The 57,671-nt window shown below is 65.1% G+C and carries 44 protein-coding genes (1 of these 44 only partly in view); 12 read left to right on the top strand and 32 right to left on the bottom strand.

Annotated elements, in window-relative coordinates:
* Positions 1 to 937 precede the first annotated feature (937 nt).
* Positions 938 to 1,807 (bottom strand): N-formylglutamate amidohydrolase, encoded by an 870-nt coding sequence (locus KHO41_RS07945; protein ID WP_211952736.1) that lies wholly within the window; start codon positions 1,805 to 1,807, stop codon positions 938 to 940.
* A gap of 3 nt (positions 1,808 to 1,810) precedes the next feature.
* Positions 1,811 to 2,806, bottom strand: a complete 996-nt coding sequence (locus KHO41_RS07940) for a Bug family tripartite tricarboxylate transporter substrate binding protein (protein WP_211952735.1) — start codon at positions 2,804 to 2,806, stop codon at positions 1,811 to 1,813.
* 119 nt (positions 2,807 to 2,925) lie between these two features.
* On the opposite strand from KHO41_RS07940, the gene KHO41_RS07935 reads away from it, so the two are divergent.
* The gene (locus KHO41_RS07935; protein ID WP_211952734.1) at positions 2,926 to 3,837 is read left to right on the top strand and encodes a LysR substrate-binding domain-containing protein; all 912 of its coding nucleotides are present in this window, start codon (positions 2,926 to 2,928) and stop codon (positions 3,835 to 3,837) included.
* Between the two features lie 255 nt (positions 3,838 to 4,092).
* On the opposite strand, the gene KHO41_RS07930 is transcribed toward KHO41_RS07935, so the two are convergent.
* The 12 genes from KHO41_RS07930 to KHO41_RS07875 form a co-directional block, all read right to left on the bottom strand.
* Positions 4,093 to 4,836 carry an ABC transporter ATP-binding protein gene (locus KHO41_RS07930; RefSeq protein WP_211952733.1) on the bottom strand — a complete coding sequence of 248 codons (744 nt, stop codon included), beginning with the start codon at positions 4,834 to 4,836 and terminating at the stop codon, positions 4,093 to 4,095.
* A 9-nt stretch (positions 4,837 to 4,845) separates the two neighbouring features.
* Positions 4,846 to 6,687, bottom strand: coding sequence for a branched-chain amino acid ABC transporter ATP-binding protein/permease (locus tag KHO41_RS07925; protein WP_211952732.1), 1,842 nt, complete (start codon positions 6,685 to 6,687; stop codon positions 4,846 to 4,848).
* A 3-nt stretch (positions 6,688 to 6,690) separates the two neighbouring features.
* Positions 6,691 to 7,743: a branched-chain amino acid ABC transporter permease gene (locus tag KHO41_RS07920; RefSeq protein WP_211952731.1), complete on the bottom strand. Its 1,053-nt coding sequence runs from the start codon at positions 7,741 to 7,743 to the stop codon at positions 6,691 to 6,693.
* 250 nt (positions 7,744 to 7,993) lie between these two features.
* Positions 7,994 to 9,145: an ABC transporter substrate-binding protein gene (locus tag KHO41_RS07915; protein ID WP_211952730.1), complete on the bottom strand. Its 1,152-nt coding sequence runs from the start codon at positions 9,143 to 9,145 to the stop codon at positions 7,994 to 7,996.
* 274 nt (positions 9,146 to 9,419) lie between these two features.
* Positions 9,420 to 10,178, bottom strand: coding sequence for a sulfite exporter TauE/SafE family protein (locus KHO41_RS07910; RefSeq protein ID WP_211952793.1), 759 nt, complete (start codon positions 10,176 to 10,178; stop codon positions 9,420 to 9,422).
* A gap of 57 nt (positions 10,179 to 10,235) precedes the next feature.
* A complete protein-coding gene (locus KHO41_RS07905) occupies positions 10,236 to 10,742 on the bottom strand; it encodes a hypothetical protein (protein ID WP_244873745.1) in 507 nt (168 codons plus the stop codon).
* Positions 10,743 to 11,053: 311 nt separating this feature from the next.
* Entirely contained in the window at positions 11,054 to 12,082 is a 1,029-nt protein-coding gene (locus tag KHO41_RS07900) for a branched-chain amino acid ABC transporter permease (RefSeq protein WP_211952728.1), read from the bottom strand.
* The gene (locus KHO41_RS07895) at positions 12,082 to 12,966 is read right to left on the bottom strand and encodes a branched-chain amino acid ABC transporter permease (RefSeq protein WP_211952727.1); all 885 of its coding nucleotides are present in this window, start codon (positions 12,964 to 12,966) and stop codon (positions 12,082 to 12,084) included. The genes KHO41_RS07900 and KHO41_RS07895 overlap by 1 nt, the downstream gene beginning before the upstream one ends.
* A gap of 219 nt (positions 12,967 to 13,185) precedes the next feature.
* On the bottom strand, positions 13,186 to 14,394 hold the full coding sequence (locus KHO41_RS07890) for an ABC transporter substrate-binding protein (RefSeq protein WP_211952726.1): 1,209 nt from the start codon (positions 14,392 to 14,394) through the stop codon (positions 13,186 to 13,188).
* An 88-nt stretch (positions 14,395 to 14,482) separates the two neighbouring features.
* Complete coding sequence (locus KHO41_RS07885) at positions 14,483 to 15,208, bottom strand: ABC transporter ATP-binding protein (protein ID WP_211952725.1); 726 nt, start codon at positions 15,206 to 15,208, stop codon at positions 14,483 to 14,485.
* A 13-nt stretch (positions 15,209 to 15,221) separates the two neighbouring features.
* A complete protein-coding gene (locus KHO41_RS07880) occupies positions 15,222 to 15,998 on the bottom strand; it encodes an ABC transporter ATP-binding protein (RefSeq protein ID WP_211952724.1) in 777 nt (258 codons plus the stop codon).
* A gap of 318 nt (positions 15,999 to 16,316) precedes the next feature.
* Positions 16,317 to 17,936, bottom strand: a complete 1,620-nt coding sequence (locus KHO41_RS07875) for a GMC family oxidoreductase (RefSeq protein ID WP_211952723.1) — start codon at positions 17,934 to 17,936, stop codon at positions 16,317 to 16,319.
* Positions 17,937 to 18,174: 238 nt separating this feature from the next.
* Between KHO41_RS07875 and KHO41_RS07870 the strand changes: the two genes are divergently transcribed.
* Complete coding sequence (locus tag KHO41_RS07870) at positions 18,175 to 19,062, top strand: LysR family transcriptional regulator (protein WP_211952722.1); 888 nt, start codon at positions 18,175 to 18,177, stop codon at positions 19,060 to 19,062.
* On the opposite strand, the gene KHO41_RS07865 is transcribed toward KHO41_RS07870, so the two are convergent.
* Genes KHO41_RS07865 through KHO41_RS07855 form a run of 3 tightly spaced genes read right to left on the bottom strand, consistent with a single transcriptional unit; the run spans position 19,059 to position 22,973 of the window.
* Positions 19,059 to 20,000, bottom strand: a complete 942-nt coding sequence (locus tag KHO41_RS07865; protein WP_211952721.1) for an alpha/beta hydrolase — start codon at positions 19,998 to 20,000, stop codon at positions 19,059 to 19,061. The two genes, KHO41_RS07870 and KHO41_RS07865, sit on opposite strands and share 4 nt — an antisense overlap.
* Before the next feature lie 55 nt (positions 20,001 to 20,055).
* Positions 20,056 to 20,505 (bottom strand): Cu(I)-responsive transcriptional regulator, encoded by a 450-nt coding sequence (cueR, locus tag KHO41_RS07860; RefSeq protein ID WP_211952720.1) that lies wholly within the window; start codon positions 20,503 to 20,505, stop codon positions 20,056 to 20,058.
* Positions 20,502 to 22,973, bottom strand: a complete 2,472-nt coding sequence (locus KHO41_RS07855; RefSeq protein ID WP_211952719.1) for a heavy metal translocating P-type ATPase — start codon at positions 22,971 to 22,973, stop codon at positions 20,502 to 20,504. The genes cueR and KHO41_RS07855 overlap by 4 nt, the downstream gene beginning before the upstream one ends.
* Before the next feature lie 200 nt (positions 22,974 to 23,173).
* On the opposite strand from KHO41_RS07855, the gene KHO41_RS07850 reads away from it, so the two are divergent.
* The gene (locus KHO41_RS07850; RefSeq protein WP_211952718.1) at positions 23,174 to 23,374 is read left to right on the top strand and encodes a heavy-metal-associated domain-containing protein; all 201 of its coding nucleotides are present in this window, start codon (positions 23,174 to 23,176) and stop codon (positions 23,372 to 23,374) included.
* Positions 23,375 to 24,234: 860 nt separating this feature from the next.
* On the opposite strand, the gene KHO41_RS07845 is transcribed toward KHO41_RS07850, so the two are convergent.
* Together KHO41_RS07845 and KHO41_RS07840 are read right to left on the bottom strand one after the other, a co-directional pair.
* Positions 24,235 to 24,960 (bottom strand): OmpW/AlkL family protein, encoded by a 726-nt coding sequence (locus KHO41_RS07845; protein WP_211952717.1) that lies wholly within the window; start codon positions 24,958 to 24,960, stop codon positions 24,235 to 24,237.
* Between the two features lie 278 nt (positions 24,961 to 25,238).
* Positions 25,239 to 27,200 (bottom strand): alkyl/aryl-sulfatase, encoded by a 1,962-nt coding sequence (locus KHO41_RS07840; RefSeq protein WP_211952716.1) that lies wholly within the window; start codon positions 27,198 to 27,200, stop codon positions 25,239 to 25,241.
* 216 nt (positions 27,201 to 27,416) lie between these two features.
* Here KHO41_RS07840 and KHO41_RS07835 point away from each other — a divergent pair, with 216 nt between their 5' ends.
* Entirely contained in the window at positions 27,417 to 28,034 is a 618-nt protein-coding gene (locus KHO41_RS07835; protein ID WP_211952792.1) for a TetR/AcrR family transcriptional regulator, read from the top strand.
* Here the strand turns inward: KHO41_RS07835 and KHO41_RS07830 are convergent.
* The gene (locus KHO41_RS07830; RefSeq protein WP_211952715.1) at positions 28,031 to 28,987 is read right to left on the bottom strand and encodes a delta(1)-pyrroline-2-carboxylate reductase family protein; all 957 of its coding nucleotides are present in this window, start codon (positions 28,985 to 28,987) and stop codon (positions 28,031 to 28,033) included. The two genes, KHO41_RS07835 and KHO41_RS07830, sit on opposite strands and share 4 nt — an antisense overlap.
* A gap of 60 nt (positions 28,988 to 29,047) precedes the next feature.
* The gene (locus KHO41_RS07825; protein WP_244873744.1) at positions 29,048 to 29,848 is read right to left on the bottom strand and encodes an aldo/keto reductase; all 801 of its coding nucleotides are present in this window, start codon (positions 29,846 to 29,848) and stop codon (positions 29,048 to 29,050) included.
* Here KHO41_RS07825 and KHO41_RS07820 point away from each other — a divergent pair.
* Complete coding sequence (locus KHO41_RS07820) at positions 29,835 to 30,653, top strand: LysR family transcriptional regulator (protein WP_244873743.1); 819 nt, start codon at positions 29,835 to 29,837, stop codon at positions 30,651 to 30,653. The genes KHO41_RS07825 and KHO41_RS07820 overlap by 14 nt on opposite strands.
* On the opposite strand, the gene pbpC is transcribed toward KHO41_RS07820, so the two are convergent.
* The 4 genes from pbpC to KHO41_RS07800 all read right to left on the bottom strand — a co-directional run bounded on the left by pbpC (position 30,630) and on the right by KHO41_RS07800 (position 40,279).
* Positions 30,630 to 32,936: a penicillin-binding protein 1C gene (pbpC, locus tag KHO41_RS07815; protein ID WP_376989522.1), complete on the bottom strand. Its 2,307-nt coding sequence runs from the start codon at positions 32,934 to 32,936 to the stop codon at positions 30,630 to 30,632. The two genes, KHO41_RS07820 and pbpC, sit on opposite strands and share 24 nt — an antisense overlap.
* Positions 32,937 to 32,950: 14 nt before the next feature.
* On the bottom strand, positions 32,951 to 33,661 hold the full coding sequence (locus KHO41_RS07810; RefSeq protein WP_211952713.1) for a lysoplasmalogenase: 711 nt from the start codon (positions 33,659 to 33,661) through the stop codon (positions 32,951 to 32,953).
* Entirely contained in the window at positions 33,658 to 39,708 is a 6,051-nt protein-coding gene (locus KHO41_RS07805) for an alpha-2-macroglobulin family protein (protein ID WP_211952712.1), read from the bottom strand. The genes KHO41_RS07810 and KHO41_RS07805 overlap by 4 nt, the downstream gene beginning before the upstream one ends.
* A 97-nt stretch (positions 39,709 to 39,805) precedes the next feature.
* Entirely contained in the window at positions 39,806 to 40,279 is a 474-nt protein-coding gene (locus KHO41_RS07800) for an Lrp/AsnC family transcriptional regulator (RefSeq protein WP_211952790.1), read from the bottom strand.
* 157 nt (positions 40,280 to 40,436) lie between these two features.
* On the opposite strand from KHO41_RS07800, the gene phhA reads away from it, so the two are divergent.
* From phhA to KHO41_RS07780, 4 genes are all read left to right on the top strand, one after another.
* A complete protein-coding gene (phhA, locus tag KHO41_RS07795) occupies positions 40,437 to 41,387 on the top strand; it encodes a phenylalanine 4-monooxygenase (protein WP_211952711.1) in 951 nt (316 codons plus the stop codon).
* A 117-nt stretch (positions 41,388 to 41,504) separates the two neighbouring features.
* Positions 41,505 to 41,807 (top strand): 4a-hydroxytetrahydrobiopterin dehydratase, encoded by a 303-nt coding sequence (locus KHO41_RS07790; protein WP_211952710.1) that lies wholly within the window; start codon positions 41,505 to 41,507, stop codon positions 41,805 to 41,807.
* Between the two features lie 175 nt (positions 41,808 to 41,982).
* Complete coding sequence (locus KHO41_RS07785; RefSeq protein ID WP_211952709.1) at positions 41,983 to 42,687, top strand: response regulator transcription factor; 705 nt, start codon at positions 41,983 to 41,985, stop codon at positions 42,685 to 42,687.
* A gap of 43 nt (positions 42,688 to 42,730) precedes the next feature.
* The gene (locus KHO41_RS07780) at positions 42,731 to 44,359 is read left to right on the top strand and encodes a sensor histidine kinase (RefSeq protein ID WP_211952708.1); all 1,629 of its coding nucleotides are present in this window, start codon (positions 42,731 to 42,733) and stop codon (positions 44,357 to 44,359) included.
* 31 nt (positions 44,360 to 44,390) lie between these two features.
* On the opposite strand, the gene KHO41_RS07775 is transcribed toward KHO41_RS07780, so the two are convergent.
* Positions 44,391 to 44,909, bottom strand: coding sequence for an SET domain-containing protein (locus tag KHO41_RS07775; protein WP_211952707.1), 519 nt, complete (start codon positions 44,907 to 44,909; stop codon positions 44,391 to 44,393).
* A 1,108-nt stretch (positions 44,910 to 46,017) separates the two neighbouring features.
* Between KHO41_RS07775 and KHO41_RS07770 the strand changes: the two genes are divergently transcribed.
* Both KHO41_RS07770 and KHO41_RS07765 read left to right on the top strand, forming a co-directional pair.
* Positions 46,018 to 46,296 (top strand): HU family DNA-binding protein, encoded by a 279-nt coding sequence (locus KHO41_RS07770; protein WP_211952706.1) that lies wholly within the window; start codon positions 46,018 to 46,020, stop codon positions 46,294 to 46,296.
* 250 nt (positions 46,297 to 46,546) lie between these two features.
* The gene (locus tag KHO41_RS07765; protein ID WP_211952705.1) at positions 46,547 to 47,527 is read left to right on the top strand and encodes a DUF2272 domain-containing protein; all 981 of its coding nucleotides are present in this window, start codon (positions 46,547 to 46,549) and stop codon (positions 47,525 to 47,527) included.
* A 64-nt stretch (positions 47,528 to 47,591) separates the two neighbouring features.
* Here the strand turns inward: KHO41_RS07765 and dinB are convergent, their stop codons facing one another.
* The 4 genes from dinB to ltrA all read right to left on the bottom strand — a co-directional run bounded on the left by dinB (position 47,592) and on the right by ltrA (position 53,059).
* Positions 47,592 to 48,677 carry a DNA polymerase IV gene (dinB, locus tag KHO41_RS07760; RefSeq protein WP_211952704.1) on the bottom strand — a complete coding sequence of 362 codons (1,086 nt, stop codon included), beginning with the start codon at positions 48,675 to 48,677 and terminating at the stop codon, positions 47,592 to 47,594.
* Between the two features lie 149 nt (positions 48,678 to 48,826).
* The gene (gene rarD / locus KHO41_RS07755; RefSeq protein ID WP_211952703.1) at positions 48,827 to 49,738 is read right to left on the bottom strand and encodes an EamA family transporter RarD; all 912 of its coding nucleotides are present in this window, start codon (positions 49,736 to 49,738) and stop codon (positions 48,827 to 48,829) included.
* 162 nt (positions 49,739 to 49,900) lie between these two features.
* Complete coding sequence (locus KHO41_RS07750) at positions 49,901 to 51,034, bottom strand: TRAP transporter substrate-binding protein (RefSeq protein WP_211952702.1); 1,134 nt, start codon at positions 51,032 to 51,034, stop codon at positions 49,901 to 49,903.
* Between the two features lie 312 nt (positions 51,035 to 51,346).
* Positions 51,347 to 53,059 (bottom strand): group II intron reverse transcriptase/maturase, encoded by a 1,713-nt coding sequence (gene ltrA, locus KHO41_RS07745; protein ID WP_211952701.1) that lies wholly within the window; start codon positions 53,057 to 53,059, stop codon positions 51,347 to 51,349.
* A 1,397-nt stretch (positions 53,060 to 54,456) separates the two neighbouring features.
* Between ltrA and KHO41_RS07740 the strand changes: the two genes are divergently transcribed.
* Positions 54,457 to 56,094, top strand: coding sequence for a carbohydrate porin (locus tag KHO41_RS07740; protein WP_211952700.1), 1,638 nt, complete (start codon positions 54,457 to 54,459; stop codon positions 56,092 to 56,094).
* Here KHO41_RS07740 and KHO41_RS07735 read toward each other — a convergent pair.
* A complete protein-coding gene (locus KHO41_RS07735; protein WP_211952699.1) occupies positions 56,078 to 56,827 on the bottom strand; it encodes an aquaporin in 750 nt (249 codons plus the stop codon). The two genes, KHO41_RS07740 and KHO41_RS07735, sit on opposite strands and share 17 nt — an antisense overlap.
* A gap of 347 nt (positions 56,828 to 57,174) precedes the next feature.
* Positions 57,175 to 57,671, bottom strand: the 3' portion of a protein-coding gene (locus KHO41_RS07730; RefSeq protein WP_211952698.1) for a LysE family translocator. The gene runs 124 nt beyond the window's last position; 497 of the gene's 621 nt are visible here — the last part of the coding sequence; its start codon lies beyond the right edge, outside the window; the stop codon is at positions 57,175 to 57,177.

Raw genomic sequence — 57,671 nt, 5'->3', positions numbered from 1 at the left:
TTGTTCTTGGCGGGCGCCGCTGTTTTGCTGGCTTAGCCGGCGGGGTTTTGTTGGCTGGGAATGGGGTGTCGTGCTTGGCGGGCGCCGCCGTTTCGCCGGCGTAGCCGGCGAGTCACTTTTTGTCCGAGCGACAAAAAGTAACCAAAAAGCGCGTCGTTGCCGCTGGCCATCAATTCCACGGCGGCAGGGGTTCAAACGGCTTTGGACGCCTGCTACGGTGGTCAGCCGTTCGACCCTGCTACGCCATGTGAGTCAGAACCTGTGCCTGACGCGGCACGGCTTTTGGACGATCCCCAAGACGGACTCGGGTACAGCGTTTCAATCAGGTCAGTGGTGGGACGCCTTCGGCTGCGCTGCGCGCGCGTCGTCGTCTGGGGGCAAGCTCATCAACGTGGCTAGCGCCCGAGGGCCCCTTCTCTCTACTTCGCGCATGCAATGCGCGGGCCTCGTTACCGAGGCGTGGTTTGCCCTGGGCTGGCGACTTCAGACTAGGGCTCTGCGCGTAGCGCAGCCGAAGGCGATCACACGATATCGGTAGCAGCAGGGGCCACGAACGCTTGCAGGGCTCGTTCAATCAGCGCGGTAATTCCTCTCACGGTGGTGCCCCACGCGGCAGGCAGCGGAAATCCCCTCTGAAGCCCATACCCGTACAACACCCCCAGCACACTACGATAAAAATTCGCCCCTTTGGGGCAACCAAAACGCGTTTTTGGTTACTTTTGTCGCTCGGACAAAAGTGACTCGCCGGCTACGCCGGCGAAACAGCAGCGCCAGCGAAGAGCGATAACACGCAGCCCTCACAAAAACCCTGTCGGCTACGCCTGCGAAACAGCCCCGCATGCCAAGAACAACAACCCATCACCCCCAAAAGCAAAAGGGCCGGTGCCAAAACAAGCCCCCGACCCCACTGTTTCACGTGAAACAACCAACCACCCTTTCAAACACCCCGCCTCACATACTCCGCAATCCTAAGCGTCAGCAACGTCAAATCCCTCTGCACCGTACCAAATCCCTCATTCCTCTCCCGTGTCCCCTCCTCCATATAAAGCGGCCGCCGAATCTCGATCTGCAGGCTGTTACGCCGCTCGGCCGGCCGGCCGATCTGAGCGATCAGCTGCACGCCCTTGTACGGATCGTTCCGCGCCACGGTGTAACCCATCTCCAGCAACTCCCGCTCCACCAGATCGACCAATCCAGGCTCGCACGTCGTTCCGTCCCGATCCCCCAGCACAAAGTCCGCCAGCAGACGCGGGCTCCGGATCTTTAGTCGCTCGTAGGCATTGTTCGGCATGGAGTGCAGGTTCAGATGCCAGACCGCCCCGAAGCGCTGGTAAGCGCCCTCCACTGCCTCGGCCAGCGCGGCATGGTACGGCCGGTAGTAACGGTCGATACGGCCCTGCACTTCCGCCACCGTCAGCTTCCGGTCGTAGATCGGCGTAGCCGCATCGATATTGCTCCAGATCAGCCCGTACCCAAGACGGGTCTTTTCCCCCGGCGCCAGTGCCGTCGGCCAGGGCCCGTCCAGTTGCGCCGGGTCGATATCGTCCAGCATGCGATTCGGATCGATATAGACCCTAGGGAAAGTCGCCGCCAGCAGCGTGCCACCGACGCGCGGTACGGCCTCCCACAGTGCATCGACGTGGGTGTCCTCGCCACCGCGCAGGCGCTCCGGTGCCACGACCGCGCCAAAGTCGGCGGGGTAAAAGGTGCCGCTATGCGGCGAGTCGCACACCAGCGGCAGGGCTTCCGCCTCCGGCAGCGCCAGCGTGAACGGCGCGATCTGCTTCGTATCCATGACTTGGTTCATGCCTTAGTCCAGTTTGATATTGGCCGCCTTGGCCACGCGTGCGTACCGCGCCATGGCTTGCTGGATCTGCACCTTGAACTGGTCTGGCGTGGTCGGCACCAGCGTGCCCCCCGACTCTTCCACCTTGCGCTTGAACTCGGGGTTCTGCATGGCCTTGTGGATGGCCTGGTTCAGGCGCATGACGATGGCCGACGGCGTGCCCGCCGGTGCGACGATGCCGAACCAGCCGCCCTCGCCCATGTCCTTGTAGCCGAGCTCCGCATAAGTGGGTACGCCCGGGAGTTGCGGCGAGCGGCTTGCACCGAGCACCGCCAGCGCACGCAGACGGCCCGATTTCACGTGGGGAAGCGTCGACGACAGGTTGTCGGTAATGGCATTCACCTGCCCTGCCACGGCGTCGTTGAGCGCCAGGCCCGCGCCCTTGTACGGCACGTGCAGCAGGTCGATGTGGGCCAGCATCATGAAGTTCTCGATATTCACATGGCCCAGCGAACCGGCTCCCGGCGACGCGAAGGTGTACTTGCCCGGGTTGGCCTTCGCCAGCGCGATGAACTCCTGCATGGTCTTGGCCGGTACGCTCGGGTGTACCGCGAAGACGCTGGGGATGGCCACCACATTGGTCACCGGCGCGAAGTCCTTGATCGGGTCGTACTTGAGCTTCGGATAGACCGCCGGGTTGGAGCCATGTGTACTGACCGTAGCCATACCGATGGTGTAACCATCGGGGTCCGACTTGGCCACCAGCTCCATGCCCACCGAGCCCCCTGCCCCTCCCTTGTTCTCGACGACGATCGGCTGGCCCAGTTCGCGGCCGGCGAACTCGGCGACGAGGCGCGCCGACAGGTCGGTCGAGCCGCCCGCTGCGAACGGCACGACCAGGCGGATGGGACGGTTGGGATAGGCAGCCTGCGCAAATGCGTTGCCGGTAAAGGCCAGCACGGTGGCAGCCGCGGCGCCAGACAGCATCAGTTGGCGGCGCGACATGCGGGCTCGGGTCATGGGGCTTTCTCCTGTTATTGGGTTGTAATTGCCGCCCGAGTGTCAGCCGTTTACCGGTCCGGGGCAAACGACTATATTGCACTTTTGCATTACCAAAGATCATCCTCGACCTTCGGCCCATGCGGTTGCACTCCCCTTCGATGTCCGAGCTTCACGCCTTCGTCGCCGCCGCGCGCCTGGGCAGTTTCACCCGCGCGGCCGACACCCTATGCGTGACACAGGGAGCGATCAGCCGGGCCATTGCCCGGCTCGAGGAACACTTTGGCCAGCCCCTGATTCAGCGCAATGCGCACCGGTTGACACTGACCGGTGCCGGACAGCAGTTGCTGGACGCTGTCGCGGGCCCGCTTGCCGCGATCGAAAACGCGAGTGCGGCATTGCGTGCCGGTGACCGTAGCCACCATCTGACGCTTTCTGCCGTGCCAACGCTTGCCAGTGTCTGGCTGGTGCCCCGCCTGCCCGACTTCCACCGTCGACATCCCGATATCCGCCTCGATTTCGTGCCCTATCGCCGTGACGAGGATTTCTCCGGTGCAGCGCCCGATGCGGCATTACTGGCCGGCGAGCCGGGCAAATGGCCTGGCCTCCAGGTGGACTATGTAGTGGGCCGCGAGATGGTGCCGGTCTGCCATCCCGACCGCGCACGCCAACGGCAGGCAGCCGGACGCTGGCGCGAGCCCGCCGAGCTGATGGATGAGCCCCTGCTCTATCACACCACCGCCCCTGCAAACTGGGCTAACTGGCTGCAGGCGGCCGGCGTACCCAACGCTGCGCCGAAGCTGTCGTCGGGCTTCGATCAGGTGTCGATCCTGGTCCAGGCCGTGCGCGCCGACATGGGTATTGCGGTGCTGCAGCGCTGCCTGTTGCACGACGAACTGGCCGCCGGGCGGGTCGTAGCGCCGTTCGATCTTCCGATCCGGCTGCAACGCGGCTATTTCCTGTGCTCACCAAGGGAGCGGCGCGATCATCCCGCCTTGCGTTGCTTCCGCGAATGGCTGCTGGAGACTGCCGCGCAGGATTCTGCGACATAAGCGACCCAGACTATTCGCCATAAAGATGATCGCCTGACATTTAACACGACAAATATCGATAGACCGAATCAACCTGCTGATCGGACGCATAAAGCATTCATCTGACGAATTTTATCCAGCTAAATCAATCCACCTAAATCCATTCCGAGATATATAACTCCGCCACTTGGTACTGGACCCGCCTTAATATTGACCGAACGAATGAAAAGGCCCGCCGAAGCGGGCCTCGCATTCATCAAAGAACTAGCAACCAGTTCAAGCCGCCTTCTTCGCCAGCCCCAGATAGGTTTCAATCACCTTCGGATTACTGGCCAGTTCTGCCGCCGGCCCTTCCATCGCCATATCGCCGGTCTCGATCACATAGCCGTAGTCCGCCACCTGTAGCGCCGCACGCGCGTTCTGCTCGATCAGCAACGTCGCCACGCCGGTCTGGCGCAGGTTGCTGATGATGTGGAAGATCTCCTTCACGATCAGCGGCGCCAGGCCGAGGCTCGGTTCATCGAGCATCAGCAGTTGCGGCTTGGCCATCAGCGCACGGCCCACGGCCAGCATCTGGCGCTCGCCGCCGGACAGCGTGCCGGCGTCCTGCCGCGCCCTTTCGCGCAGGCGCGGGAACAAATCGTAGACCACGTCCATCTGGTCCAGATAGTTCTTCTCGCGGGCGCGCTTGCGCCGGAAGGCGCCGAGCAGCAGGTTGTCTTCCACCGTCATCGACGAGAACAACTCTCGCTTCTCCGGCACCAGGCACATGCCGCGCGCCACACGACCCTCCACCGGGATGCCGGCCATGTCATGGCCCAGGTAACTGACGGCACCATTTGCCGAGCCATTGACCGGCAGCGCGCCCATGATTGCGTTGAGCATCGTCGACTTGCCGGCGCCGTTCGGGCCGATCACGGTGACGATCTTGCCGGCTTCCACTTTGAGGCTTGTGCCGTGCACAGCTTCGACCTTGCCATAGCGGACGTGGAGGTCCTTCACTTCGAGAATCAAGCTCATATCGCTTCCTTACTCCACACCGCCCAGATAGGCCTCAAGCACGGCCGGGTTCTTCTGTACGTCTTCGGGCACGCCTTCGGCGATGCGCGTGCCGAACTCCATCACCACGAGGCGATCAGTCAGGTTCATCACGAAGTCCATGTCGTGCTCGACCAGCAGCACGCTCATGCCTTCGGACTTCAGCTTGCGCAGCAGTTCGGCCAGCGCCTGCTTCTCCTTGTAGCGCAAGCCGGCAGCCGGTTCATCGAGCAGCAGCAGCGCCGGATCGCAGCACAGTGCGCGCGCGATTTCCAGGATGCGTTGCTGGCCCAGTGCAAGGCTACCGGCCTCCATGTACATGCAGTCGGCAAGCCCGACGCGTTCGAGTTGGCGCCGCGCTTCGAACAGCAGCTTGTCTTCCTCGGCGCGGTTCATGCGCAGCATCGCCGCCGATACGCCACCCTGCGCGCGGAAGTCCCCGCGCAGGTGCGCGCCGATCGCCACGTTCTCGAGCACCGTCATGGTCGGCAGCAGATGCACGTGCTGGAAAGTCCGGCCAATGCCCCGCTTCACGATCTCGCGCGAGGGCAGCCCCGATATCACTTCGCCGCGATATCGCACTTCACCGCGCGTGACCGGCAGCACGCCCGTGACGAGATTGAACGTCGTCGACTTGCCCGCGCCGTTCGGACCGATCAGGCCGATGATCTCGCCGGCGCGCACCTGGAAGCTCACGTCGTTGACTGCGACCAGTCCACCGAACTGCTTGCGCGCAGCGCGTACGTCGAGGATCAGTTCACCGGTCTCCGGCTTCTGCCGCACTGGCAGTGGGTCGGCCACGTCGGGTGCATGAACAGGTGGGCCCGACGGAAACAACTTGCGCAAGAACGGCCACAGGCCATCGCGCGCGTACTGCAGCAGCAGCACGAGCAGCACGCCGAACACGATGATCTCGAAGTTGCCATTGGCACCAAGCAGCTTCGGCAGCAGTCCCTGCAGCGTGTCCTTGAGAATCGTGAGAAGGCCCGCGCCGAGCACTGCGCCCCACACATGGCCCACGCCACCAACCACCGCCATGAACAGGTATTCGATACCGTAGTTCAGGCCGAACGGCGTCGGGTTCACCGCGCGCTGCAGGTGCGCGTAGAGAAAGCCCGAGATGCACGCGAGCACTGCCGCGACCACGAAGACCACGACCTTCATCCACGCGGTGTTCACGCCCATCGCTTCAGCCATCACGCCGCCGCCCTTTAACGCGCGCATCGCGCGGCCCGGACGTGAATTCAGCAGGTTCTGCACAGCCAGCACCGCGAGCAACACCACGACCCAGATCAGGTAGAACATCGACCGGCCCGACTGCAGTTCGATGCCGAACAGCGAAAGCACAGGAATGCCGTTGAGGCCGTCGTACTTGCCGAGGAACTCGAGGTTGCCGAACAGGAAGAACAGCGACAGGCCCCACGCAATCGTCGCGAGCGGCAGGTAGTGGCCGGACATCCGCATCGTGATCAGGCCGATCACGTACGCGCAGGCCATGGTGATCACCAAGCCTACCAGCAGCCCGAACCAGGGCGACAGTCCGAACTGCGTGGTCAGGTACGCGGTGCTGTACGCACCGAGCCCCACAAATGCGGCCTGCCCGAACGACGTCATGCCGCCCACGCCCGTGAGCAGCACGAGCCCGATCGCCACGATGCTGTACAGGCCGATGTAATTGCCCAGCGTGATCCAGAATTCCGGCGTCGGCAGCACCGGCATCAGCGCCAGCACCACGATGAACAGCAGCGTCAGCACGCGGTTGCGCTGCAGGCCGGCGCGGTTGGCGGTGCGTTCGCCGCCCACGGCAGCCTGCTTGTCGGTCAGCATCGTCATGGCTTATTCCTCCTCCTCGACGTGCTTGCTCGTCAGCGAGCGCCACAGCAGCACCGGAATGATCAGCGTAAAGACAATGACCTCCTTGAACGCGCTGGCCCAGAAGGACGAATACGATTCGAGCAGACCCACGAGCAGCGCACCCAGTGCTGCGATCGGGTGGCTCACCAGCCCGCCGACGATCGCGCCGACAAAGCCCTTCAAGCCGACGAGGAAGCCCGATTCGTAGTACACGGTCGTGAGCGGTGCAATCAGGATGCCGCACAACGCGCCCATCGCTGCAGCCAGCGTGAACGACAGCCGCCCTGCCTGCGTCGTGCCAATGCCGACCAGGCGCGCGCCAAGACGGTTCACCGCCGTCGCCCGCAATGCCTTGCCCTGCAGCGTGCGATCGAAATAGAAATACAGCGCGCCAATCAGCAATGCCGACACGCCCACGATCCACAGGCTCTGTCCCGAGACGGTGAGGCTGCCCACTTCGAAGCGCGCATCGGAAAACGCTTCCGTACGCGACCCCTCCGCGCCGAACATCACAAGGCCCAGACCCACCAGCGCGAAATGCACGCCAACCGAAACGATCAGCAGCACGAGCGTGCTCGCTTCCGCGAGCGGCTGATAGGCCAGGCGATACAGCATCGGTCCAAGCGGAATGATCACCAGCAGCGTCAGCGCGATCTGCGCGAGCATCGGCAACGGTTGCGCGCCGTATTGCTGGACCAGCAGGTGCACCGCTAATGGAAACACAAGGTACTTGCCTGCCAGCACGCCGAGCCTGCGCGCGAACGTGCGCCGCAGTTCCGCGCTGCGCAGCACGGTCACGGTTTCATACAGGAACGTCAGCACGCCCATGGCCAGCAGCAGCCACGTCGTCTGCGGCACGTGCCCGGCCTGCATGGCAGCCAGCGTGAGCGCGCCATAAGCAACGAACTCGCCTTGTGGAATAAAGATGACGCGGGTCACCGAGAACACCAGCACCAGTGCCAGCGCAAGCAGCGCGTAGATCGCGCCTGAGGTGATCCCGTCCTGCGCCAGGATGGCGGCAATCGATAGGTCCATTGTCTCCCCGTGTTGTTGAATGATTCTGCCTGCAAGCCTAGGGGCGGACAGGGAGCGATACGCGTTGAACTCGCGCTCGCAGATGCGCAGAGATATGCGCTGGGATTACGAAATGGTAAACGGGTTATCCATTGCAGAAATACAGGGCAACCCTAGTTTTCGCATCGACGAATACAGCGCGCAAAAAAAGAAAGCGCATGGGGTTCACCATGCGCCTTCCTTTGCTACGCGTCCAGCAACAGCCAGCTGCTTACTTGGTCAGCAGCTTCCACTTGCCGTCGACGATCTGCACCATCACGCGCGAGCGCTGGTCGAAGCCAAGGTGGTCGGTCGGGCTCATGTTCATGATGCCGTGCGAGACCGGCAGATTCCTGATCTGCTCCATGGCGTCGCGCAGTGCCTTGCGGAACTCCTTGGTGCCCGGCTGGCCCTTCTTGAGCGCTTCGGGAATCGCGTGTTGCAGGATCAGGCCCGCGTCCCACGCATGACCGCCGAACGTCGACACCTGGCCGCCGAACGCCTTTTCGTAGGCGGTCTTGTAGGTCATGGCCGGCTTCTTGACCGGGTTGCTGTCCGGAAGCTGGTCAGCCACGAGCAGCGGCCCCGCCGGCAGCAAGGTGCCTTCGCAGTCCTTGCCGCACACGCGCAGGAAGTCGGGGTTGGCGATGCCGTGGGTCTGGTAGATCCTGCCCTTGTAGCCGCGCTCCTTGAGCGCCTTTTCCGGCAGCGCCGCGGGCGTACCCGAGCCTGCGATCAGCACCGCGTCGGCATTGCTGCCCATCATCTTCAGGACCTGGCCGGTGACGGAGGTATCGGTGCGCGCAAAGCGCTCGTTGGCGACGACCTTGATCTTGCGCATCTCCGCCACCTTGGCGAATTCCTGCGCCCAGCTGTCACCGTAGGCATCCGCGAAGCCGATGAACGCCACCGTCTTCACGTTGTTGTTGGTCATGTGCTCGGCAATGGCGGTAGCCATGTGCGAGTCGTTCTGCGGTGTCTTGAAGACCCAGGCGCGCTTGGCATCCATGGGTTCGATGATGCGGGCCGATGCGGCCATGGTGATCATCGGCGTTTCGTTCTCGGCCACGATATCGACCATGGCCAGCGAGTTCGGCGTAACCGTGGACCCGACGACGACATCGACCTTGTCTTCGCTGATCAGCTTGCGCGTGTTCTTGACGGCCGTGGTGGTGTCGGACGCGTCATCGAGGATGATGTACTCGATCTTCTTGCCCGCGATCTCCTTGGGCATCAGCGAGAAGGTGTTCTTCTCCGGAATCCCCAGCGATGCCGCCGGACCCGTGGCCGATACCGTGACCCCGACCTTGACCTGGGCGCTGGCAGTGCCCGCAACAAGGGCAGCCGCGGCGATGGCCAGCAGGCTGGCGCGCTTGAAGTTCATCTTGTCTCCTTCGGTTCCTGCAAACGGAAAGGCATCCGTACGGCCCCGCCGCCGGATGCCTCTTTTTTGTCGACCCCTCGGGTCAGCGCAGGCACATCGCTGGCGCCTGCGTACTGCCATGTGGGAACGGAGTCCGTCCCATTTTCCCGTCCGCACCACTCCCCCGGAAATGTAGCGGCCATTTCCCGACCGTGCGGTCGGGAATGCGAATCGAGTCTAACACAGCGATCCTGCACTTCCAGGCAGGATTAACCCGCATCGCGGGCATCACAAATCAACGCAAAAACGCGTCCCATGCGGTCTTCAGGATCAGCGCGCTGACCACCACGATGAACACCTTGCGCACGAAGCCGCTGCCATGGCGCAGCGCGAGCCGGCTGCCCACCTGGCTGCCGGCTGCATTGGCGACAGCCATGACCAGACCGAGCTGCCACCAGACATGGCCCTTGCTGGCCAACAGCAGCAGCGCGGCGAGGTTGGTCGCCAGGTTCACCACCTTGGTCGAGGCCGACGCATGCAGGAAGTCATAGCCGAACACGCGCACGAACACGATCATCAGGAAGCTGCCAGTGCCCGGCCCGAAGACGCCGTCATAGAAACCGATGGCGGCGCCGGCCAGCAGCGCCGCAACGCGCTCTCGCGTGCCGCTGAGCGAAGGGGCGTGCTCGGTGCCCAGGTCCTTCTTGGCCACCGTGTAGGCGAGCAGCGCCACCAGCACGAACGGCAATGCCTTGCGCAGCGGCTCGGCCGGAATCATCGTGAGCGCCCATGCGCCCGCCATCGAGAACACGAAGGCTGCCACCACTGCGGGCGCTGTCGCGGCCCAGTAGATGCGCACATTGCGCCCGTAGCGGATCGCGGCATTGGCCGTGCCGGCGACCGACGCCACCTTGTTGGTACCGAGCAGCGTTGCCGGCGACATACCGGGAAAAGCGGAAAACAGCGCGGGAATCTGGACCAGGCCGCCGCCGCCGGCCACGGCGTCAATCAGGCCGGCGAGAAAGGCGGCAACCGCCAGGAATGCGAACTCCATCATTGCAGGAAACAAAGAAGGTAAGGAGGAAGGAAGAAGCGCGAGCGGGCCGGGCGATCAGCCCAGCGCCTTGGGTGCCGGGGACAGGCTGCGGTGCCAGAGCCCGCTGGCATGGCGGACAAAGCCGGTCGGCCCGGACGACATATCGGCGGCCAGCGCAGGCGCCAGCAGGATGTGACGTATACCGTGCGCGCGGCACCAGTCGGCCAGCGTGTCGAGGCAAGCCTCCAGGTAGCCGGCTGGCGTACCCATTGCAGCGGCGTCGACCCACCACTCGGTCGCACAAGCTGTCAGTCCGCCGAATGCCAGGCTTGGATGCAGGGCCACCGGCAGGCAGGCAGCGAACCCGCCGCTCCCGGTGTCGACCAGCAGGCACGCACCCTGACCCGATTGCGCCAGCAGTCCGTCCAGCACCAGCCGCCGTGCGCGCGCCACGGGTACGGGCAACGGCGCTGCCGCCTGCAGCCAGGCATCCAGTGCGGATGCGTCGGCACTCGTGCCAAGGCGTACCTGGTACTGCGGGGGAGATTCGGACTGAGGGGAAGAGGCGGGATCGGACAGCATGGCAGGCTTGAAAGGCAGCCCGCATTGTCTCATGTGACCCGGAGCCCGGTTATGCCATTGCGGCATCGGTGCCCGGAGTTGGTGCGCGTGAGGTGAAGGTCACCTCGGAATGAAAAAAGCGTTGCCGAGGATCACCCGGCAACGCCCTTTATTTTATAACGCTGCTACCCGACACCGGGTGCGCGCCTGTCGTCTCCTCGCTTCCGCCTCCATTTAACCTGCGAAAACCGTGTGTGAAATGTAACGAACCGGTGCAGATGGAACAAGCTAGAACAAACCCTAGCCCCAAATTCGGGCATGTCGACCGGTGATCACTCCTGCTTGCGGCTGAAGCGCGCGATCAGTTCGCCCATGATGCCGCGGCGGAAGGTCAGCACGCAGATCACGAAGATCGCGCCGATGACCATGGTCACCGACTCGCCCAGCGCATTGAACCACTGGATACCAGTGGCCGAGGCCAGAAAGGCACCGATATCGCCGAGCTTGTTTTCCAGCGCCACCACCACGAAGGCGCCGACAATCGGGCCCGACAAGGTGCCGAGGCCGCCAACCAGCGTCATCAGGATCACCGAGCCCGACATCGACCAGTGCACGTCGGTCAGCGTCTCGAAGCCGAGCACCAGTGCCTTGATCGAACCTGCGAGGCCGGACAGCGCCGCCGACAGCACGAACGCGGTCAGCTTGAAGCGGTCCACATCGTAGCCAAGCGAAATCGCGCGCGGCTCATTTTCCTTGATCGCCTTGAGGATCTGGCCGAACGGCGAATGCACGGTGCGCACGATCAGCGCGAACGCCGCCACCATGATCACCAGCGCCACGTAGTACAGCGTCAGGTCGTCCGACAGCGACAGCACGCCGAACAGCTTGCCGCGCGGGATGCCCTGCAGGCCGTCCTCGCCGCCCGTGAACGGCGCCTGCAGGCAGATGAAGAACAGCATCTGCGCCAGCGCCAGCGTGATCATCGAGAAGTAGATGCCCTGGCGACGGATGGCCAGCGAGCCGACCACGTAGCCAATCGCAGCGCCGCCGGCCGTACCCAGGATCAGCCCGATCTCGGGCGTCACGCCCCACACCTTCATGGCCTCGCCCGAGATATAGCCCGCGCCGCCAAAGAAGGCCGCGTGCCCGAACGACAGCAGCCCGGTATAGCCGATCAGCAGGTTGAATGCACACGCGAACAACGCGAAGCACAGCACCTTGAGCACGAACACCGGATAGGCGCCGGCCATCGGCGCTGCCACCAGCGCGAGCAGCAGCAATCCGTACAACAGTTTCTTTTGCACGCCGGTGCCCTCTTTCGCCTGTCCGGACTTGATCGTCACAGTGGATTCTGCACGCATCACTTCTCCCTCCCGAACAGTCCGGCCGGACGCAGCAGCAGCACGATCACCATGATGAAGAACACCACCGTCGACGATGCTTCAGGATAGAACACCTTGGTCAGCCCTTCGATCACGCCGAGGCCCAGGCCCGTCAGGATCGAACCCATGATCGAACCCATGCCGCCGATCACCACCACCGCGAACACGATGATGATCAGGTTCTGCCCCATCAGCGGCGAGATCTGGATCACCGGCGCCGCGAGCACCCCGGCAAACGCGGCCAGCGCCACGCCGAAGCCGTAGGTCAGCGTCACCATCAGCGGCACGTTGACGCCGAAGGCTTCCACCATCTTCGGATTCTCGGTACCGGCGCGCAGGTAGGCGCCGAGCTTGGTCTTCTCGATCACGTACCACGTGGCAAAGCACACCGCCAGAGACGCCACCACGACCCACGCGCGATAGTTCGGCAGGATCATGAAGCCAAGGTCGGTCGCGCCCTGCAGCGCATCCGGCGTCTGGTACGGCAGGCCCGACACACCGTAGATCGAGCGGAAGATCCCTTCGATCACCAGCGTGATGCCGAGCGTGAGCAGCAGGCCGTAGATATGGTCGAGCTTGTAGATCCAGCGCAGCATGGTCTTTTCGATGACCACGCCTATCACCGCCACAGCCAGCGGTGCCAGGATCAGCATGACCCAGTAGTTGAGCCCGGCGTACTCCATGCCCATCCAGGCCAGCACGGCCCCGAGCATGAACAGCGCACCGTGCGCGAAATTGATGACGTTGAGCAGGCCGAAGATCACCGCCAGGCCCAGGCTCAGCATCGCATAGAAGGCGCCATTGACCAGGCCCAGCAGCAGCTGGGACAGCATGGCGGGAAGGGGAATTCCGAAGATGTCCATAGGCGTCAATTGCTGCGGGTGTCTCCCCTCTCCCGCGCGCGGGAGAGGGGTTGGGGGAGAGGGCCGGCGCGCAAGGGGCTACGAAAGTCAACGCTGCCGCGGACGCTCTTCACGCTGCGGCGCATTTGCCGGCATCACTCCTGCCGGCGCCTGCCCTCTCCCCCTGCCCCTCTCCCGCAAGCGGGAGAGGGGAGCAAACCGTCGCCGGCATGCTGACTCTTACTTCTTCATCATCGAGCACTTCGACTCGGCGACCGTCGTGAAGGCCTGGTCACCCGGGATCGTCGCCACGACCTTCAGGTAGTCCCACGGCTTCTTCGACTCGGCCGGCGACTTGACCTGCATCAGGTACATGTCGTGGATGCCGCGGCCATCCTGGCGGATATAGCCCTTGGTGTAGAAGTCGTTGATCTTCGTCTTCTTCAGCTCGGCCATGACCTTGTCCGGATCATCCGTCTTGGCGGCGGCCACGGCCTTCAGGTAGGTGCTGACGGCGGAGTAGTCGGCGGCCTGCAGGCTGCTCGGCATCTTCTTCATCTTGCTGAAGTACCGGTTCGCGAACTTGCGCGTGTCGTCGTTCATGTCCCAGTACCAGCTGTCGGTCATCAGCAGGCCTTCGGTGTTCTTCAGGCCCAGGCTGTGGATGTCGTTGATGAACATTAGCAGGCCGGCGATCTTCATCGTCTTGGTAATGCCGAATTCCTTGGCCGCCTTGATCGCGTTGATCGTGTCGCCGCCGGCATTGGCGAGACCCAGGATCTGCGCCTTGGACGACTGCGCCTGCAGCAGGAACGACGAGAAGTCAGACGCCGACAGCGGGTGGCGTACCGACCCCAGCACCGTGCCGCCGTTGGCCTTCACAACCGCCGCGGTATCGCTTTCGAGCGAGTGGCCGAACGCATAGTCGGCGGTCAGGAAGAACCACGACTTGCCGCCCTGCTTCACCACCGCACTGCCGGTGCCCTTGGCGAGCGCCACGGTGTCATACGCGTAGTGCACCGTGTACGGCGAGCACTCTTCGTTGGTCAGTCGGGCCGTACCTGCGCCGTTATTGATGTAGACGCGCTTCTTCTCCGCGGCCACCTTGTTCATGGCCAGCGCGGTACCGGAGTTGGTACCGCCGATCAGCACGTCCAGGCCCTGCTGGTCCATCCATTCGCGCGCCTTCGACGCGGCGATGTCGGCCTTGTTCTGGTGGTCGGCCGTGACCAGTTCGATTGGCTTGCCGAGCACCTTGCCGCCCGCATCCTCGATGGCCATCTTGATGGCCTCGACGCCGCCCTGCCCGTCGATATCGGCATACAGGCCCGACAGGTCGGTGATGAAGCCGATCTTGACGGTGTCGCCCGATACCTGCGCGGCGGCGTTGAACGAAACAGCACCCATGACGATGGCCGCCATCGCGGCCGCGAGCCGAGTCTTCTTCATTGCGTTGTCTCCTGTGTTGTGGCGCCAGCGCGCCACCCGTTCCTGCCCATTAACCGATCTGGCGATCCGTTCGAAGCGGATGCGCGGATCAGACCCCCAGCAATTCATTGAGCACCGGCATCTTGGCCTGCAGCTCGCTGGCCGCGAAGCGCTCGACGATGCCGCCGTGCTCCATCACATAGAAACGGTCAGCCAGCGGCGCGGCGAAGCGGAAGTTCTGTTCCACCATCACCACCGTGTAGCCCTTCTTCTTGAGCATCAGAATCATGCGCGCGAGCGCCTGCACGATCACCGGCGCAAGGCCCTCCGAGATCTCGTCGAGCAGCAGCAGGTTCGCGCCCGTGCGCAGGATGCGGCCCACGGCGAGCATCTGCTGCTCGCCACCCGACAGACGCGTGCCCTGGCTCTGGCGGCGCTCCTTCAGGTTCGGGAACATCTCGTAGATCTCGTCCTCGCTCATGCCCTTGCTGCTGTCCGCGCCCTTGAGCACCGGTGGCAGCAGCAGGTTTTCCTCGCATGACAGGCTCGAGAAGATCGCGCGTTCTTCGGGGCAGTAACCAATGCCGTAGTGCGCGATCTTGTGCGTGGGCAGTCCGATGGTCTCGTGGCCGTTGACCTTGATCGAGCCCTTGCGCGCGCCAGTCAGGCCCATGATTGCGCGCAGCGTCGTAGTACGGCCCGCACCGTTGCGGCCGAGCAGCGTGACCACTTCGCCGCGGTTCACGGTCAGGTCCACACCGTGCAGGATGTGCGATTCGCCGTACCAGGCGTGCAGATCCTTGATTTCGAGCGCGGGTACGTTGGATGTCGTCATATCGATGGCCTCCTCAGTGCGCGCCCTGCAACTCGGCGTCGGCGGTGCCCATGTAGGCCTCCATCACGCGCGGATCCTTCGAGACTTCCGCGTACGGACCTTCGGCCAGGATGGCGCCACGCTGGAGCACCGTGATCTTGTCGGCGATCGACGACACCACGTTCATGTTGTGCTCGACCATCAGGATGGTGCGGCCCGCCGATACCTTCTTGATCAGCTGCGTGACACGGTCCACGTCCTCGTGGCCCATGCCCTGCGTCGGCTCGTCGAGCAGCATCAGCTCGGGCTCCATCGCGAGGGTCGTAGCAATCTCCAGCGCGCGCTTGCGCCCGTACGGCAGGTTCACCGTGACGGTCTGCGCGAACTCGGTCAGGCCGACCTGGTCGAGCAGCTCCATCGCGCGGTCGTTGAGCACGTCGAGCGAACGCTCGCTGCGCCAGAACTGGTACGCAGTGCCAAGCTGGCGCTGCAACCCGATGCGCACGTTCTCCATCACCGTCAGGTGCGGGAACACGGCCGAGATCTGGAACGAGCGAATCACACCGCGGCGCGCGATCTGCGCGGGCTTTTCGCGCGTGATGTCGATGCCGTTGAAGAGGATGGTGCCGGTGGTCGGCTCCAGGAATTTGGTGAGCAGGTTGAAGCAGGTGGTCTTGCCGGCACCGTTGGGCCCGATCAGCGCATGGATCGAGCCGCGGCGCACGCGCAGATTGACGTCGCTCACGGCCGTGAAACCCTTGAATTCCTTCGTCAGGTTTCGCGTTTCCAGGATGGTTTCCTGTGAATTCATAGTCTCCTGCCCGCCCTGTTGCTGAACTGCCGGCTTGTGCCCGGCACCACTGACAATCGGTTCGAACTCGGCGTTTTGCCGTTGGGTCGCTTTAGTGTTTTTTTTGCGCGGTGCGACTACCGCTGTTGCTGCTGATGCCCCGTGCCATGTGCCGGGTGGTGCACCAACCGCAGGCGTCTATTGTGTGCGCCTGTTGCATCGCAAAACATCGGGGTTTGCACTATAAGACATGAACCATGTGTCAGGTTTTTGACGCGCTGCATCAAGGACTTGCGGGCGATCGGCACCTCGCCCTGCCCTTCCGCGGCGCGCGCCATGTCATGCAGCGAGTTGCTGGCGGCGGTCCTCCCGCAGCATGTCGCTCGCCCGCTCGGCAATCATGATGGTCGGCGAATTGGTGTTGCCCGAGGTGATCAGCGGCATGACCGAGGCATCCACCACGCGAAGTCCGTCGATGCCATGTACGCGCAGACGGTGGTCCACCACAGCGAGCGGATCGTCCGGACGCCCCATGCGGCACGTGCCGACCGGATGGAAGATGGTGGTCCCGATATTGCCCGCGGCCTCGGCCAGCGCTTCGTCGCTATCGAAGCCAGGGCCGGGCAACCACTCCTCCGGGCGATACGGCGCCAGTGCGGGCGACGCCACAATGCGACGCGTGAGCCGCAACGAATCGGCGGCGACCTTGCGGTCCTCGTCCGTGGACAGGTAATTCGGCGCGATCACAGGCGCCTGCCGGAAATCAGCGCTGTCGATATGCACGCTGCCGCGCGAGGTCGGGCGCAAGTTGCAAACGCTCGCCGTGAACGCATTGAACGCGTGCAGCGGCTCGCCAAACTTGTCGAGCGACAGCGGTTGCACGTGGTACTCCAGGTTCGGCCGTGCCTGCGACGCATCCGAGCGCGCGAACGCGCCGAGTTGCGACGGCGCCATGCTCATCGGCCCGCTCTGGTTGAACGCGTATTGCAACCCGATGCCGAGCTTTCCCCACCAGCTCGCCGCGCGGGTATTCAGCGTGCGCACGCCATTGACCTTGACCACGGTGCGCAGCTGCAGGTGGTCCTGCAGGTTCTCGCCCACGCCCGGCAATGCATGCCGCACCTGGATGCCCAGTGCCTGCAGGCGCTCGCCCTGCCCGACGCCGGACAGCTCCAGCAATTGCGGCGTATTGACCGCGCCTGCGGCCAGGATCACTTCGTGCCGCGCCGCCGCACTGTGCGCCTGCCCGCCTCCGACGTAATTCACGCCCGTGCAGCGGCGCCCCTCGAAGGTCAGCGCGCTGACTTGCGCGCCCGTCACGATAGTCAGGTTCGGCCGATCCGCGGCGCGCCGCAGGAAAGCCTTGGACGTATTCCAGCGGATGCCGCGGCGCTGGTTGACCTCGAAATACCCCACACCGAAATTGTCGCCCCGGTTGAAATCGTCGGTGCGCGGAATGCCGGCCTGCTCGGCCGCGTCGATAAAACGTTCGAGGATGTCCCAGCGCAGGCGCTGCGCTTCCACACGCCATTCGCCGCCGGCACCATGGAATTCGCTCGGGCCGCGATGGTGGTCCTCGCTGCGCTTGAACAGCGGCAGCACGTTGTCCCAGCGCCAGCCGTCGTCGCCGCTCAGGCGTGCCCAGTCGTCATAGTCCTCGCGCTGACCGCGCATATAGATCATGCCGTTGATCGACGACGAGCCCCCGAGCACACGCCCGCGCGGATAACCGAGCGAACGGCCGTTCAGCCCCTTCTCCGCGACCGTGCGATACAGCCAGTCCGTGCGCGGATTGCCGATGCAATAGAGATAGCCGACCGGAATATGGATCCAGTGGTAGTCATCCTTGCCGCCCGCCTCGAGCAGCAGCACATTGACATCCGCGTCCTGTGTGAGGCGGTTGGCCAGCACACAGCCGGCCGAGCCGGCGCCCACGATGATGTAGTCGAAGGTCTCCATACGAGTCGTCTCGTCTCCGTGCTTGTTCTTGTTGTGTTGGTGTCTGGCAGCGCCGATGCGTGTCCATCAGGACGGCCCATCTTTGCATTCAGTGAAGATGCGGCACGCCCCTCCTGCCATGCCGCTGCCGCGCTGACCGCCAGATTGGCGCAGTTGCACGGGCCCGTCCAATGATTTATCGTCAATCGCAATATAAGCCGCGCAAAATATTGCAGCGCACACTGAAGCGCCCCGGACCTTGGATCTCCATCACCTGCGCGCCTTCGTCGCCGTCGCGCGCGAAGGCAATCTGACCCGCGCCGCCCAGCGCCTGCACCTGACGCAGCCGGCCGTGAGCCTGCAGCTCAAAGCGCTGCAATCGGCATGGCGCATCCGCGTGTTCGAACGCACCGCCACCGGCCTCACGCTGACTGCCGATGGCGCGGCCCTGCTGCCGCTCGCCGAGCGCATTCTCGACAGCGTCGGCGACCTGCAGCACACCGTCGATGCGATGCACACCACCGTGCGCGGCAAGCTCGCGATCGGCACCATCCTCGACCCGGAATTCACGCGGCTCGGCGTCATGCTGCGCACGCTGGTCGAGCGCCATCCGCAGATCGGCACGGAACTGCGCCACGGCATGTCGGGCTGGGTGCTGCAGCAGATACGCAGCGGCGCGCTCGATGTGGGCTTTTACCTCGGGCAGCTGCCGGATGCCGGCTTCCATGCGCTGGCATTGACGCCGTTCTCGTATTACGTGGTCGCGCCGAAGGGCTGGAAGGAACGCACCGCGCTGCGCTCGTGGGCGCAGCTCGCGACGCTGCCGTGGATCTGGACGCCGTCTGAATCCGCGCACAACCGGCTGCTGTCGGCGCGCTTTGCCGAAGCGGGCGTCGACGCTGCCAGCGTGCACAAGGTCGCGCATGTGGACCAGGAAGCATCGATGCTGGACCTGGTGCGCTCGGGCGTTGGCCTGTCGCTGGTGCGCGACTCCATCGCACTGCGCGAATCGCACGCGCATGGCCTTGTGGTGGTGGAAGGCATGTCCGTGCAGACCGAGCTGATGCTGGTCGCGCTGGCCAGCCGCCGGGACGATCCCGTCGTCAGTGCCGTGTTCGGCGTCGCCGAGTCCGTGTTCCGAACCTAGCCTTGCTGCGCCAGATGCCGGCGCAGCCAGTCCGTCAGCGCGGCAAACACTTCGCTGCGCAACGGCTCGGCCTCGTTGAAGATCTCGTGGTAGCCCTGGTCGAACCACACCTGTTCGCGCAGGTCGGCCGGCGCATGGTCGAAGAAAGTCCGGCTACCTGCCGGATCGACGATCTTGTCCGCGCCACCAACGAGCATCAGCATCGGTGCCTCTAGCCGCGGCGCATCGGTCTGCGCTTGCGCCATACCCCGGATGAAGCTCTCAAGTACGCCAGCCGTGATCGTGGTCTGTACCAGCGGATCAGAGCGATAGCGCGCCACCACCTGCGGGTCGTGCGACAGCATGCGTGCATCGATCGGGTTCGGCACACGCAAGCGCGGCACCAGCGTCAGGAGTACACGATGGATCGTCAGCATCGTCGGCGACAACCGCAATGCGAGCGCCGGCGACGACAGCACCAGCGCTCGCACCGGGCGCAAGCGCGCAGTGGCGAAGCGCGCCGCAACCAGCCCTCCCATGCTGTGGCCGAGCAGGATCGGCAGTTCCTTCCAGACCCGCACTGCCGCGTCATGGATTTCGGCAAGGTCATCCAGATAGGCATCCGGATGTTCCGCGACCATGCGCGCCCCGCCGCTCGCGCCATGCCCGCGCTGATCATAGGCGCGCACGCGCAGTCCCAGTCCGCACAGCACTTCTGCCACGTGCTGGTAGCGGCCACTGTGCTCGGCCAGGCCATGGACGAGCAACACGCAGCCGACCGTTTCGGGGAACATGCGCGGATCCGGTTCCCAGGTGCGCAGCAGCAGCTCGGTACCGTCGCGCATGCGCTGGCGGCTCTCCACTGCTGCAAGACCGGGTGCTGTGCCAGCCGCGTCCGCAGGCGCGGACGGGCCTGCCTCGGCAGGATGAACGGGGTGTTCCGTCATGGGCTTGTCCATCCGCGGGTCTCCTCCCGGTGCCGCCCGTCCGGCGCGGGGGGCATTGCGTTTCTGATTATTGTTCGTCCGCCACCGCACCGCTACATGCGCCCTCGACATGGCAATGCGCATGGTCATCTGGCTGCGCAAAGTCGGCGAGAATCGGGCAATCGGGCCGGTCGTCGCCGCTGCAGGCTTCGGCCAGCGCCCGCAGTGTGTCGCGCATCGCAGCGAGTTCGGCAATGCGCTTTTCCAGGTCCGCCACATGCCGCAGCGTCATCGCCTTCACATCTGCGCTCGCGCGCCGGCGGTCATGCCACAGCGACAGCAGCCCGCGGATCTCGTCGAGCGAGAACCCGAGATTACGGGCGCGCCGCACGAAGCGCAAGGTATGCACGGCGCGCTCGTCATAGCGGCGGTAGCCGCCTTCGGTGCGCGGCGGCGTATCGACCAGACCGATCGACTCGTAGTGCCGGATCATCTTCGCGGAAACGCCGGAGGCGTCCGCGGCTTCCCCGATATTCATGCCTTTGCTCCTGTTTCGCCCGTGTCGCCACCCGTGTCGCCACCCGGGTGCCAGCGCCGCAGCAGCAACGCGTTGCTGACGACACTTACGCTCGAGAACGCCATCGCCGCCCCGGCGACCACCGGGTTCAGCAGCCCCGCCGCTGCCAGCGGAATGCCGACCACGTTGTAGAAGAACGCCCAGAACAGGTTCTGGCGGATCTTGCGCACGGTGCGTTGCGACACGGCCAGCGCGTCGGCGACGAGCGCCGGATCACCGCGCATCAGCGTGATACCGGCAGCATGCATGGCGACATCGGTACCGGTCGACATGGCAATACCGACATCGGCCGCGGCCAGCGCCGGCGCATCGTTAATGCCATCGCCGACCATGGCCACCACCGCGCCGTCCTGGCCGAGCGCACGCACACGTGCCGCCTTGTCTTCGGGCAGAACCTCGGCCTGTACTTCATCGAGACCCAGCGTCTGGGCCACGCGTGCCGCGGCGCCCTTGTTGTCGCCGGTCAGCATCACCGTGCGCACGCCGGCCGCGCGCAGCCGCGCAATTGCCGCGGGTGCGCCGGGCTTGATGGCATCGCCAAACGCCACCAGGCCAGCGACGCGTGGCGGCTGCGTTTCCACCAGCCACGACACCGTGCGGCCCTCGTCGCGCAGGCGTTCCGCCGCCGCCTGCAGCGTACCCGCATCAGCGCCCAGCGCTTCGCGCAGCCGTTCGCTGCCGAGCTGCAGCGCCTGCCCGTCGACCACGCCGGCAATGCCACGCCCCGGTAGCGCCTGCACATCGGTGGCCGCGGGTGCAGGGATGCCGCGCGCTTGCGCCGCATTCAGCACTGCGCGCGCCAGCGGGTGTTCACTGCCTGCCTGAAGTGCCGCCAGCCGCGCCAGTAGCCTCGCGCCGTCGGCATCGTCCGCGTCGGCCGCCTGCAGCGCCACCACTTCGGGCCGGCCCACGGTCAGCGTGCCGGTCTTGTCAAACGCCACCACGCTCACGCGATGGGCAATCTCGAGCGCCTCGGCATCCTTGATCAGGATGCCAGCGCGCGCACCGGCGCCGGTACCGGCCATGATCGCGGTCGGCGTGGCGAGCCCCAGCGCGCACGGGCAGGCGATCACCAGCACTGCCACCGCGTTGAGGAGTGCCATTTCCCAGTCGCCCGCGAACAGGCCCCAGCCGAGCAGCGTCACCAGCGCAATGCCGAGCACCACGGGCACGAACACCGCGCTGACCTGGTCGACCAGGCGCTGGATCGGTGCCTTGGCCGCCTGCGCATGCTCGACCATGCGGATGATGCGGGCAAGCACGGTCTCGGCGCCGACCGCGACGGTGCGCGCTACGAGCAGTCCTTCGAAATTGATGGCGCCGCCGGTGAGCTTGTCGCCGGGCGCCTTGGGCACCGGCAGGCTCTCGCCAGTCAGCATCGATTCGTCGGCATGACTGCTGCCGTCGATCACCACGGCATCGACGGGGATACGCTCGCCGGGACGCACCACCACTTCGTCGCCCACACGCACCGATCCCAGCGGCACCGTCACTTCCTGGCCGTTGCGGCGCACGCGCGCGGTGTCGGGACGCAGCGCGGCGAGCGCGCGGATGGCATCGGCGGTCTGGCGCTTGGCCCGCGTCTCCAGCCATTTGCCCAGCCGTACGAGCGTGATGACTACTGCGGCGCTTTCGAAGTAGAGATGCGGCATGCCATCGGGCGTGCGCCACATCAGCCACAGCGACAGGCCATAGGCCGCGCTCGTGCCCAGCGCCACCAGCAGGTCCATATTGCCGGCACCGGCGCGCACGGCCTTCCACCCGGCCTTGTAGAAGCGCCAGCCGAACACGAACTGCACGGGCGTGGCCAGCAGCCACTGCACCCAGCCCGGCAGCATCCAGTGCATGCCGAACCATTCGAGCACCATCGGTGCGACCAGCGGCAAGGAAAGCGCCGCCGAGAGCATCACCGGCCAGGGGCCGCTCCAGAAGTCGTGCGCAGCGTCGCCCGGCGCAGCCGATGGCAGCGTTTCGGTGACTGGCGTCGCACCGTAGCCCGCGCGCGCGACCGCGGCGGCAAGCGAATCGGCATCGGCGGCGCCGCGCAGCAGTGTCACGCTCGCGCGTTCGGTAGCAAGGTTGACCTGGGCATCCAGCACACCGGGCACGGCGCGCAGCGCGCGTTCGACGCGGCCCACGCAGGAAGCGCAGGTCATGTCAGCGATATTGAGTTCTACCGTCTCGCGCGGCACTTCATAGCCGGCATCCGCCACGGCCTTGGCTGCGGCCGGCAGGACGGCGCCGCTGTCCGCATGCAGCGTGGCCTGCTCGGTGGCAAGGTTCACGGCCACGTCTTGCACGCCGGGCACCTTGGCCAGCGCATTCTCGACACGCCGCACGCAAGACGCGCAGGTCATGCCGTCGATTGGCAGCCGCCACTCCGGCGCCTGGCTGCCCGTCAAGGTTGGGGAAAGGCTGGCATTCGGCATCGCTGGACTCGTTCTCAGTTTTGTTCACTGCATGATGGACCTTACCATCATAGGAAGGTCAAGGACGATTCGAGTGCCGTGTCATGCGCTTTTGATGTCGCCGCGAGGTTATCGCTTGCGCTTCCCACCATGGGAAGGTTCACACTACGTCTGTCGCGGCGATCGTGCCGCTCATCCATGTCAATCAGGAGGTCTAAGCCATGATCCAGTTCCAGGTCGAAGGCATGTCGTGCAACCACTGCGTGGGGGCCATCACGCGCGCCGTGCAAGGTGTCGATCCCGCTGCCCGCGTCAACGCTGATGTTTCGGCCCAGTCGGTGAAGGTGGAAAGCGGTGCGGATGTGCAGGCGCTGCGCGAGGCTATCGAGGAGGCTGGGTATCCGGTGAAGGCGGTCGGCTGAGGGTTGAAGGCGGGGTTGGGTTGTCGTGCTTCGCTGGCGCTGCTGTTTCGCCGGCGTAGCCGGCGAGTCACTTTTGTCCGAGCGACAAAAGTAACCAAAAACGCGTTTTGGTTGCCCCAAAGGGGCGAATTTTTATCGTAGTGTGCTGAGGGTGTTGTACGGGTATGGGCTTCAGAGGGGATTTCCGCTGCCTGCCGCGTGGCGCACGACCGTGAGAGGAATTACCGCGCTGATTGAACGAGCCCTGCAAGCGTTCGTGGCCCCTGCTGCCGGCGATATCGTCTGATCGCCTTCGGCTGCGCTACGCGCAGAGCTCAAGTCTGAGCACGCAGGCCCAGGGCGAACTACGCCTCGGTGACGATGCCTGCCAATGCATGCGCGTAGAGACAGGACATCAGGAACGGGAACGGGGACTCGGGCGCCAGCGACGCTGATGAGCTTGCCCCCAGACGACGACGTGCGCGCAGCGCAGCCGAAGGCGTCCCACCACTGACCGTGTTGAAACGCTGTACCCGAGTCCGTCTTGGGGATCGTCCAAAAGTCGTGCCGCGCGAGGCACAGGTTCTGACTCACATAGCGTAGCAGGGTCGAACCACTGACCACCGTAGCAGGCGTCCAAAGCCGTTTGAACCCCTGCCGCCGTGGAATTGATGGCCAGCGGCAACGACGCGCTTTTTGGTTACTTTTTGTCGCTCGGACAAAAAGTGACTCGCCGGCTACGCCGGCGAAACAGCCGCGCCAGCGAAGAGTGATAACCCACCCCCAACGAGAAGGCCCGCCGGCTACGCCGGCGAAACCGCGGCGCATGCCAAGAGCGACACCCCCTCCCGACACGAGCCCCCCACCATCAAAACAACCAATCAGAACTTGTAACCCACACTCAGAAAAGTCACCACCGGATCAATCTTGATCTTGGTATGCGACACGATCGTCACCCCGTTCGCCTGGGTGGTGAGAGTGGCACGGGTAGACAACGGCAAGTAGGAAACCGACAGACCCACGAACCAGTTGTCGGTGATCGCGTAGCTCGCGCCGACGTTGAACACCGGGTTCCACGAGCTTTCGGCATTGGCGGTCATCTTGGCGCCGGGAATACCGAAGGCGTGGTTGACGAAGTCCTGGTTGGAGATGGTCTCGTCGGTGAACCAGGTGTAGTTCACACCCAGGCCGACATAGGGCCGAAGCTTGGTCTTGGCGTCGAAGAAGTGGTATTTCACCACCACCGCCGGGCTCCACTGCCTGACCGAACCGAGCTTGCCATATTGGGCGTAGTCGCCGGTGCCCTTGACGTCATGCTTGGGCGGAATGCCCGCGACCAGTTCGGCCGAGATGTTATCCGTGAAGTAATGCTCGAAGGCGATGCCCAGCGTATCGGCGCTCTCGATATTGGCGCCCGTATTCGGCCGGGTCATGTTGACCGGACGGCCATTGATACTGTCCACCGTCAGCGGATCGGCCGAGCTGTTCGGCATCACGCGGAACCAGCCCAGGCTGACGATGTTGCTGCCTGCGGATTGCGCCTGTGCCGTGCCTGCCAGCGCCATGACAGCGCCTGCCGCCAGCATCTTCTTATAGGTCGATTTCATAGTCCTCATACTCCTCATTCGGGTTGCTGCCGGAGGCATTATCCGGCCTGCGGCAGGGGGACTGTTTCATCGACGACACTGATTCGTAGAAGGACTCCCCTAAATGAAGGGTTAACCATTAAGAAAATCGCATCGAGGCTGACCGTGGCCTCCGGTACCGCAGCATCCGCGCAACGCTTTTGCGGCGCTGCGCGAAAAACCCTCGAATATACGTGGTTTTACGGGGGCGGCGGGCCGGTTTTCGATCCAGCCGCCGCCCGCTGCGCACCGCTGTTGCGTCAGGGCGTCACGATGGCGAAGTTGCTGTCGAACTTGTCCATCAGACCCACCCACCTACGCAGCGCGCCGGCATCGCCGTCGACACGCGCGCGTCCGGCCTGCACCTCGGCCGGCAGTGTGGTCTGGCCGGCAAGCACACCCATCAGCGCCATGCGAGGAATGCTCAGCGTCACCTGGGGGGTCTGGTGCTGGGCATCGGCCTTGTACCGGAACACGCCGTTATCCACCGTCAGTGCATAGCGCTTGCCCGTATCGGGCTGGACCCAGTTGATGGCCAGCTTCTGGCCCGCCGCGCGCTCGCCATTCAGGCGAATCGCCAGGTAGTCCAGCAACATTGTGTCGGTCATGGCATTCAGCACATCGGGGCTGGAGGTGCGCGTGCCCGGATCCTTCGGCAGGCCGTTGCGCAGTTCCTGCGCACCGCTCAGGAAAGCGCTGCGCCACGTGGCCGATTCGGTCTGGTAGCCAAGCTGCTCGAGCGCGTCGGCTTCCAGATTGCGCGCGGCCTGGTTGGACGGGTCGGCAAAGACGACCTGCTTCATGACCTCGGCCACCCAGCGGTACTCGCCTCGCGCATACGAAGCCCGCGCCTGCTCGATCACCTTGTCCGCCCCGCCCATGAACTCGACGTAGTGCCGAGCAGATTCTTCCGGCGGCAGCGGATAGAGATTGGCCGGATTGCCGTCATACCAGCCGAGATAGCGCTGGTAGACCGCCTTGGCGTTGTGGTTCACCGTGCCGTAGTAGTCGCGCAGGTCCCACTGGCTCGCCAGCGACGGCGGCAGCTTCACGCGCTCGCCGATCTCCGCCGGCGTGAAGCCCTGGTTGGCCAGGCGCAGCGACTGGTCGTGGATGTACTTGTAACCGTCACGCTGGTTGCCAAGGTACGTCGTGATGTTCTGCTGGCCCCACTTGGGCCAGTGGTGCTGCGCGAACAGCACCTCGGTACGGCCACCGAAACGGTCGATGGTCTCGTCCAGCGCGCGCCACCACTGGTTGGCGTCACGCACCTGCGCACCGCGGATGGTGTACAGGTTGTGCATGTTGTGGGTGGCATCCTCGGCCGCGCACAGTGCCTTCCATTGCGGGAAGTACATCAGCATCTCGGCCGGCGCTTCAGTGCCGGGCGCCATCAGGAATTCGATCTGCACGCCGTCGATCGTGCGCGTCTCGCCGGTCTTCGCGATCAGGTCGGTCGGCGCGATCAGCGTGATGGTGCCGTGGGACACCGCCTTGCCCAGGCCCGAATCGACATGGCCGTTGGCAGCCTTCGGCAGATTGGCGCCGTACATGTACTGCGCGCGGCGCGCCATCGCGTTGCCCGCGAAGACGTTCTCGCTGACCGCCTCCTCCATGAAGCCTTCCGGCGCCAGCACCTTGACGCGGACAGCCTTCACGTCCTCGTCGGTGGTCACGCCCTTCACGCCGCCGAAGTGGTCGCCGTGGCTGTGGGTGTAGATCACCGCCACCACCGGCTTCTTCGGTCGATGCTTGTAGTAGAGGTCCAGCGCAGCGTGCGCGGTTTCCTTCGAGGTCAGCGGATCGATGATGATCAGACCGCTATCGCCCTCGATGATCGTCATGTTCGAGATGTCGAGCCCGCGCACCTGAAAGATGCGGTCGGTGACCTGGAACAAGCCGTTGTTCATATTGAGCTGGGCCTGGCGCCACAGGCTCGGGTTGACCGTGTCGGGCGCCTTGGCATCGCGCAGGAATGCATACGTACCGAGCGACCAGACCATGCGCCCCTGCGCATCACGGATCTCGTTGCTGTCCAGCGTGCCGAGGAAGCCGCGCTGCGCATCCTCGAAATCCTGGCGGTTGGCAAACGGCAGTTGCTGCAGGACGGCGGCATTGGCTTTCGCCGTGGCTGCCGTCGCCGGCTTCGGGCCGTCGGCGGCGTGGGCCAGCCCGACCAGGCACAGCGCGGCAGCAGCCAGCGTTGCGTATCGGTGAATCATTCGGTTCTCCTTGAGACATGGCTCAGTGCGAGCCTGCTGAAACAACAAGGCGGCAAGGGGAAACTTGCCGTCCACCAGCGGGGGCGCATTGTGCTGAACGTTCAGTACAATCCTGAAGTTTGGTTCGAATGGCGTCACACTGTCAAATGCAGAGCGGCAGTTTCCCGCGCTTCCGCCTTGCCTTTTAGTGATTCAAAAGACATATTTCGTTCGGTCATGCCCGCGCCCACCCCACTCACACCGCACGCCAATCCAAAAAACCGCCGAGGCCTCGAGACCCGCCAGCGCGTGCTCGAGGTCACGCGCGACCTGATGCGCGCGCATGGCTATGCCGACGTCACGCTCGACCAGATTTCGGCGAGCGCCGGCGTGGCCAAGAGCAGTCTGCTATGGCATTTCGGAAGCAAGGAGATGTTGCTGGCAGAGGCGGCCACCAGCCTGTTCCAGCAGATCGCCCAGGAGATCGAACCGAACTTGCGTGCCGGTGAAACGCCGCAGCAGCGACTGGATCGCGTGTTCAATCAGGTAGCGCAGGCTTTCACCGCCAACCCCGAAGCCAAGGGCGTGGTGCTCGGCATGCTGTTTTCGGGCAGCGTGCCGGCCAGCGTGCGCGCCGAGATCCGGCGCGGCTGGGACAGCCATGTGAAGCAGCTCGTCGAGGCGTTCTCGCAACCGCAACGTCCCATGCCGGCCGCGATGGCGCGGCTGATGCTGGCGACCTTCCATGGCTGCTATTGCCACTGGTATGCCGGCGATTGCAGCGAATCGGTCGCAGACTATCTGGAGCCCGCGCGCGAGTTGTTCCGTGCGTGGCTGCAGGCCGACGCAGCTTAATCCTGCCGGCTGGCCAGCACGCACGCCGCCAGGTCCCACAGCGCGTAGCCGACGCTCTTGAACACGAGCGGGCTGCCGCGGCGCGCGCGGATCGCATCCGCTTGCAGGATCGCCGTTTCGAACGGCTGCACGGTCGACCAATCGATGCCCGCCTGCAACAAGTCGCCTGCCTCTTCCTCGATGCCGAACAGCGTATCCGCGAGCAAGCGCCCGCTGGCCGACGCCGCCTGGCACAGCGCGGGCGGCAGTTCGCACATGTCGGGACGGAACGCACCGACCGCGGCAATGAAATGGTGGTCTTGCCACAGACCGCTGTCGATGTCGGGTAGCACCGGACTAAGGCTCGACGTGACCGTCACCACCATCGACACGCGCGGCAGCACGGATGCAACATCATCGGTCACCTCCGCCGTCACGCCGAGCGAGCCAGCGTGAGCGGCCAGCGCTTCGGCCTTTTCGCGCGTGCGCGAATGCAGCCACACGCGTCGTACCGGCAATCCAGCGATGAAGGCTTCCAGATGCGTCAGCGCCTGCACGCCGGCACCGATGATCAGCAATTCGCCGTCCGGCTGAGCGGCAAAGCGCTGCGCAGCCAGCAGCGACACGGCTGCCGTACGCCGCCCCGTGACGGTGGGACCGTCGAGCATGGCCAGGCGCTCGCCCGTATGCGCGTCAGCGACCACGACTTCCCCAAGGATATTGGGCAGCCCGCGCCGCGGATTGTCCGGATGCACCGTGATGTTCTTGGTCATCACCAGCCGCCGGTTGCGCGCCGGCATCACCAGCAGCGTGCCCGCCCCGCCCTGCGCGTCGCCGACCGGCAGCGCGATGCGCGGTGGCGCCATGGCCGTGCCGTCGCGCAACTCGGCCAGCATGTCGGCGATCGCCCCGGCGAGTTCGGGATAGGGCAGGCGCGCCGCCGTGCTGGCGGCATCAAGGGGAATCAGGGACATGCGGGCACTCCGGCAGGTCGGTTCAGGACCTGCCATTATGCGGCAGCTCCTGCACCCGAATCAGCGTGCCAGCATCGGCATCACATGCTCAGCATAGCGCGTACCCGCCGCTGCGCCGGACGGGAATACGGCGTCGATATCCGCCAGTTCCTTCACATCGAGCCGCACGTCCAGCGCGCCCAGGTTGTCGTCGAGATTGGCGATGCGGCGCGTGCCGGGAATCGGCACGATCTGCGGGCCGCGCGCCAGTACCCAGGCTAGCGCGAGCTGCGCGGGCGTGCAGCCTTTCGCGTCCGCCAGTGCGCGCACCTTGTCGACAAGCGCGAGGTTGCGCGCAAAGTTCTCGCCCATGAAGCGCGGGTTGGTGCGGCGGAAATCGTCCGCATCGAAGTCCTCGGGACTGCGGATCGCCCCCGTCAGGAAGCCTCGGCCCAGCGGGCTATAGGGCACGAAGCCAATGCCCAGCCGTTCGCAAGTTGCGAGGATGCCGTTGGTATCCACATCGCGCGTCCACAGCGAATACTCGCTCTGCAACGCCGTGACCGGATGCACCTTGTGCGCGCGTTCGAGGGTTTGCGCGCTGGCCTCGGACAGGCCGATCCATCGGATCTTGCCGGCCTTTACCAGTTCGGCCATTGCGCCAACGGTTTCCTCGATCGGCACCTCCGGATCGACACGGTGCTGGTAGTACAGGTCGATATGGTCGACGCCCAGCCGCTTCAGGCTCGCCTCGCAGCTGGCGCGCACATATTCGGGCCGGCCATTGACACCACGCGTCGCGGGTCTCGACAGATCGCGCACGATGCCGAACTTGGTCGCCAGCACGACCTGCTCGCGCCGACCGGCAATGGCGCGGCCCATCCGCCAGCTTGAAGCGCGGCTGGGCGTGCGTCTGCTGCAACGTACCACGCGCAGTGTCGGCCTGACCGAGGCGGGCGCGGCGCTGCTCGCGCGCATCGAGCCCGCGCTGCAGGAAATCGGCGCGGCCACCGACGACATCCGCCAGCAGCGCGACAACCCCGTCGGCACGCTGCGCCTGACCACGCCGACCACCGCAGGCGCGATCGTACTGAGGCCGCTGCTATCTGCCTTCTTGCGCGCGTATCCCGGCATCTGCGTCGACGTCGTCACCGACGACCGCTTTGCCGATCTCGTCGCCGAAGGCTTCGATGCGGGCCTGCGCCTCGGCGAGGCCCTGCAACGCGACATGGTCGCGATTCCCGTCACCGGTCCGCTACGCATGGTGGTGGCAGCCGCGCCCGCATATCTTGCGCAACACGGCACGCCGCAGACGCCTGCGGATCTTCACGCGCACGCGTGCCTGCAATACCGTTTCGGCCCGCACGGCGGCGTTTATCGCTGGGAGTTCATGGAAGACCGCCGCGCGTTCACCGTGGACACGCATGCGGCGCTGATCGCCAATGACAAGACCCTGCTGCACCAGGCAGCGTTCGATGGCGTCGGGCTGATCTACGAGTTCACCAACCACATCCAGGGTGCGCTCGACGACGGGCGGCTCGTCACCGTGCTGGACCGCTGGCTGGCACCGTTCGACGGCTTCTACCTGTATTACCCGGCCCGTACGCTGATGCCGCCCAAGCTGCGCGTATTCGTCGATTTCCTCAAGACGCACGCGCCGGTGTCAGCGCGCGCTGCGACCCGCTGAAGCGGCGGGCGCGCGTACGCTCGCGCCGCGCACTTCGATGCCGATGCGGTCCACCACCTTTCCCGCTGCGTCGAGCAGTTCGACCTGATGCCGCCCCGGCCATGGCAGCCACGCCACCTCGCCGCCGCGCCCGAGCGGCTTGCCGTCCATGCGCCACGTCACCGAACGCGCGGTCTGGCCCGTGACGCCTTCCGCGTGGAACCACACGCGCTGCGCCGATGGCGGCATGTCCGGGTCGAGCGCGAACACCGTGCCGTTGGCCGGGTTCGCAATCGCCGGCACGCCCGAGCGCGCGGTCGAGGTACCGACGCTGACGCGCGTCTGCGCCGTGCCAGCGAGAAACACTTCTTCACGCGCCGGTTCGAGGTCATCGGCGAACGTCAGCGCCACGCGCTCCACGCCCGCCGGCGCGACCGGGGCCACGCTCGGTTGCGATCGATGCAGCGCCTCCATCACGTCATGCCAGACCGGCGCCGCGCCCGATACACCCGATACGTCATGCATGCTCGCCCCGCTCGCATTGCCGACCCACACGCCGACCGTATAGCGCTGCGACCAGCCGATGCACCAGTTGTCGCGCATGTCCTTGCTGGTGCCGGTTTTCACCGCGGTCCAGAAACGGGTGGTCAGCGGACTGTCGAGCCCGAACGTGCGCGCACGTGCATGACGATCGGACAGGATGTCGGCGACGACAAAGCTCGCTGCTGGTGACATCACCGCCGTGGTCGGCACGATCGCCATGCCCGCACGCATGCGCACCGGCGCATAGCGGCCACCGTTGGCCAGCGCGCGATACGCATTGGTCAAGGCCAGTAGCGACACATCGGCGCTGCCGAGCGCAAGGCTGTATCCGTAGTAGTCACCGGCTTCCGTCAGCGGCAGTCCCAGCGACACCAGTCGCTTGTGGAAGCGGTGCGGCGTCACCATCACCAGCGTGCGCACTGCGGGCACATTCAACGAAGCGGCAAGCGCCGCGCGCGTACTGACCCAGCCCGCGTAGCGATGGTCATAGTTCTGCGGCACGTAGAGGCCGCCGCCGACCGGCAGGTTGACGGGCCGGTCATCCAGCAGCGAAGCGGCCGTCAGCCGGCGCTCTTCCAGTGCCTGCTCGTACAGGAATGGCTTGAGCGTCGAGCCCGCCTGGCGCAGCGCCTGTGCATGATCGACTTCCGCGGCACCGGACAATTCGCCGGACGAGCCCACGTAGGTGAGCACATCGCCGCTCGCGTTGTCGATCACCACCACGGCGCCGTCTTCCACATGGCGCCCTGCCAGTTCGCGCAGATGGCGCTGCAGGCTCGCCATGGCCACACGCTGGAGGTCCGCGTCGAGCGTGGAGCGGAGGTACGGCGGCGCCGGCGCATCTGTCCGCGCTTGCACACGCGCCTGGCTTGCCAGCATGCGGCCGAGATGCGGCGCCAGTTGCCTGGGCTGCGGCGACGCTGCGGTACCACGCTGCGCGACGCTGCCTGAGCGCAGCAACGCCAATTGCGCGAAGCCTTCCAGCCCCTCGCACTCGCGCGGCAAGCGCATTTCGCGCAGGATGCCGCATGCCCGGCGCGCCACTTGTGCGGCCTTCGCATTGGGCGCTCGCACAAGCGCGACGGCCAGTGCGGATTCGCGCGCATCCAGCCCCTCAGGAAACTTGCCGAACAACACCTGCGACATCGCCGACAGGCCGACCAGCTCGCCACGGAACGGCACGAGGTTCAGATAAGCCTCGAGGATCTGGTCCTTGCTCCAGCTTCGTTCCAGCGATGCGGCGCCGGCAGCCTGTCCTAGCTTCTGCGTGACGCTGCGGCCCTGCCCCGCCGCGCCCGGCCTGCGCAGGTCCTCATCGAGCAGGCCTGCCAGTTGCATCGTCAGCGTGGAAGCACCGCGCGTCCGCGTGTTAAAGAGATTGGCCCAGGCTGCTGCAGCCACGCCTTGCCAGTCGACGCCGCTGTGTGCGTAGAAGCGCTTGTCCTCCGACAGCACGATGGCCGTGCGCAACGCCGGCGAGGTTTCCTGCAGCGTGACCCAATCACCGCGGCGAACGCGGAAATCGTCACGTATGCGCGCCACCGTTTCGCCGTTGCGATCAGTGATGATGATGTCGGAACTGCGCCAGTCGGTGCGGACCTGGGTGAAGGTTGGGAGGGCGTGGGCGGGGAGTGCTGCGCATGCAAATGCAAATGCGATTGCACCCACGGAAAACAACGTCCGGAACACCGCAGGCCTTCTCCCCTCTCCCACTTGCGGGAGAGGGGAGCAAGTCGACGGTGTATTGCACGCCGTGGGCATGCGTAAGAACCACTTCATCCCCCCCGCTCCCCACGATTCGCGACAATGCCCGCGACAATCAGCACCTGTGCCGCCCAATACGTCCACCAGATGCCGAGTTGGAAACTGTCGAACGGCACCAGGAACCGCGCGATGCCGATCATCATGTCGGACGCTACGAAACACAATGCGCCCAGCGCAGTCAGCGGTGTGGGCAACTTTGCCACGAGTGCGCTGCATGCCATCGCCGCCAGTACGACGACATAGACCGTGACCGGCCCGGCGAGTGCGCCAAGGTTGGGCCAGAAGCGGCCCAGCATCGTGCCGGCCACGCCGATCAGCGCCCCGCATGCAATCAGCCGATGCGCGCGCGAGTCGCCCGCGAGCGGCACCAAAACCCGCAAGTAGGCCAGATGCGCGAGCAGGAACGCACCAAGCCCGCCGACGAACGAAATGCGCAGTGCGGGCACCGCAAGCAGGAAATCGCCGATCGCCGAGAACACCAGCGCGACCACCAGCCAGCGCCGCTCGGACAGCGGCCGGTGGAACCACGCCGCGCGCGCAAGCATCAGCGCCATCGCCGTCTTCCATGCCGGCTGCATCGCGATCTGCCCGGTCAGTGGCGCGCCTTCCGGCAATTCCATCGACACCTGCAGCAGCAACGCACCATAGACCACGCCCGCCAATGTGCCGGCCAGCCACCACTCGCGCACGCGCGCCGGCATCATCAGCGCGAGCCAGCTCATGGGCGGGCCCCCACAGTCAGGCGCGCGTTCGGTGCGGCGCCAAACACGTCTGGCGCGTACATCGCTTCGACGCGCGTCGGTGGCAGTGCGAAGTCGCCCGCATTATTCAGGCGCACGGTGTACTCAACGGAAATGCTGCCCTTGGGCACGTACTCGTAGTACTCGCGGTAGGCCTGCGGCGTACGCTCAATGTAGGCGGGCCACGCCATGCCCTTGCGCCGTTCACCGCGCGTGGCGATTTCCGAATCGCGGCCGAGCCCGCTGCCGAGGATCGTCGCACCGGCCGGTACCGGATCGCTGATCACCACCCACGTCATGTCGGCCTGCGCATCGACCTCCAGCTTCACGCGATACGTGTCGCCGCGCGACCACTTGCCGGCCACGGCCTGCTCCACCGGCGTCACCGTGCGGCGCACGCGATAGCCTGCTGCCAGCGGACCCGACAGCGGCACCGCGGCCATGGCCCGCACCGTCGCCCACGGATGGCCTGCGCCGGCATGTTCGAGCTGCAGCGTGCCGCCGCCTTCGCCGGCTGGCCACGGCAAATCGACGCTGCCCTGGGCCACGCCATCTCGACGCTGCGCGCGGCTCCAGTCGAAGCTGCGTGCGGATTCACCGGCACCGCTGACCGACATGCGAGTGCTACCCGCCACCGGCGTCTTCTCGAACACCTGCGCAAAGCGCGTGATGGCGAGCATGCCCCATGCATTGGCATTGGTCGTGCCCCACGCACCACGCACCTGCCGTCCGATCAGGCCTACAGCAAGCTGCGGCGCGTCGTCCTTCCAGCCAGGCAGTTCCGCTGCGAGCGCGAGCAGCCGCGCGGCATTCACATCGCCACCGGCCATCAGCCACCACCAGTCGTCGCTGCGCTCGGTCGAGAATGCCAGCCGCGTGCCCTGCACTGTCAGGCGTGCTCGCAGCAACTGCTGCGCCTCGGCCAGGCGTGCCTCGCGTTGCGGAATGTCCTGCATGCGCGCCAGCAGCATGGTCCAGTCGATCAGCGCCGACGTCGGCCATTGCGCGGGCAGGATCTGGATCGAACCGAGCATGCGCGCCTGCGCATGGCCCGTGCGTGACAGCGCTTCGAGCGCGGCGAGCTTGCGGACTTCAAGGTCCATCGTCGCCGACGACGGCGCCCACGCGTCGGGACGGATGCGGCCTTCGACAAACGCCACCAGTCCGCGCTCCATCTGCGCACGCAGCTCGTCCGGCACGCGCAGCGTCAGGCCAGCACGTGCGGCTTCATCGCTGATCGACAGCAGGTAAGCGGTCAGCGCAACGCTGCCGCTCTGGCTGTCGCTGCGCAGCGGGAAGTACGCGGCCAGGCCGTTCGCGTCGAGGTAGGAAGGCAACTGGTTCATCAGCGCTTCCCACGCCGTGCCGTCGGCGAGGCCGATGGCCTTGGACGTGAGTTGCTCCAGGCAGCTGAACGGGTAGTTGAGGAACCACTCGCGCACGCCCGGCATGCCGCCCGCGAGCGACGACTGCAGGTTCACCTGCAAGCCGCCGCGCACCTTGCCCGTCGGATCGGCAAGCGCGCCCGGCGGCGCCTTCACGGGCACGCTCAGTTGCGGTGTGAGTTGCGCCAGCGTGGCCTGCTGCACCGTCACCGGTTCCGCCGGCACGATCTGCTGCGACACCTTGATGCGATCCGTCGCGCCGCCGCTACCCTGCTCGGCAGCCTGCACTTCCCACTGCACGGTGCCGCTGCGCGAGAACGCGAGCAGTGCGGGCGCGGTGACATCCCAGCCGATCTCGCGCGCTTCGCCCGCGGGAACCTGCACGGTCTGCACAGGCAGTGCGTTGGCATTGCCGACCAGCGTGGCACGGGCGCTCGCTTGCACCGTCATCGCGCGCTTCGTCGTATTGCGCAGCGTGAACATGGCACGGTAGCGGTCGTCCTCGCGTATCAGCAATGGCAGCCCCGAAATCACTTGCAGGTCCTGCGTCGCGGCAATGGTTGCACTGCCTGTGCCGAAGCGTCCCACGCCGAGGTCCGCGACCGCGACAATGCGGAAACTCGTCAGCGAATCATTGAGCGGCACTTCGACCGTGGCCCTGCCCTCGGCATCAAGCTGCACGCGCGGGTTCCACAGCAGCAGCGTGTCGAACAGTTCGCGTGTCGGGCTCTTGCCGCCGCCACCGCCAGCCGGTACCGCCTTGCGCCCATAGTGGCGGCGCCCGATGATCTCCATCTGCGCGGTGGAGGTCTCCACGCCATAGCTGCGCCGCTGCAGCATCGCGTCGAGCAGGTCCCAGCTATTGTTGGGCATCAGTTCGAGCAGTGCCTGATCGACTGCAGCCAGTGCGATTTCGCCGTTCGCCGCAGGCTTGCCATCTGGTAGCTTCACCTGCAGCGCCACACGTGCCTTGCCGCGCACGGTATAGGAGGCCTTGTCCGGCGTCACGGTCACATCGAGCCGGTGCGCTTCGTTGCCCACGCGGATCTCCGCGAGGCCAAGCCGGAACGCCGGCCGCGACAGGTCGACCAACGCCGTCGGCGCCGCGTACTCTTTGCCTTCACTGCGGAACGCCCGCCACCATTCGCCCGGCTGGCGCCAGCCCCACGTGAAGAACGAATACCACGGCACTTCGTGCAGACGCCCGCGTATCGTCATCACCGATACGTACACGTTAGGCCCCCACTCCGGCTTGACCTTCACGCGCACCGTGGGATCGCTGCCGTTCAGTTCAACAACCTGCGTTTCGAGCACGCCTTCACGCTCGACCGCAACTAGCGCGGTAGCCTGGCGGAACGGCATGCGTACCTGGAACACGGCGGTATCACCGGGCGCGTACTGCTTCTTCTCGGGCAGCACATCGATACGGTCATGGTTCTCGCCGCCGAACCACAGTTCGCCCTGGCGCGTGACCCATACGGTGGATGCGGCCTGTGCGCTGCGGCCATCCTTGTCGCGCGCAATCGCAACCAGCTCGACTTGCCCGGCCTGGTCCAGCGTGACATCGCACCGCGCGCGGCCCTGCGCATCGGTACGCGTTTCGCACACGGTACCGAGGTCGCGGCTCTCGCTGCGGTTGTCGTAGCGATAGAAGCCGCCGACCACACGCTTGCGCGTCGACGTGGTGATGCGTGCGCGCGCATTGAACTTCACCGGTGCATCGGCGACCGGCTTGCCTTGCGTATCGAGTACCAGACCATGCACGGCCAGCTTCTGCTTCATCGAGACCCAGCCCTCGGTGCGGATGGCCGCCACGACCGCCGACGGCCACACCGGCACGGTCTGGCGCAAGGTCTGGACTTCGCCGTTGGGATCGGCGAAACCGGCTTCCAGCACAAGATCGCGCGGTGCGTCGATCTTCGGCATCTTGCGCAGCGTGACGGTGCCGTTGCCGTTCTTGTCGAGCGTCAGCGGCAGCTTGTCGGCGATCAGCTTCTGTCCGCCATCGCGTGCCTGGCCTTCATCGACTTCACTCATCTCCTCGTCGCCCGATGCGTTCTCACGCGTGGGGCGCGGCGGACTGAACGAGTACTCGTCATAACCCGGGAAGCTGACCCACTTGTCGCGCAACAGGGCCGACACGCGCACCGGAAGGCCGGCCGCGCCGCCGCCAGATACGTAGTGCACCTCGACCCCGACCGGAAGTTCGGCCGGCGCGACCACGGCGCCGCCCTTGCCTCCCGACGCCTGCAGCGTGCCGGTCAGCACCGGCAGCCGGAACGCCTCGACACGGAAGCTTCCGCTGGAATAGGTACGCGCGCTGCTGTCGCTGCCATCGCCACTGCCCTCGGCCTGCAGCTCGACGTTGTAGACGCCGAGCTTCGCTGCCGGCGGCACCTGGAAGGTGCTCTCGGCGCTGCGTCCGCCAGTGGCGGTGTTACGCCACTGCAGCGGCAACTCATAGGTCTGGCCGCTGCCTTCATGGCGGATCACCACGGTCTCCGGCAGCTTGCGGTTCGCCGGCGGCAAGGCGAACCCTTTCGCGGTCTCGGCACGGATGAAGTGCTTCATCGATACGGTCTCGCCAACGCGCAGCAGCGTGCGGTCGAACACCGTATGAGCACGCACGGTTTGCGTGGCGCTCGCGTCGGTCGGCACGTTGAAGCGCCAGGTCTCGATGCCGCGGTTCCAGTCGGACATCACAAAGGCCATGTCGGCCTTGCCACGCGCCTCGGGATGCGTGGCCGCGATGCGTGCCGAGACGAAGTAACCCGTCAGCCCGTTACCGTCGCAAGTGCGGCCGCGCACATCGTCGAGCTTCGCGAAGCGCACCACGCCGCTCGCATCCGTGCGGCCTTCGCCGAGCAGACGGCCCGAGCAGTCGCGCACGGCCACTGCTGCGTCGCGCACCGGCTTGCCATCATCGAGCGCGGTGACCCACGCGAGGCCGCTCATCGAACCGTCGCCATCGCCCCGCGCAAGCTTGAAGTGGACACCCAGGTTCGTAACCAGCGCGGCGGTGCGCACATACATCGGTGCGCGCTTGCCGAGCAGCGCTTCGCCAAGCATCGGCGAAGCAATCTCCACGACATGGAAGCCCGGCTCCGGCAGCGGAATGCCGACGACCTCGAACGGCCGCGGCGCATCGCCCGAAGGCTTGGGCACCGACAGCTTTTGCACGCCCGTCGCGCGCTCCAGCAGCGACACCGAACGCGTTTCGATCGACGGGGCATTACGCGGGTTGTTCACGCCATACGGCGAGCGGCCAGCCAATACCGCGTCGAGTTCCGCACGCGTCCAGCTCGCTTCATGCATGCGGCGCACCAGGCCAAGCCAGCGCAGCACGGCGCCGTCGTCATCGACCTTGAGCTTCAGCACCGTGCCTGCCTGCGCCTGCACGCCGCGGACCTGCAGGTCGGCTTCGACATTGCGCAGCGTGACGGGCAGCAACGGCGGATAGTCGGCCGGCGCCTTGCCCTTGGGCAGTTCGCCAAAACGCTCGACGACGCCAAACGGCGCCGCGGCGAACTTGGCCAGCGGCGGCATCGAGGCAGTCGACACCTTCAACGGGAACAGGTCCGCATTGGCGAGCGTGCGGCCACTGTCGTCCTTGAGGTCACGCGGGATCTCGATCGTGAAGTTCGCCTTCTCGGCGAATGGCGCGGCGAAGGTCAGCGACGTCACGTTCGCATCGGGCGCAAGATCGGCGTCGAACTGCGGTGCGCGCGGGCCCGACGGCGTCTTCAGCACCACGTGTTCAGCCAGCTTGCGCGAGATCGGCGCCGAGAACGACACCGTCATCGGCCGCAGTGGCGTGCATGGCGACTGCGCGTGTTCGCGCTCGCAACTGAAGCTCGCGGTGAACGGCTCGCGCACCGTGTAGTCGAAGCGGCGCTCGTCGCGCGTGGCAATGCCCGAAGGCGTGGCAATACCGGCGCCGAGCACAAGCTGCATGCGCGCGCCGGCCGGCAGCCGTTGCTGGCAGGCGAGCAGGTGAATCGCGTCCGGCGCATCTTTGGCAATGCGCTTCCAGTAGATGGCGTCGAGCACGCTGTCGCGCTCCTTGCCGGTGAGCAGGCGCACAGGAATGCGTTCGCCCAGGCCTTCGGCCTGGCACCACGCATGGTCGCGTACCGAGGCCGCGGTCGCCGCGCCATTGAAGCGCAAAGCGAAGATCTGGTCTTCCTCGATCTCGCCGCCCGATGGCCGGCTGGCGACCACGGTCGGGCCGCCGGTTTCGAAGCGATACTCTGGCTTGCCCGCGTAGGGCTTGCCCGCCACGCTGCGCAAGCTCGCCGACATCCGGACCGAACACCGCACGCCGGGCGGCAGATCGCGTTCGAAATCGAACACCCAATTGCTCGCATCGACCCAGCGTCCCTGCCCGGTCGTGGGCGCGCCGGTACAGGAAATGGCCGCCGGTGCAGCCGCCTGCACGTCGCCCATCGGCACCATGGCCTCGTCGAAGCGGATCGCGACCTGCCGGACCTGCGCAACCGTGCCCTCGGGCGAGAAACGCGTGACCTGTGCCGCAAACGCGGCCGACATGGAGAGCCATGCCAGCGTAGCGACCATTGCGGCACGGCCTGCCCGACTGCCCTGTCTGCCGACACCCCGACCCGGTCGGGCAACGATTCCCTTCATCCTGCGATCCTCCCGTCAAAGCACCCGGCGAGGGTGACATGTGACGTTTAGGAGTGCAAGGCCGGCACGCAAACCTGCAACGCGGCCAACAAAAATTTCAGCGCAAGTGCGACAGCGGCAAGGCGCCTTCGGATTTCAGTGCGGTGAGGACGATATTGGAACGCACGCTTTCCACGCCGGGCACGCGCATCAGCCGCTTCATCGTGAAGTCGGCCAGCGTTGGCAGGTCGGGCACGACCACGCGGATCAGGTAGTCGGCCTCGCCGGCGACGGAATAGCACTCCTGCACTTCCTCGAGCAGCAGGATCTCCTCGGCGAAGCGTTCGATGAGGGTGTCGCCGTGGTGGGCCAGCTTGACGCTGATGAACACCTGCACGCCCAGCCCCAGCGCCTGGGTCGACAGGCTCACGCGGTAGCCCGTGATGACGCCATCGGCCTCCAGCCTGGCCAGCCGCCGGCCGACCTGGCTCGGCGACAGGTGTACTCGGTCGGCAAGCTGCTGATGGGTCGAGCGCCCGTCTGCCTGCAGCGCCGCAATCAGGGCAAGGTCAAACTGGTCAAGCGACACCATACGTGATTCCCGCATTCACTCTCGACATGGCGCGGATTATACGCACGAGAGTCCCCATGGAAGCCCATTTTGCGGCCGAATTGCAGCGCCACACGCCTAAACTACGCAGATAAGCCGCATATCACGGCGCACAACGCCAAACCAGGAGACAAAGCTGATGTCCGCTACCGCCAGCGCCCTCGCCCACGAGGCTTCCGGCCAGTTCGACGGTGCCTTCCAGGGCACCATGACCGACAAGCTCAGGGAACAATTCGACGCCGGCCTGCTGTCCGGCCAGGAACTGCGCCCGGACTTCACCATCGCGCAGCCGGTCCACCGCTACACCAGCACCGATCACGCCATCTGGCGCAAGCTCTACGAGCGCCAGGCATCGATGCTGCGCGGGCGCGTCAGCAACGAATTCCTGCAGGGCCTCGCCACGCTCGGCATGGAGAAGGACCGCGTGCCCGAGTTCGACCAGCTCAACGAAACCCTGATGCGCGCCACCGGCTGGCAGGTCGTGGCCGTTCCGGGCCTGGTGCCGGACGAGGTGTTCTTCGACCATCTGGCCAACCGCCGCTTCCCGGCGAGCTGGTGGATGCGCAAACCCGAGCAGCTCGACTACCTGCAGGAACCGGATTGCTTCCATGACGTGTTCGGCCATGTGCCGCTGCTGATCAACCCGGTCTTCGCCGATTACATGGAAGCCTATGGCAAGGGCGGCCTCAAGGCGCACGGCCTGGGCGCGCTCGACATGCTCTCGCGCCTGTATTGGTACACGGTGGAATTCGGCCTGATCCGCACGCCCGAAGGCCTGCGCATCTACGGCGCCGGCATCCTGTCCAGCCAGGGCGAGTCGATCTACAGCCTCGATTCGGCCAGCCCGAACCGCATCGGCTTCGATGTGCGCCGCATCATGCGCACGCGCTACCGCATCGACACGTTCCAGAAGAGCTACTTCGTGATCGACAGCTTCGAGCAGCTCTTCGACGCGACCCGCCCGGACTTCGAGCCGCTGTATCAGGAACTGCGCGACCAGCCGACGCTGGGCGCCGGCGACGTGATCGACGGCGACCTCGTGCTCAACGTTGGCACCCGCGAAGGCTGGGGCGACAGCGACGATATCTGAGCGGGCGGCCGGTTTGTGGTCCATCGGCGGCCACTACGCGGCATCCCGCTTTATGAAACAATGCCGGCATGCCCGCCAGGGCGGGCCGGTTTTTTCTTTTCACTGATCGAGCCCACTATGACACCTCTCTCGCCCCAGGCGCGCGCCACCCTGCTCGCCGAACTGCCCGGCTGGACCGACGTCGACAACCGCGACGCGATCCAGAAGCGCTTCACCTTTGCCGATTTCAACGCCGCGTTCGCATTCATGACGCGCGTGGCCATCCAGGCCGAGAAGGCCGACCACCACCCCGAGTGGTTCAACGTCTACAACCGCGTCGACATCACGCTGTCGACCCACGACGCGAACGGCCTGACCCAGCGCGATATCGACCTGGCCCACTTCATCGAACGCGCCGCGGCCTCGCTGCGCGCGGAATAAGGCGCGCTCGGGCTTCCGGACGTCGGCGCTGTAGGCAAACCGAAAGGAAGACAAGGGCCTTGGCCTGTACAATCGGTGGATCGAGGTTCCGCGTGTGCGCCACGCCGCGCCTGCCGCATCCATCTTCCTTCCCGGCTGATCCAGCCATGTCCGACGTCCTGCCCGAACTGCCGCCATGCGTATCCTGCTGATCGAAGACGACCGCCAGATCGCCAGCGGCGTCGAAGCCGGCCTGACCCGTGCCGGCCACCAGGTGCGCGTGGTCCATGACGGCGTCTACGCCACCGAACACCTGCTGCGCGAGCAGCATGACCTGGTCATCCTCGACCTGGGCCTGCCCGGGATCGACGGCATGACGCTGCTCGCGCGCTACCGCGCCCGCAACCGCACCACGCCCGTCATCATCCTGACCGCGCGCGACGAACTCGAAGACAAGCTCTCCGGCCTGAACGCCGGCGCCGACGACTACCTCGTCAAGCCATTCGCGTTGCCCGAGCTGGAAGCCCGCGTGCGCGTGCTGCTGCGCCGCAGCCAGCACGGCGAGGCCGTACCCGATCGCGACGTGCGCCTGGGCCGGCTGCGCCTGTCCGGCAACGACCGCCGCATGTTCATCGACGGCAAGCCGCTGGAACTGTCGCCGCGCGAGTTCGCGGTGCTGGAGCTGCTGCTGCAGCGCCAGGGGCGCGTGGTCAGCAAGGCGCAGCTCCAGGATCACCTGGCGACGTTTGCGCACCCGGCGGGTGAAGGCGGCGACACGGTCGGCGACACCGCCATCGAGGTCTATGTCCACCGCGTGCGCAAGAAGCTTGAGGAAAGCGACGTCGAGATCGTCACGGTGCGCGGCTTCGGCTACCTGCTGCAGGTCCGCGCCGGCCAATGAGCACACGCCCGCGGCACTGGCCGGCTGACTGACATCCAGCGCCATGTGGCCGCGATCCCGCTCTTCCCGTACCGGCGCCGATTCCGCCGAGCCGCCGCTGTCGCGGCCCCGGCGCAGCATGGTCCAGGCAACGCGCCTGGCGGTCAACGCCAGCCTGCGCGTCCACCTGCTGCGCGCGCTGGCCACGCCGCTGTTCGCACTGGTGCTGGTCAGCGGCTCGCTCTCCTACTGGCTGGCGGCCCACTACACCACGCAGGTCTTCGACCGCGCGCTGTATGGTGTGGCCAATAACATCGCCCAGCAGATCCGCATTGCGGGGCCGCGGCTCGAGCAGGACATCCCGATGATCGCCCAGACGCTGGTCGAGGCCGAGGGCACCGACCGCATCTACTGGCGCATCCACGGCCCTGACGGCCTGATCGGCGGCATGGACACCTGGCTCGGCTACGGCACCGGCCAGACCACGCTGCACGACGCACGGCTGTTCTATGCCTGGTTCAGCGGCCGCCAGGTGCGTGCGGTGCGGCTGCCGGTCATGCTGCCCAGCGCCGCGACCGACGAACTGGGAACCAGCGAGGACGGCAAGGCGACACGCGGCCCCATCGTGGTGGAAGTTGCGGAGTTGCTGGACCGTCGCGAAACGGCGGCCAACGAGATCCTGCTGTCGGTATCCGTGCCGCTGATCCTGCTGCTGCTCGTGGGCAGCCTGATCCTCTCGCACGTGCTCAAGGAAGAGCTCGTGCCGCTGCAGATCCTGACCGACAAGCTCAACCGGCAGACCGCGCGGTCGCTGGCCGCGCTCGACGAAACACAGGTTCCCGCCGAGGTGGCGCCGCTGATCCGCGGCCTGAACGCGCTGTTGTCGCGCCTGCGCGATGCGCTCGACGCCCAGCGCAAGTTCATCGCCGACGCCGCGCACCAGCTGCGCACGCCGCTGACGGCGGTGAAGCTCCATGCCGATCGCGCCATGGAAGCCGATTCGCTCGATGTTGCCCGCCATGCGCTGCGCGAGCTGCAGACTGCTGCCGACCGTGCGGTGCGCCTCTCCAACCAGTTGCTGTCGCTGGCGCGCGCAGAGCCGGGGCTGTCATTGGAGCGGCTCGGTCCGGTGGAATATTTCGACCTGGCCGAGCTGGCGTTCGAGACCGGCGCGGAATGGGTGCCTCAGGCGCTGTCGCGCCGACTGGACCTGGGTTTTGAAGTGCTGCCGGGCCCGACCTTCACAGGCGGCTCGCCGGCCATGGTGCGCGGCAATCGCCTGCTCATGCGGGAAGCGCTGTCCAACCTGATCGACAACGCGGTGAAGTACGTGCCCCCGGGCGGCCGCATCACGGTGCGGGCCGGCGGCGAGGCACTGGGTAACCGTGGCATGGCGGTCGTGATGATCGAAGACAACGGCCCCGGCATCGCCCCGAAGCGGCGCGAGGAGGTCTTCAAGCGCTTCTTCCGCGGCGACAGCCAGGGCGACCAGGCGCTGGCCACGCAAACTGCGGGTGCCGGGCTAGGCCTGGCGATCGTGCACGAGATCATCGGCCTGCACCACGGCACCATCCGCATCGAAGATGTGCCGACCGCGGACGCCGCCGCGGATCCGACCACAGGCGCCGAACGGCGCGCGACCATGCGCTTCGTGATCCGTATCCCGTGCGAGGCGGCCGGACTGGCCGCCTGACGCCTGCGGCGGGCAGGCCTTGCTTGACCGCTTACTTCGACGACTTCTTGCTCTTTGGCGCCAGCATGGTGCCGCGGCAATCCGGGCTGCCACAGCGGCACTCGAATTCCTTCTTGAGCTTCTTCGTATAGCGGGCGTCAATCACGAGCCCGTAGTCATAGAAAAGCTCTTCACCAACGGCAATGTCGCGCAGCGCGTGGATGAACACGCGGCCCTTCTTCTCGCGCGCCTCGCAGTTCGGGGTACACGCATGGTTGATCCAGCGCGCGCGGTTACCGCCGAACTTGGCGTCGATCACGCTGCCATCGTCCAGGCTGAAATAGAACGTGTGGTTGGGATCGTTCGGATCGTGCGGATGGCGATCCAGCGCCTTCTTCCAGGAAATGTGCTCGCCCTTGTACTCGATCACGCGCTCGCCCTCGGCGATCGGCGCAATCGCGTAAACGCCCTTGCCATGCACGCCCGACTGGCGCACCTCAATGCGGTCACTTGCCGACTTGACCGCCTTCTTTTCCTTGTCGCTGTCCTTGCGCTTTGCCTTGTCAGCCATTTGCCTTTCCGTGCTGGTCGCTACCGTTGCGTTGCCGACGCCGGTTCGCCCGGCGCGATCGGCATGATACCGGGGTGCCGTGGCCACCGTATACGCATGTCAGGCGCGCGGCGCCCCGTATACGGCAAGTGACCTAAAAACGACGGCGCGTTAACGCCCTGTGCGGTTTACGTAGAGGACCCAATGTGGATAAAGCCACGATTTTCTGTGGATAAAGAGCCGGATTGCGTGTGGGCCGCCTGGGGCTGGCATGGGGACGCCACAGGAACAAGTCCGGACGTCGCGAAGGGACCTCCCTCGCCAACCCCGAAGTCATCCACGCCCGCCAACACTGCGTCCCGGTAGTTCTCGTTTACGTAAACCTTTGATCCGCCTTGGGTTTATGGGCTTATCCACAGCGCAGACCGGCGTTTACCTACTACTACTATTTGTATACATGAAAAGAAAGACGTAAACCCAGTGGTCCACCGCCGCCAGGGGTCTGAGTGCGTCAAGAACTCCGGGCTGAGGTAAACCGGCTTTGCCGGTATACGCCCACGGGAAGGTCGACTCCAGAACACATGGATGGGAGGCCTTGGCGAGGTATACGCCGACAGCCGTATACGGCGTCGTTTGAATTTCGACCCGTCCCTCAGTCATTCGCCTTGCGAATGGTATGGAAACGGAAACTGAAGAAACCCTCGAAGAGACATGCAACATAGTGCATGACACAACCCTGCAGCGTAGCCTTGGAGCGAAGACAGTGGCGGGAGAAACGCTTGTAAGGGCTTCAGAAGCTCTGAGACGCCACGCAGGGCACTTCCCTACCCCAGACAGGTCGTAAAGCATCTGAAGGCGTATACGGGCCCACGGGCGCCATTTGCGCTGGCAGGGCAGGAAGACGTGGACGTTACTCGCTGCGCAGGCTACAGGCCGCTCGGAGTGGCCCGGCGTTAGCGGAATCACGGCCTGATGCGGGCTTCCGGGAAAGGTCCTCGTAACAATCTCATCCGGTGCGCCTTGTCCGGCACGGTATCATGTGGCCCGCGACGTCTTTGCCGGGCCGGCCCTGCCATGGGCTGCCCGTGCCCGGACGTCTGTGTTTTATCAACTCGATACGGAGTGAAGCATGACGAAAACCGAACTGATCGACGCTATCGCTGCAGGTGTGGACGGTCTGACCAAGGCTAAGGCCGAACAGGCGCTGAACGTGACGCTGTCGGCCATCATGGACGCCGTTGCCAAGGGCGATACGCTGAGCCTGGTCGGCTTTGGCACGTTCAGCAAGGGCGAGCGCGGCGAGCGCATGGCCCGCAACCCGCGCACTGGCGAAGAAATCAAGGTGGAAGCAGCCAAGACGGTGAAGTTCAAGGCTGGCCAGAAGTTCAAGGACGCCGTCAACCAGTAATCCCGGGCATGCCCGGCGGGTCGCTGCGGCGCCCCGGTTTTGCATGACCCCGCCATGCCGCCACCGTGTCGTCCAAGGACGCAGGTGCGCGCCCGGCGGGGAACGTTATCCACAGTACTCGTAAGATACTTCTGCAGAGCAATCTGCACCGCACGCCGGCCCGCCCGCGGCTGGCCGGCCAGACCCGCAAATAGCCGTTCAGGCACGGTTGATCAAGGCCGTAGCGAATACGGCGCATCATGGGGGCCATATGTTTCCCCGATCGCCCCAGGGCATCTTTCCACAGCGTTATTCACAGCGCTTTCCACAGCTGATTCCACAGGCTTCTCCACAGGCCCGGTGCCGCGCCTTATGCGCCGTGCTGACGCTTGCCTTGCTGGCAGGCTGCAGCACCGTCAGCGAACCGGTGCGCCCGCAAGCGACTCCCCTGCCCGACCGCGAGTGGCCCGTGACCACACCGGGTGCGACGGCACGCGAGCGCATCGTGGAAATCGCCATGCAGCAGTGGCGGCGCTGGGGCTCGCAGACTGTGCGGCTCGGCCGCGACGATACGGCTTGTGTGACGTTCAGCCCGCTGCCAGCGCCTCCGCCGGTGTCTGCGCCTGCCGTTCCGGACGCGGGTGCCCCTGCTCAAGGATCAGGATCAGCCGACCGTGATACAGACCCGGACGGTGATGGGGCTGGATGTGTCGCGTTCCCGGACGGCACCGGCATGGAAGCCACGCCACTGGGCTGCCAGATGGTGCAGCGCTACTGGGGCATCGTCGGCGAAGCGCCCGATTGCACGCAGGTCACGCAGCCGTCGTGGGCGTGGTCGGCCGTGTTTATTTCCTGGGTCCTGCGCAAGGCGGGACTCGACGAGCGCCAGTTCCTGACCGGCCAGTCACATTCGATGTATGTCGTGGACGCCCGCGACGGGATCCTGCCCCGGCCCGCATTTCATATCGAACCCGTTCCTGCGCTCCCTCGGCCTGGCGACATCATCTGTGCGCCACGCGGCCGCGACAAGTTCCTCGACGACATCGCCGAGATCGGCTTTGGCACGACGCCCATGCATTGCGACATTGTGGTTTCGGTCGATCCTGCCGCGCGGCTCGTGAAGGCCATTGGCGGCAACGTCCAGCAATCCGTGTCGATGGACGAGATCGAGCTCGGCGATTCGGGCAAGCTCGACGGCGTGACCAATTCGCATCTGCCCTGGCTGCTGATCATGCGGAACGATCTGCAGTGATTATTCGTACGAAAAATTAGTGATGGAATTCTTTTTGAAGAGTGATTTGTCGCGCGAATAAATGTCAGGGGAATAGCTCCAGCTGCGCCGTATCGCGATCGCTGGTACCGACGCCAACCCCGAGCAGCCGCACCGGCAGGCCGCGCCGGGCATGCCCTTCGGCAAGCAGACGGGCGTAGGTATCCCGGTCCGGCGCATGGCCGCGGCACTCGACGGTGGTCTGGCGGAAATCCGAGAAGCGCAGCTTCACCGTCAGCTTGTCGATCGTGTCATGCGCCTGGGCTCGCACAATGCGGGCTTCCAGCATGGCGATCAAGGGTTCCAGTTCAGCCAGGCACGCCTGCAGGTCGGGCAGGTCGTCGGCATACGTTTCCTCGACGCTGATCGACTTGCGTTCGCGCTCGGGCGATACCGTGCGGTGGTCGATGCCGCGGCACAGGTTGTAGAGCCGCGCGCCGAAGCTGCCGAACTCGCGATGCAACCGGTCAGCCGGCCACTGGCGCAGATCGCCGCAGGTTTCGGCGCCAAGCCGCTTGAGCTTGGCCGCGGTGACGGCTCCCACGCCATGGATGCGACCGACCGGCAGTTCCGCGACGAATACGTCGACGGCTGCAGGCCGTACCACGAACAAGCCGTCGGGCTTGTTCCAGTCGCTGGCGATCTTGGCGACGAACTTGTTCGGGCCGACGCCTGCTGACACCGTCACGCCGACCTCTTCGCGCACACGCCGGCGGATTTCCTCTGCGATGCGCGTGGCGCTGCCATCGTGCTGCGGACACTGGCTTACGTCGAGATAGGCTTCGTCCAGCGAAAGCGGTTCCACCAGCGCCGTGTATTCACGGTAGATCGCAAAGATCCGCCGCGACACCTCGCGGTACTTGTCCATGGCCGGGCGCAGGATCAGCAGGTCCGGGCAGCGCCGCACCGCCTGCGCCGATGCCATGGCCGAGCGCACGCCGAACGCGCGCGCCTCGTAGTTGCAGGTTGCGATCACGCCGCGGCGGTCGGGGGAGCCGCCTACCGCCATGGGGCGGCCCCGCAGCGACGGGTCATCCCGCATCTCGACCGACGCGTAGAAGCAGTCGCAGTCGCAATGGATGATCTTGCGCTGGACGGCTGCTTCGACGGGCGTGGGTGAGTCGGCGGGCATGCTGGCTAGGGATCGAGCGATGTCAGTTCATCGATGATATTTATGATGAAGGTTGATCTGTCTTTGTTGTCATTAATCTCGCTGATGATAATGGCCGGATTCACGATGATTTCGTGATCAATTTCATCCATGTAATGAATTTCGCGAGTTCATTGCTGGGCTGCTTCATCTTTCGCATTGATGGAAGCTGACTTCCCTCGCGCCGTAACCCAGAGCCCTTCCGCCGCGTACAAGGCCAGAGATACCCAGATCAGCGCATAGCCAAGCTGTTTCTGCGGCGGAAACGGCTCGTGCCACAGCCAGACGCCAAGCAGCAGCTGCAGCGTCGGGCCCGTGTACTGAAGCAATCCCAGCAGCGACAGCGGAATCCGGCGGGCGCCGGCGGCAAAGAACAGCAGCGGCACGGCGGTAACCGGTCCAGCCATCAGCAGCAGAAACTGCGTACCTGGCGCTGCGTGCCGGAAGCTGTCCTGGCCGGTCGAGAACAGATAGCCGAGCGCGGCAGCGGCTACCGGGAACAGCAGCAGTGTCTCGAGCGACAGCCCTTCTAGTGCCCCAAGCGCGCCCGTCTTGCGCAGCAGGCCGTATCCGCCGAACGTGGCGGCCAGCGCCAGCGCAATCCACGGAAGCTGGCCCGACGCCACCGTCAGCCAGGCCACGCCGGCCGCGGCGACCGCGATCGACAGCCACTGCCCTGGCCGCAGGCGTTCGTGCAGGAACACTACGCCAAGCAGCACGCTGAACAGCGGGTTGATGAAGTAGCCGAGGCTGGCGTCGACCACGCGGTTGGCGGACACAGCCCAGATATAGAGGAACCAGTTGCCGCACAAGAGCGCGGCGCTGGCGGCAAACGACAGCAGCAGGCGCCGGTCAGTCACCACCTTGCCGAGCCATGCCCACTGGCGCCGGCTGGCCAGGATGATGGCCAGGAAGGCCAGCGACCACACCATCCGGTGCAGCAGGATTTCGGCGGGCGCGATGCCCGGCAGCGACTTGATATAGAGCGGGAGCAGCCCCCAGATGATGTAGGCCAGGAGTGCGTAAAGGATGCCGAGTTGCATGGGGATTTCCGGTAGATGCTGCGCGCGATTCTACCGGCGAGGGTGTTTTGTTGCCGGCGCCCGCACCATCGGGGCATTTCGTCCGCACCAAGCAAAAACCCCGTGCCGTCACCGGAACACGGGGTTTGCGCGGGCAGGAGGCCGGTCGGCCTCCCGGAATGCTTACAGCTTGCGGGCGAAGCTGAACTGCGAGAACGCCTGCTCGGCCACGTTGAACCAGGCGGCCTCGTTGTTGCGGAACACGCGCCAGTCGTCATAGATCTTCTTGAACGACGGGTTCTTGGCGGTTTCGTCGGCGTAGGCTTCCTGGGTGGCCTTGAAGCAGGCCTCCATGATCTCCTTCGAGAACGGGCGCAGCTTCACGCCGTTTTCGAGCAGGCGCGCCAGCGCCTGCGGGTTCACCGTGTCGTACTTGGCCATCATCGTGGTGTGGGCCTCGATGGTGGCGGTTTCCAGCGCGCGCTTGTATAGCGCCGGCAGTTTCTCGAACTCGCTGGCCGAAGCGTAGAACGACAGCTGCGCGCTGCCTTCCCACCAGCCCGGGTAGTAGTAGTACGGTGCCACCTTGTAGAAGCCAAGCTTCTCGTCATCGTACGGGCCCACCCACTCGGCCGCGTCGATGGTGCCCTTTTCCAGCGCCGGGTAGATGTCGCCGCCCGCGATCTGCTGCGGCACCACGCCCAGGCGCGACAGCACCACGCCAGCGAACCCGGCGATGCGGTACTTCAGGCCCTGCAGGTCGGCCACGGTCTTGATTTCCTTGCGGAACCAGCCGCCCATCTGCGCGTTGGTGTTGCCGCCCAGGAAGTTGACGACGTTGTATTCCTTGAAGAATTCACGCATCAGCTTCATGCCGTTGCCTTGCAGCATCCATGCATTTTGCTGGCGCGCGGTCAGGCCGAACGGCACGGTGGTGTCAAAGCACAGCGTCGGGTTCTTGCCGAAGTAGTAGTAACCGGCGGTATGGCCGATCTGCACGGTGTTGTTCTGCACCGAGTCCAGGACCTGCAGGCCCGGCACGATTTCGCCGGCGGCGAAGACCTTGATGTTGAACTTGCCGTCGGTCAGTTCCTTGACCCGGGCGGCGAGGAGTTCGGACGCGCCGAAGATGGTGTCCAGCGACTTGGGGAAGCTCGATGCCAGGCGCCATTCCACGGCGGGGTTGCTGCCGACGACGGCGGGGGCTGCGGGGGCGCTGGCAGCCGGTGCGGCGGCCTTTTCTTCCTTTCCGCATGCGGCAAGGGCCCCGGTAGCGGCCACTGCCGACGCTTTCAACAGGAAGGAACGACGTTGCATGACTTCTCCTCTTTATAGATATTTGGTGCGGATGGGCCTGGGGCGCCGATCGTGTCATCGCGCCTTGCGCCGAGCCTTGACGCGCCCGCGGCGGGGTTGGTGCCGCGCGCGCAACGCAGTGCCTGTTACGGACGGGAACCCTGGTGATGCCGGGACGATGTGCAACCGACGCGATGCAACCGCTGTTGAGGCACCCGTTCGTAACAGGCCGCGGCTGTCTTACCCGAAAGAGTAGGGTAGGGACGAAGTCATTACTGACCTGTCCCCCCCTAGGAACCGTACGTGCGAGTTTCCCCGCATACGGCTCGGGCCTCAACTAAATGTCCATTCGGACACCGGTTTCACAACAGTTCTGCCATGGTGGTGCACTTGCATGTGACAGTTCGGATGCAGCAGCACGCGATTCCCTAGAGCATCGGAGCCCCCGCGTATGCGCGGTTCGATGTGATGATCTTCCCATCCAGTTTCCTTGGTTATCTTGCACTGACACACCGCGCACAAGCCTTGCTGGGATAGATACAGTTTGATCCACTGCTTACGGTGCGCCATGTTTTCCAACATTCGCTCCTGTCGCAGCTTTTCGCCGTACCGTTCCTGCGTAGGATCGAAAGGATTGTAGTCCCCCCGAATCTTCTTGTGCCGCCGGATAGTCGTACCCGCAAGCGAGTACAGTTCTGTCCAGCCTACACTGCCGTTGCCGCTCACGAACTTGGTTCCGAACACCCAGTTTCGTTCCCCGACGGTTGCGAAATACTTCCTCCGCACCCATTCGGTCGACTTATGTGGATGTCGCCGCTTTGCCCACCGCCGTAAAGCAATAAATACTTCATGCTCCATGCGGGCGAACGCCGATTTAGCAACCACGGGACTGTGATACTGTGCCCAGCCCCGCAGCATCGGGTTTAACAGTCGAATTAGAACCGACTGCTCCACCGTCTTGTTGGTGCTGATGACCGCCTTCACCTTGCGATAGAACGCTTGCGCGTTTTTCCTGCTTGGCTTGATGAGCAGTGTTCCCGAGTACTTACGGAAATTCCACCCTAGGAAGTCAAAGCCGTCGGCGATGCTGACGATCCGCGTTTTCTCCGTCGATAGCGATAGCCCCCGTACTGCGAGGAACTGTTCTACCCACGGCTTCACTTCGCTTTCTAGGACCTCCGGCGTATCACCGGTGATCACGAAGTCGTCCGCGTAACGCACAACATTCACTTTGAGCCTTTTTGCCTTGGTCACTCCCAACTTCGTTCCGAGGAACTGGGTCAGTTGCGTTTCCAAGCCGTTCAGCGCCACATTTGCCAGAGTCGGGGAAATGATGCCTCCCTGCGGCGTTCCGGCTTCGGTTGCCTGAAACTGGCCTTGAAATACCACGCCAGCCTTCAACCACTTCCGAAGGATTGCTTTGTCCATTGGGACATTGCGCTCCAGCCAGTCGTGACTGATATGGTCGAAGCATCCTTTGATGTCTGCTTCCAGCACCCATTGAGCCGAGGCCTTCTGAGATAAGGAAACAAACAGCTGGGACATGGCATCCGCCGTGGATCGGTTGGTCCTGAACCCATAAGAGTTCGGATCGCTCGTTCCTTCGGACACCGGTTCCAGCGCCAGCAGGTACAACGCTTGCATGGCTCGGTCCAACATGGTTGGAATGCCCAGTGGGCGCTCCTTCCCATTGGCCTTGGGGATGAAGACCCTCCGTAATGGCAGAGGTCTGTACCCCCGGCGCTTCAACCGCCCAATGGCTTCCCACCGGACTTCAGGCGTTTTCCACTTTTCGCGATCGACGCCTGCCGTTCGCTCACCTTGGTTCATCGTCACTCGTCGTACCGCCAGTGCTTTGGCGGAGAACGAGCGGGTCAGAGACCGTTGCAGGGCTTTCACCCTACGCCAGTCCCCTTCCTGTGTCGCCTTCGCAATTCGAATCTGCATATCTCGAACGTTCCGCTCCACGCGGCGCCAATTAATGGCGCCCCAGGTTTGCGGCACGCCGGAGAGCGCAGATTCATCCTTGCGGATCAATGCTTCCATGCTGCTCTCCTATCTTGAGGATCTTCCCCAACATCAAGAGACAGCACGCCCCTTGAGGGACGTGTTGCCCCTCAAGGGAAGAAAATTTAAACAAGCGAGATCAATCAGCCGTCCTGCGACGATTGACCAGTTGGAAGTCTGCCCGCTTTCGCGTGGGATGATGTCTCAATCCCTATCCGGACCATTACAGCCCGGCGTTCGCTTTTTCCAACATCCCATACCCGCACAGCCAACAGCGTTCCTTGCGGTTCGCCTGCCTGAGCCAATCTGCGCTCCGGCAACCATACGGGCTTACCACGTTCCCTGCACATTACACGACTGGGTTAGGGTCTGCCTTTCCGCCGGTGGTCATCGTGGCGACGTGTCCCAAGGCTTGAGTGGGACAACCGACCACACACCGTTTGGTTAATGCCTAACAGCAGCTTTGGCATCTCAATCGTTACGACGTTTATCAGCAGTTCACTTACGTTACCCATACCAGTCAGCCTAGCGCCTCGACCCCGTTGCTGCTCGGAGCCTCCACCATCCTGTCTCACGACCTGATGGCACCCTTTCGGGGGCCGCATTGTCAGGAGAGCTTCACACCCCACCGTTACCAGTGACGCATGTCCCCCTAGGCTACTGCTAGTCGCATAGCAGGTTCTCTATCGTCACGCCCTTTCGGACATTTCCGACCGAACCATAATGCACAGAGCTACCGCTCCGGGACCTCACCTACTTACTGTCGTGCTCCCTTACCAGCGAGCGCTTGACGGCATCGAACGCTCTTACGAGCCTCGATGTCGTCCCAAAGAACGTAGCGCCGTTCTATCCAGAACGGTTTGAATGCTATGTTGCGGCGATACAACGGAGATTCCGCTGTCCAACCGCATGCACCCTCCGAGGAGGATGTCTACAGAGAACTCGCCCAAAGGCGAGCGTCCCCGCCCTTGGGCAATGGCTGGAAATCCATCCAGCAAAAGCAAGCTGTGAGGCGCCGATGCTCTGGCTTCCTCACAACACATCGGACTCTCCCTGGCTGTTCGGCCGGGTTTGTCTAAGCAAGTAATAGGTCGAGATTGGACGGTTCAGGCCGAGGCCCTCCCCTTGTCTCGACAAAGGTCGATGCTCCTTACGTTGGAGCTACCCGGACACGAGAATGCGTGTCGCACCAAGCCCACCGATTATAGCGGTGCCTTTTTCTGCACGGAGCCCTGCAGAAGTCCGGGTTTTCGCTAGTTCTTTCCCGCGATTTCACCGTGATGTCGCATGCGGCTGCTCATGTGGCGGACATTGGGTTTTCGTATTGTGAGAAGGCACACGTAGTGATGGATTTTGTAACCCGTCTTGCAGTCAAATCGTGCGGCTGTTAAAAAAAGACCCCCTACCGGCGGTCTGGCCGCCTGGTCGTTCGTTGCATGCTGTCCCGATTCCCTGTTGCCTCCTGTCGTTGCTTTCCCCGCCGCCGCCTGAGTGCCGCCGTTTTGGCCGCCTGGGGGATGGTGGCTTGCGCGCAGACGCAGCAGGGTACCCAGTCCCTCGCACCGCCTCGCATACAGGATGCGCGTCCCGCGCCTGTGGCACTGGCTATGGCGACGCCCCAGGACGATCCGCTCGGCGCCCTGATCGCCGGTGAGACGCCTCCTGCGGCCGCGGCACCGAGCACGGCGGCAGCACCGGCACCCGCCGAGGCATCGGCCAACGCGCAGGTGGCCCAAGCCGCCGCGCCGGTCGACGACACGTTCGTCGGCCCGCCCGATTCCGCGGCCCCGCCTCCTCCGCCTGCCCCGCCTCTGGTGCTGTTCCCGTCGCGGCTCGGGCATTTCGTGGCTGAACCGCCGGCCGAACCGATTGCCGATGCGGGCAGCGCCGAAGAGACGCCATCGGACGCGCCGCCGGTGTTGCGCTCGCAGTTGCCGGCCGACGATGCCGCGGTGGACTCGGTCTGGCGACTCAGCTACAGCGGCCGTGCCGCCGCCGAGGACCGTGACGCCACCATGCGCGCATGCGCCGGCGGCGCGCTTTCCACCGGCATTGGCCACGGGCTGGCTTGCCGCAGTTCGGGCGAGGTCAAGATCCGGGAGTCGGTGCTCAATCTCGATGGCGGGGCGCAGGTCATGCTGATCGCCCAGGCCCGCGGCACCGATGCGACCTCGGTCAACGGCCGCCCTGCCGCGGTCGATCCCTACGCACTGGTGCCGCAGTTCTATACGGCGGTGAGCGGCCTGTCAGTGCTCGACGGCGCCACGATGTGGGCCGGCCGCCGCGACAGCAGCCCGTTCCTGATGTCTTCCGGCCTGCTGCCGCCGAATTCACAGGCCATGCGCTTCGGTGTGGACAATGCACGCGTGATTGGCGATGTCGGCCTGAGCTATCAGTACACGGCCCGCAACGACCAGAACGGGCAGAACCAGCCGAGCTACCACTCGGTGCGCACGGCGCCGATCACGACCAACGCGCAGGGCTCGGTGCAGCTTGGTTTTACGCGGGTCGAGGCCCAGTCGCTGGTCGCCGATTCAGGCAGCGCGTGGTGGGCGTCGGCGCTGCATGAACAGAAAGGCGTGCTTGCGGGCACCAACCGCGTCGGCCTGCAGTTCGGCTCCGGCGCGCGCAGCGCCATGGCGGGCTACACGGGCATGGGCCCGTCGCTGTCGCGCGTGCGCGTTGCGGAATCGCTGGAATGGAAGGGCCGGTCCGGCCTGGGCGGCTCGGTCGAGTCGAGCATGCAGTTCGATCGTTCGCCGATTGGCACGCTGCAATGGGCCGCCACGCGGATCCGCCCGGCCTATGTGGCGAGCGACCAGTTCAAGATGGTGTTCGAAGTCGCGCGCGACCAGATCTCGTCGGGCTTCGGCGCCAGCGGCCAGCGCACTGCGCTGACGATTGCGCCGACGCTGACGCTGGGCAAGTCGGCGGGCAATGCGAACCTGCGTGCGTTCTACACCTACAGCCGTGCCAACGACGTGGAAGGCATGGCGTTCACGGCGCCGGCCGAGGCCTGGGCCACGCAGAACAGCGGCTCGATCTTCGGCGTCCAGCTTAATCGGCGCTGGTAGCGGCCGGTTTGCCCGTGCGCCAGCGCGGAGCGGTTGTGCGCCCTTCCCCGCGCTCCGCACTTTCGGTGATCTCTGCCGGCTTGCGGCACAGCCAATGGAACAGCAGCGTGGCACTGAGCCCGCCCGCAATCTGCGCGAGCACGAAGCCCGGTACATCAACCGGACGAATGCCCGTAAACGTGTCGGTCAGCGCGCACGCAATCGTCAGCGCCGGGTTGGCGAACGAGGTCGATGACGTGAACCAGTAGCCGGCGGTGATATAGCCTGCCACCACGAACGGCACCAGGCCCGGCCGGCTGCGCAGCGTGCCGATGCCGACCCCGACCAGCCCGAACGTCGCCACGAACTCGCTCCACCACATCGGCAGGCCGGTGCGGCTGTGCGCGGACCACGCCAGAACCGGTTCGCCGAACATCGCATGCGCGGCCAGCACGCCGGCAATGCCGCCACCGATCTGCACGGCCGCATAGCCGAGCGCGACGCGCGGCGAGAGCGCGCCCTGCACCAGCGCCGACAAGCTCACCACCGGATTGAAGTGTCCGCCCGACACCGGACCCAGCGCTACCAGCAGCGCCACCAGCCCGGCGCCGGTGGCCAGCGCATTGCACAGCAAGGCGAGCCCGACATTGCCATCGGCCAGCCGCTCGGCGCGGATGCCCGACCCCACCACCACGGCGACCAGCAATGCGGTACCCAGTCCCTCGGCCACCAGCCGGCGCGAAAGCGTACTCACTGCTGCGCTCCGGTGGTGCGGATGGTCATGGATCGGGTCACGCGGGACGGTCGCGTCGCGCGGCACAAGGTCATCAGGGGCATGTCGGGCCAGGGTGCGGGCATGTCCTGACGGGGCAGGACGACAGGCCGAAAGAGAGGACGACAGTGGCGTGGCAGCGGGATGCGCAACGTCGCCTGAGACGACGCCTCGATCGGGGGCAAACCGGTGCGCAGGCATGGCACACCGGAACGCGAAGTGTTCCGCCGCGGGCGACAGGCGTCAATGCGCCCGCGCGATGTTATGAACAGACGGCAGGTATCGAATCAGGCGCAGGCAGGCACGACAGCGCGCGAAGGCGCCCTGCTTCAGCGGTTGCTGGCGGCGAGCTTCAGCCCGAAGCCAACCAGCGCGATGCCAGCCAGGCGCGTGGCTACCTTGCGCGCGAACGGCAGCGCCTTGAGCTTGCCGGCGATGGCGTTGCCGACGAGAACCAGCCCTGCCTGATACAGCAGGCTGATCAGCGTGACGTGGGCCATCATCGCGGCCAGCGTCAGCGGGGGCGAATCGGGCCGCAGGAACAGCGGGAAGAACGCGACGAAGAACAGGATCACCTTGGGATTGGTCAGGCTGACGGCGAATCCCTGGCGCAAGTACACCTTTGCGGTCTTGCGCGGTTCCGGGGCGGCGGGTGCATTGTTGATGCGCGCGCGCAGCAGTTGCACGCCCATCCAGCACAGGTAGGCCGCGCCGAACCACTGGAGCCCTTGGAACAGCAGCGGGTTTGCCTTCATCACCGCCGCCAGCCCCGCCACGGCGGCGACCATGAACGTCAGGTCGCCCAGCAAGGTGCCCAGCACCGCAC

It is taken from the genome of Cupriavidus numazuensis, assembly GCF_905397435.1.
Lineage (GTDB): Bacteria > Pseudomonadota > Gammaproteobacteria > Burkholderiales > Burkholderiaceae > Cupriavidus > Cupriavidus numazuensis.
The sequence above is the reverse complement of the archived record's forward strand: the minus strand, read 5'-3'. Positions and strand labels throughout refer to the sequence as shown.

Bases quoted from the DNA above. Each gene is read 5' to 3' on its own strand.
- ltrA (WP_211952701.1), bottom strand. From the start codon at position 53,059: ATGGAAGCATTGATCCGCAAGGATGAATCTGCGCTCTCCGGCGTGCCG.
- KHO41_RS07765 (WP_211952705.1), top strand. From the start codon at position 46,547: ATGTTTCCCCGATCGCCCCAGGGCATCTTTCCACAGCGTTATTCACAG.
- KHO41_RS07880 (WP_211952724.1), bottom strand. From the start codon at position 15,998: ATGAATTCACAGGAAACCATCCTGGAAACGCGAAACCTGACGAAGGAA.
- KHO41_RS07790 (WP_211952710.1), top strand. From the start codon at position 41,505: ATGACACCTCTCTCGCCCCAGGCGCGCGCCACCCTGCTCGCCGAACTG.
- KHO41_RS07750 (WP_211952702.1), bottom strand. From the start codon at position 51,034: ATGCAACGTCGTTCCTTCCTGTTGAAAGCGTCGGCAGTGGCCGCTACC.
- KHO41_RS07775 (WP_211952707.1), bottom strand. From the start codon at position 44,909: ATGGCTGACAAGGCAAAGCGCAAGGACAGCGACAAGGAAAAGAAGGCG.
- KHO41_RS07820 (WP_244873743.1), top strand. From the start codon at position 29,835: ATGGCGCGGCCCATCCGCCAGCTTGAAGCGCGGCTGGGCGTGCGTCTG.
- KHO41_RS07825 (WP_244873744.1), bottom strand. From the start codon at position 29,848: ATGGGCCGCGCCATTGCCGGTCGGCGCGAGCAGGTCGTGCTGGCGACC.
- KHO41_RS07940 (WP_211952735.1), bottom strand. From the start codon at position 2,806: ATGACCCGAGCCCGCATGTCGCGCCGCCAACTGATGCTGTCTGGCGCC.
- KHO41_RS07835 (WP_211952792.1), top strand. From the start codon at position 27,417: ATGCCCGCGCCCACCCCACTCACACCGCACGCCAATCCAAAAAACCGC.
- KHO41_RS07905 (WP_244873745.1), bottom strand. From the start codon at position 10,742: ATGCTGTCCGATCCCGCCTCTTCCCCTCAGTCCGAATCTCCCCCGCAG.
- KHO41_RS07850 (WP_211952718.1), top strand. From the start codon at position 23,174: ATGATCCAGTTCCAGGTCGAAGGCATGTCGTGCAACCACTGCGTGGGG.
- dinB (WP_211952704.1), bottom strand. From the start codon at position 48,677: ATGCCCGCCGACTCACCCACGCCCGTCGAAGCAGCCGTCCAGCGCAAG.
- KHO41_RS07800 (WP_211952790.1), bottom strand. From the start codon at position 40,279: ATGGTGTCGCTTGACCAGTTTGACCTTGCCCTGATTGCGGCGCTGCAG.
- KHO41_RS07845 (WP_211952717.1), bottom strand. From the start codon at position 24,960: ATGAAATCGACCTATAAGAAGATGCTGGCGGCAGGCGCTGTCATGGCG.
- KHO41_RS07855 (WP_211952719.1), bottom strand. From the start codon at position 22,973: ATGCCGAATGCCAGCCTTTCCCCAACCTTGACGGGCAGCCAGGCGCCG.
- KHO41_RS07875 (WP_211952723.1), bottom strand. From the start codon at position 17,936: ATGGAGACCTTCGACTACATCATCGTGGGCGCCGGCTCGGCCGGCTGT.
- rarD (WP_211952703.1), bottom strand. From the start codon at position 49,738: ATGCAACTCGGCATCCTTTACGCACTCCTGGCCTACATCATCTGGGGG.
- KHO41_RS07935 (WP_211952734.1), top strand. From the start codon at position 2,926: ATGCGGTTGCACTCCCCTTCGATGTCCGAGCTTCACGCCTTCGTCGCC.
- KHO41_RS07945 (WP_211952736.1), bottom strand. From the start codon at position 1,807: ATGAACCAAGTCATGGATACGAAGCAGATCGCGCCGTTCACGCTGGCG.
- KHO41_RS07920 (WP_211952731.1), bottom strand. From the start codon at position 7,743: ATGGACCTATCGATTGCCGCCATCCTGGCGCAGGACGGGATCACCTCA.
- KHO41_RS07925 (WP_211952732.1), bottom strand. From the start codon at position 6,687: ATGACGATGCTGACCGACAAGCAGGCTGCCGTGGGCGGCGAACGCACC.
- pbpC (WP_376989522.1), bottom strand. From the start codon at position 32,936: ATGCCCACGGCGTGCAATACACCGTCGACTTGCTCCCCTCTCCCGCAA.
- KHO41_RS07810 (WP_211952713.1), bottom strand. From the start codon at position 33,661: ATGAGCTGGCTCGCGCTGATGATGCCGGCGCGCGTGCGCGAGTGGTGG.
- KHO41_RS07740 (WP_211952700.1), top strand. From the start codon at position 54,457: ATGCTGTCCCGATTCCCTGTTGCCTCCTGTCGTTGCTTTCCCCGCCGC.
- KHO41_RS07785 (WP_211952709.1), top strand. From the start codon at position 41,983: ATGCGTATCCTGCTGATCGAAGACGACCGCCAGATCGCCAGCGGCGTC.
- KHO41_RS07865 (WP_211952721.1), bottom strand. From the start codon at position 20,000: ATGGACAAGCCCATGACGGAACACCCCGTTCATCCTGCCGAGGCAGGC.
- KHO41_RS07885 (WP_211952725.1), bottom strand. From the start codon at position 15,208: ATGACGACATCCAACGTACCCGCGCTCGAAATCAAGGATCTGCACGCC.
- KHO41_RS07805 (WP_211952712.1), bottom strand. From the start codon at position 39,708: ATGAAGGGAATCGTTGCCCGACCGGGTCGGGGTGTCGGCAGACAGGGC.
- KHO41_RS07780 (WP_211952708.1), top strand. From the start codon at position 42,731: ATGTGGCCGCGATCCCGCTCTTCCCGTACCGGCGCCGATTCCGCCGAG.
- KHO41_RS07895 (WP_211952727.1), bottom strand. From the start codon at position 12,966: ATGGACATCTTCGGAATTCCCCTTCCCGCCATGCTGTCCCAGCTGCTG.
- KHO41_RS07900 (WP_211952728.1), bottom strand. From the start codon at position 12,082: ATGCGTGCAGAATCCACTGTGACGATCAAGTCCGGACAGGCGAAAGAG.
- KHO41_RS07915 (WP_211952730.1), bottom strand. From the start codon at position 9,145: ATGAACTTCAAGCGCGCCAGCCTGCTGGCCATCGCCGCGGCTGCCCTT.
- KHO41_RS07910 (WP_211952793.1), bottom strand. From the start codon at position 10,178: ATGGAGTTCGCATTCCTGGCGGTTGCCGCCTTTCTCGCCGGCCTGATT.
- KHO41_RS07770 (WP_211952706.1), top strand. From the start codon at position 46,018: ATGACGAAAACCGAACTGATCGACGCTATCGCTGCAGGTGTGGACGGT.
- KHO41_RS07930 (WP_211952733.1), bottom strand. From the start codon at position 4,836: ATGAGCTTGATTCTCGAAGTGAAGGACCTCCACGTCCGCTATGGCAAG.
- KHO41_RS07890 (WP_211952726.1), bottom strand. From the start codon at position 14,394: ATGAAGAAGACTCGGCTCGCGGCCGCGATGGCGGCCATCGTCATGGGT.
- KHO41_RS07840 (WP_211952716.1), bottom strand. From the start codon at position 27,200: ATGATTCACCGATACGCAACGCTGGCTGCTGCCGCGCTGTGCCTGGTC.
- phhA (WP_211952711.1), top strand. From the start codon at position 40,437: ATGTCCGCTACCGCCAGCGCCCTCGCCCACGAGGCTTCCGGCCAGTTC.
- cueR (WP_211952720.1), bottom strand. From the start codon at position 20,505: ATGAATATCGGGGAAGCCGCGGACGCCTCCGGCGTTTCCGCGAAGATG.
- KHO41_RS07830 (WP_211952715.1), bottom strand. From the start codon at position 28,987: ATGTCCCTGATTCCCCTTGATGCCGCCAGCACGGCGGCGCGCCTGCCC.